This window comes from Ralstonia sp. 25mfcol4.1, from assembly GCF_900104095.1.
Taxonomy (GTDB): domain Bacteria; phylum Pseudomonadota; class Gammaproteobacteria; order Burkholderiales; family Burkholderiaceae; genus Cupriavidus.
Genome location: NZ_FNJO01000017.1, coordinates 1 through 57,671, shown reverse-complemented (window position 1 = coordinate 57,671; position 57,671 = coordinate 1). Strand labels below are relative to the sequence as shown.

Annotated in this window: 48 protein-coding genes and 2 rRNA genes (1 of these 50 running past the window's edge); 19 read left to right on the top strand and 31 right to left on the bottom strand. The window is 65.8% G+C overall.

The window, feature by feature from the left end:
- The 7 genes from BLQ58_RS24305 to BLQ58_RS24275 all read left to right on the top strand — a co-directional run.
- Positions 1-269 carry the 3' portion of a chemotaxis protein CheW gene (locus BLQ58_RS24305; protein ID WP_092602666.1) on the top strand. It extends 205 nt beyond the left edge of the window, so the window shows 269 of its 474 coding nt (coding positions 206-474); the start codon falls outside the window, past its left edge; the stop codon is at positions 267-269.
- Positions 266-1,522 carry a CheR family methyltransferase gene (locus BLQ58_RS24300; protein ID WP_092602664.1) on the top strand — a complete coding sequence of 419 codons (1,257 nt, stop codon included), beginning with the start codon at positions 266-268 and terminating at the stop codon, positions 1,520-1,522. The genes BLQ58_RS24305 and BLQ58_RS24300 overlap by 4 nt, the downstream gene beginning before the upstream one ends.
- On the top strand, positions 1,515-2,210 hold the full coding sequence (locus BLQ58_RS24295; protein ID WP_092602662.1) for a chemotaxis protein CheW: 696 nt from the start codon (positions 1,515-1,517) through the stop codon (positions 2,208-2,210). The genes BLQ58_RS24300 and BLQ58_RS24295 overlap by 8 nt, the downstream gene beginning before the upstream one ends.
- On the top strand, positions 2,207-4,519 hold the full coding sequence (locus tag BLQ58_RS24290) for a hybrid sensor histidine kinase/response regulator (protein ID WP_092602660.1): 2,313 nt from the start codon (positions 2,207-2,209) through the stop codon (positions 4,517-4,519). Before BLQ58_RS24295 ends, BLQ58_RS24290 begins: the two co-directional genes overlap by 4 nt.
- Complete coding sequence (locus tag BLQ58_RS24285; RefSeq protein WP_092602658.1) at positions 4,516-5,547, top strand: chemotaxis response regulator protein-glutamate methylesterase; 1,032 nt, start codon at positions 4,516-4,518, stop codon at positions 5,545-5,547. Before BLQ58_RS24290 ends, BLQ58_RS24285 begins: the two co-directional genes overlap by 4 nt.
- Positions 5,548-5,551: 4 nt before the next feature.
- The gene (locus BLQ58_RS24280) at positions 5,552-6,562 is read left to right on the top strand and encodes a response regulator (RefSeq protein ID WP_092602656.1); all 1,011 of its coding nucleotides are present in this window, start codon (positions 5,552-5,554) and stop codon (positions 6,560-6,562) included.
- 108 nt (positions 6,563-6,670) lie between these two features.
- Positions 6,671-8,917 (top strand): catalase, encoded by a 2,247-nt coding sequence (locus BLQ58_RS24275; RefSeq protein WP_092602654.1) that lies wholly within the window; start codon positions 6,671-6,673, stop codon positions 8,915-8,917.
- Positions 8,918-8,955: 38 nt separating this feature from the next.
- Here the strand turns inward: BLQ58_RS24275 and BLQ58_RS24270 are convergent, their stop codons facing one another.
- The 5 genes from BLQ58_RS24270 to BLQ58_RS29225 form a co-directional block, all read right to left on the bottom strand.
- Positions 8,956-9,576 carry a UdgX family uracil-DNA binding protein gene (locus tag BLQ58_RS24270; RefSeq protein WP_092602652.1) on the bottom strand — a complete coding sequence of 207 codons (621 nt, stop codon included), beginning with the start codon at positions 9,574-9,576 and terminating at the stop codon, positions 8,956-8,958.
- Positions 9,577-9,591: 15 nt separating this feature from the next.
- Positions 9,592-10,233 (bottom strand): BON domain-containing protein, encoded by a 642-nt coding sequence (locus tag BLQ58_RS24265; protein WP_092602650.1) that lies wholly within the window; start codon positions 10,231-10,233, stop codon positions 9,592-9,594.
- Positions 10,234-10,306: 73 nt separating this feature from the next.
- A complete protein-coding gene (locus tag BLQ58_RS24260; RefSeq protein WP_092602648.1) occupies positions 10,307-11,416 on the bottom strand; it encodes a flavodoxin family protein in 1,110 nt (369 codons plus the stop codon).
- A gap of 7 nt (positions 11,417-11,423) precedes the next feature.
- Positions 11,424-12,185, bottom strand: coding sequence for a meso-2,3-butanediol dehydrogenase (locus BLQ58_RS24255; RefSeq protein ID WP_092602646.1), 762 nt, complete (start codon positions 12,183-12,185; stop codon positions 11,424-11,426).
- Between the two features lie 20 nt (positions 12,186-12,205).
- The gene (locus BLQ58_RS29225; protein ID WP_175459991.1) at positions 12,206-12,355 is read right to left on the bottom strand and encodes a hypothetical protein; all 150 of its coding nucleotides are present in this window, start codon (positions 12,353-12,355) and stop codon (positions 12,206-12,208) included.
- Positions 12,356-13,130: 775 nt separating this feature from the next.
- On the opposite strand from BLQ58_RS29225, the gene BLQ58_RS24245 reads away from it, so the two are divergent.
- The 4 genes from BLQ58_RS24245 (at position 13,131) to BLQ58_RS24230 (ending at position 17,522) form a co-directional block, all read left to right on the top strand.
- The gene (locus tag BLQ58_RS24245; protein WP_092602644.1) at positions 13,131-13,688 is read left to right on the top strand and encodes a BON domain-containing protein; all 558 of its coding nucleotides are present in this window, start codon (positions 13,131-13,133) and stop codon (positions 13,686-13,688) included.
- 101 nt (positions 13,689-13,789) lie between these two features.
- Positions 13,790-14,221 (top strand): PRC-barrel domain-containing protein, encoded by a 432-nt coding sequence (locus BLQ58_RS24240; protein ID WP_092602642.1) that lies wholly within the window; start codon positions 13,790-13,792, stop codon positions 14,219-14,221.
- Positions 14,222-14,382: 161 nt separating this feature from the next.
- Positions 14,383-16,401 carry a protein-L-isoaspartate(D-aspartate) O-methyltransferase gene (locus BLQ58_RS24235; RefSeq protein ID WP_217636071.1) on the top strand — a complete coding sequence of 673 codons (2,019 nt, stop codon included), beginning with the start codon at positions 14,383-14,385 and terminating at the stop codon, positions 16,399-16,401.
- 329 nt (positions 16,402-16,730) lie between these two features.
- A complete protein-coding gene (locus BLQ58_RS24230; protein WP_092602640.1) occupies positions 16,731-17,522 on the top strand; it encodes a DUF4397 domain-containing protein in 792 nt (263 codons plus the stop codon).
- Positions 17,523-17,594: 72 nt separating this feature from the next.
- Here BLQ58_RS24230 and BLQ58_RS24225 read toward each other — a convergent pair whose 3' ends face one another.
- From BLQ58_RS24225 to BLQ58_RS24210, 4 genes are all read right to left on the bottom strand, one after another.
- A complete protein-coding gene (locus BLQ58_RS24225) occupies positions 17,595-17,882 on the bottom strand; it encodes a helix-turn-helix transcriptional regulator (protein ID WP_092602638.1) in 288 nt (95 codons plus the stop codon).
- A gap of 186 nt (positions 17,883-18,068) precedes the next feature.
- The gene (locus BLQ58_RS24220) at positions 18,069-19,571 is read right to left on the bottom strand and encodes a tripartite tricarboxylate transporter permease (RefSeq protein WP_092602636.1); all 1,503 of its coding nucleotides are present in this window, start codon (positions 19,569-19,571) and stop codon (positions 18,069-18,071) included.
- A gap of 13 nt (positions 19,572-19,584) precedes the next feature.
- Positions 19,585-20,046 (bottom strand): tripartite tricarboxylate transporter TctB family protein, encoded by a 462-nt coding sequence (locus BLQ58_RS24215; RefSeq protein WP_092602634.1) that lies wholly within the window; start codon positions 20,044-20,046, stop codon positions 19,585-19,587.
- A 424-nt stretch (positions 20,047-20,470) separates the two neighbouring features.
- On the bottom strand, positions 20,471-21,928 hold the full coding sequence (locus tag BLQ58_RS24210) for an MATE family efflux transporter (RefSeq protein WP_092602632.1): 1,458 nt from the start codon (positions 21,926-21,928) through the stop codon (positions 20,471-20,473).
- Positions 21,929-22,183: 255 nt separating this feature from the next.
- Between BLQ58_RS24210 and BLQ58_RS24205 the strand changes: the two genes are divergently transcribed.
- Entirely contained in the window at positions 22,184-23,614 is a 1,431-nt protein-coding gene (locus BLQ58_RS24205; RefSeq protein WP_092602630.1) for an NAD-dependent succinate-semialdehyde dehydrogenase, read from the top strand.
- A gap of 90 nt (positions 23,615-23,704) precedes the next feature.
- Here the strand turns inward: BLQ58_RS24205 and BLQ58_RS24200 are convergent, their stop codons facing one another.
- From BLQ58_RS24200 to BLQ58_RS24170, 7 genes are all read right to left on the bottom strand, one after another.
- Positions 23,705-24,895: a DUF2252 family protein gene (locus tag BLQ58_RS24200; RefSeq protein WP_092602767.1), complete on the bottom strand. Its 1,191-nt coding sequence runs from the start codon at positions 24,893-24,895 to the stop codon at positions 23,705-23,707.
- A 52-nt stretch (positions 24,896-24,947) separates the two neighbouring features.
- Positions 24,948-25,304 carry a cytochrome C oxidase subunit IV family protein gene (locus tag BLQ58_RS24195; protein ID WP_092602628.1) on the bottom strand — a complete coding sequence of 119 codons (357 nt, stop codon included), beginning with the start codon at positions 25,302-25,304 and terminating at the stop codon, positions 24,948-24,950.
- A gap of 8 nt (positions 25,305-25,312) precedes the next feature.
- Complete coding sequence (locus BLQ58_RS24190) at positions 25,313-26,011, bottom strand: heme-copper oxidase subunit III family protein (RefSeq protein ID WP_092602626.1); 699 nt, start codon at positions 26,009-26,011, stop codon at positions 25,313-25,315.
- 13 nt (positions 26,012-26,024) lie between these two features.
- Positions 26,025-26,600, bottom strand: a complete 576-nt coding sequence (locus tag BLQ58_RS24185) for a cytochrome c oxidase subunit 3 family protein (RefSeq protein ID WP_254776119.1) — start codon at positions 26,598-26,600, stop codon at positions 26,025-26,027.
- An 86-nt stretch (positions 26,601-26,686) separates the two neighbouring features.
- Positions 26,687-28,444: a cytochrome c oxidase subunit I gene (gene ctaD, locus BLQ58_RS24180; protein WP_092602622.1), complete on the bottom strand. Its 1,758-nt coding sequence runs from the start codon at positions 28,442-28,444 to the stop codon at positions 26,687-26,689.
- A gap of 14 nt (positions 28,445-28,458) precedes the next feature.
- On the bottom strand, positions 28,459-29,625 hold the full coding sequence (locus tag BLQ58_RS24175; RefSeq protein ID WP_092602620.1) for a cytochrome c oxidase subunit II: 1,167 nt from the start codon (positions 29,623-29,625) through the stop codon (positions 28,459-28,461).
- A 291-nt stretch (positions 29,626-29,916) separates the two neighbouring features.
- Complete coding sequence (locus BLQ58_RS24170; protein WP_092602618.1) at positions 29,917-30,420, bottom strand: hypothetical protein; 504 nt, start codon at positions 30,418-30,420, stop codon at positions 29,917-29,919.
- Between the two features lie 276 nt (positions 30,421-30,696).
- On the opposite strand from BLQ58_RS24170, the gene BLQ58_RS24165 reads away from it, so the two are divergent.
- Positions 30,697-30,879 carry a hypothetical protein gene (locus tag BLQ58_RS24165; protein ID WP_092602616.1) on the top strand — a complete coding sequence of 61 codons (183 nt, stop codon included), beginning with the start codon at positions 30,697-30,699 and terminating at the stop codon, positions 30,877-30,879.
- Positions 30,880-31,115: 236 nt separating this feature from the next.
- On the opposite strand, the gene BLQ58_RS24160 is transcribed toward BLQ58_RS24165, so the two are convergent.
- Positions 31,116-31,301 carry a rubredoxin gene (locus tag BLQ58_RS24160; protein WP_092602614.1) on the bottom strand — a complete coding sequence of 62 codons (186 nt, stop codon included), beginning with the start codon at positions 31,299-31,301 and terminating at the stop codon, positions 31,116-31,118.
- A gap of 125 nt (positions 31,302-31,426) precedes the next feature.
- The gene (locus BLQ58_RS24155) at positions 31,427-35,407 is read right to left on the bottom strand and encodes a DUF748 domain-containing protein (protein WP_092602612.1); all 3,981 of its coding nucleotides are present in this window, start codon (positions 35,405-35,407) and stop codon (positions 31,427-31,429) included.
- A gap of 300 nt (positions 35,408-35,707) precedes the next feature.
- Between BLQ58_RS24155 and BLQ58_RS24150 the strand changes: the two genes are divergently transcribed.
- The gene (locus tag BLQ58_RS24150) at positions 35,708-37,018 is read left to right on the top strand and encodes an MFS transporter (protein WP_092602610.1); all 1,311 of its coding nucleotides are present in this window, start codon (positions 35,708-35,710) and stop codon (positions 37,016-37,018) included.
- Between the two features lie 93 nt (positions 37,019-37,111).
- On the opposite strand, the gene BLQ58_RS24145 is transcribed toward BLQ58_RS24150, so the two are convergent.
- Complete coding sequence (locus BLQ58_RS24145; RefSeq protein WP_254776112.1) at positions 37,112-38,095, bottom strand: extracellular catalytic domain type 1 short-chain-length polyhydroxyalkanoate depolymerase; 984 nt, start codon at positions 38,093-38,095, stop codon at positions 37,112-37,114.
- Positions 38,096-38,465: 370 nt separating this feature from the next.
- Between BLQ58_RS24145 and BLQ58_RS24140 the strand changes: the two genes are divergently transcribed.
- A complete protein-coding gene (locus BLQ58_RS24140; RefSeq protein ID WP_092602606.1) occupies positions 38,466-39,209 on the top strand; it encodes a Crp/Fnr family transcriptional regulator in 744 nt (247 codons plus the stop codon).
- 58 nt (positions 39,210-39,267) lie between these two features.
- Here the strand turns inward: BLQ58_RS24140 and BLQ58_RS24135 are convergent, their stop codons facing one another.
- From BLQ58_RS24135 to BLQ58_RS24120, 4 genes are all read right to left on the bottom strand, one after another.
- Positions 39,268-40,080, bottom strand: coding sequence for a DUF2950 family protein (locus BLQ58_RS24135; protein ID WP_254776110.1), 813 nt, complete (start codon positions 40,078-40,080; stop codon positions 39,268-39,270).
- Positions 40,081-40,145: 65 nt separating this feature from the next.
- Positions 40,146-41,498, bottom strand: coding sequence for a DUF3300 domain-containing protein (locus BLQ58_RS24130; RefSeq protein WP_092602602.1), 1,353 nt, complete (start codon positions 41,496-41,498; stop codon positions 40,146-40,148).
- 89 nt (positions 41,499-41,587) lie between these two features.
- The gene (locus BLQ58_RS24125; protein ID WP_092602600.1) at positions 41,588-41,854 is read right to left on the bottom strand and encodes a hypothetical protein; all 267 of its coding nucleotides are present in this window, start codon (positions 41,852-41,854) and stop codon (positions 41,588-41,590) included.
- A 176-nt stretch (positions 41,855-42,030) separates the two neighbouring features.
- Positions 42,031-42,321: a transposase gene (locus tag BLQ58_RS24120; protein WP_217636069.1), complete on the bottom strand. Its 291-nt coding sequence runs from the start codon at positions 42,319-42,321 to the stop codon at positions 42,031-42,033.
- 847 nt (positions 42,322-43,168) lie between these two features.
- Between BLQ58_RS24120 and BLQ58_RS24115 the strand changes: the two genes are divergently transcribed.
- From BLQ58_RS24115 to BLQ58_RS24105, 3 genes are all read left to right on the top strand, one after another.
- Positions 43,169-44,125, top strand: a complete 957-nt coding sequence (locus BLQ58_RS24115) for a LysR family transcriptional regulator (RefSeq protein WP_092602596.1) — start codon at positions 43,169-43,171, stop codon at positions 44,123-44,125.
- 333 nt (positions 44,126-44,458) lie between these two features.
- Positions 44,459-45,124, top strand: a complete 666-nt coding sequence (locus BLQ58_RS24110; protein ID WP_092602594.1) for a response regulator — start codon at positions 44,459-44,461, stop codon at positions 45,122-45,124.
- 161 nt (positions 45,125-45,285) lie between these two features.
- Positions 45,286-46,563 (top strand): cobyrinic acid a,c-diamide synthase CobB, encoded by a 1,278-nt coding sequence (locus BLQ58_RS24105; RefSeq protein ID WP_092602592.1) that lies wholly within the window; start codon positions 45,286-45,288, stop codon positions 46,561-46,563.
- A gap of 29 nt (positions 46,564-46,592) precedes the next feature.
- On the opposite strand, the gene BLQ58_RS24100 is transcribed toward BLQ58_RS24105, so the two are convergent.
- Both BLQ58_RS24100 and BLQ58_RS24095 read right to left on the bottom strand, forming a co-directional pair.
- The gene (locus BLQ58_RS24100; protein ID WP_092602590.1) at positions 46,593-47,048 is read right to left on the bottom strand and encodes a MarR family winged helix-turn-helix transcriptional regulator; all 456 of its coding nucleotides are present in this window, start codon (positions 47,046-47,048) and stop codon (positions 46,593-46,595) included.
- A gap of 24 nt (positions 47,049-47,072) precedes the next feature.
- Positions 47,073-48,599, bottom strand: coding sequence for an MFS transporter (locus BLQ58_RS24095; protein WP_092602765.1), 1,527 nt, complete (start codon positions 48,597-48,599; stop codon positions 47,073-47,075).
- Positions 48,600-48,943: 344 nt separating this feature from the next.
- Here BLQ58_RS24095 and rocF point away from each other — a divergent pair, with 344 nt between their 5' ends.
- Positions 48,944-49,846 (top strand): arginase, encoded by a 903-nt coding sequence (rocF, locus tag BLQ58_RS24090; protein ID WP_092602588.1) that lies wholly within the window; start codon positions 48,944-48,946, stop codon positions 49,844-49,846.
- 193 nt (positions 49,847-50,039) lie between these two features.
- Here the strand turns inward: rocF and adeC are convergent, their stop codons facing one another.
- The 6 genes from adeC to BLQ58_RS24060 form a co-directional block, all read right to left on the bottom strand.
- Positions 50,040-51,521, bottom strand: coding sequence for an AdeC/AdeK/OprM family multidrug efflux complex outer membrane factor (adeC, locus tag BLQ58_RS24085; protein ID WP_092602586.1), 1,482 nt, complete (start codon positions 51,519-51,521; stop codon positions 50,040-50,042).
- A complete protein-coding gene (locus tag BLQ58_RS24080; RefSeq protein WP_092602584.1) occupies positions 51,518-54,664 on the bottom strand; it encodes an efflux RND transporter permease subunit in 3,147 nt (1,048 codons plus the stop codon). The genes adeC and BLQ58_RS24080 overlap by 4 nt, the downstream gene beginning before the upstream one ends.
- Positions 54,665-54,690: 26 nt before the next feature.
- Positions 54,691-55,854, bottom strand: a complete 1,164-nt coding sequence (locus BLQ58_RS24075; protein WP_092602582.1) for an efflux RND transporter periplasmic adaptor subunit — start codon at positions 55,852-55,854, stop codon at positions 54,691-54,693.
- Positions 55,855-56,643: 789 nt separating this feature from the next.
- Positions 56,644-57,246 carry a hypothetical protein gene (locus tag BLQ58_RS24070; RefSeq protein ID WP_254776108.1) on the bottom strand — a complete coding sequence of 201 codons (603 nt, stop codon included), beginning with the start codon at positions 57,244-57,246 and terminating at the stop codon, positions 56,644-56,646.
- Positions 57,247-57,351: 105 nt separating this feature from the next.
- A 5S ribosomal RNA gene (rrf, locus tag BLQ58_RS24065) occupies positions 57,352-57,465 on the bottom strand.
- Positions 57,466-57,587: 122 nt separating this feature from the next.
- Positions 57,588-57,671: ribosomal RNA gene (locus BLQ58_RS24060) — 23S ribosomal RNA — on the bottom strand; the annotation flags it as partial.

Genomic DNA, 57,671 nt, shown 5'->3' with positions numbered 1-57,671 from the left:
CCAGCACGCGCACCGTGCTGGTCCACTACCGGCGCCCCGGCACGGCCGATGATGCCCCGCATCTGCTGGGGCTGCGGCTGGAGTACGCCACCGATACCCTGCGTTGCGACCCGGCGTCGTTCGTCGACAGCGGCATCGATCCGGGCCCGGCGCGTTATCTTGGCCCCGTGCGCCAGGACGCGCGCGGGCTCGTGCAATGGATTCGCGTGGCCAACCTGCTGCCCGACGCGGTACACACGCTGCTGTTTCCGGCGGCAAACGCGGCATGACGGATCTGCCGCATCCCCCGACGCAGATCGAAGCCCTGCTCAAGGAGCGCATCGGGCTGGACGCCGCCGCGATCGGGCCGGCCGTGATCGCCCGCGCGGTCGACGAGCGCCGGCAAGCCGTTGGCGCCCCGGACCCCGCCGCTTACTGGAACCTGTTGCACGCGGTGCCTGACGAACTGCAGGCGCTGATCGAAGCCGTCGTGGTCCCCGAAACCTGGTTCTTTCGCCACCGCGAAGCCCTGCTGGCGCTGGGCCGCTTTGCCGCGCACCGTGTATTCGGCGACGGCGAGCGTCTGCTGCGCGTGCTGAGCCTGCCATGCTCGACCGGCGAGGAACCGTACTCGATCGCCATGGCGCTGTTCGATGCGGGACTGCCGGCCGACCGTTTCCGTGTGGATGCGGTGGACGTCAGCGCCCGCGCACTGGAACGCGCCCGCGCCGGCCTGTACGGCAGCAATGCCTTTCGCGGCGCGCCGCTCGATTTCCGCGACCGCTACTTCGCGCCCGCACCCGCCGGCTACCAGTTGTCGGCAAAGGTCCGTGCGCAGGTGCGGCTGCTGCAGGGCAACCTGATATCGCCCCGGCTGCTGGTCAACGAGCCGCCTTACGACTTCGTGTTCTGCCGCAACCTGCTGATCTATTTCGATCTGGCCACGCAGCAGCAGGCGGTACAGACGCTGCGGCGCCTGACCGCGGCGCACGGACTGATCTTCGTGGGCCCGGCCGAAGCCAGCCTGCTGACGCGCGACGGGCTAGCGAGCGCCGGCGTACCGCTTGCCTTCGCGTTCCATCCTGTGCCCGCTGCCACAGCCCCGGCTGCAAAAACACGGATGCCACTCCCACCGGCCTGGAAGCCTGCAGCCCCCACTCGGCACTCGGCCCTGGCTCCCGCCATGCCAGCGCCCCGGGCCGCGCAAATGCCGACGGCCAGCGCCACGGCCAGCAACCCGCTGGCGGCGATTTCGGCCATGGCCGACCGTGGCGAACTCGATGCCGCCACGGCCGCGTGCCAGCAGTATCTGACCAGCCATGGATCGTCGCCCGACGGCTGGTGTCTGCTTGGCGTGCTGCACGATGCGGCCGGCCGGATCGCCGATGCCCATGCCGCCTACCGCAAGGCGGTGTATCTTGACCCCGGCCACGAAGAGGCGCTTTATCATCTGGCCGCCCTGCTCGACAGCGAGGGCGATGCCTCGGGCGCCCACCGGCTGCGCGAGCGCGCCCAGCGACATGCCCGACTGAGCCATGGCTGATTCGATCGTCCAACATGCCCCCAACACGCTGCCCGGCCTGGCCGCCGGCACCGTGGACGACTGCTGGCGCCGCATCGGCACCGGCGGCGACCGTTCCTGCCCGAAACTCGACGAGCACCTGCGCTGCCGCAATTGCCCGGTCTACGCGCAGGCTGCCGTGACCGTGCTCGATGCGCTGTCGGCCGGCAGCCTGTGGGGCAGCACCATCGACAAGGCCGGCGCCGACGCCGCCGGCCTCGATCGCGCCGCCAGCCAGTCGCTGCTGATTTTTCGCGTCGGCGACGAATGGCTGGCGCTGCCCACCGGCGCGCTGGGCGAGATCACCGCGCCCGTACCCGTGCATTCCCTGCCGCACCGGCGCCATGCCGCCCTGCTCGGCGTGGCCGCGGTTCGCGGGGTGCTGCTGACCTGCGTATCGCTGGCGCTGCTGTTCGGGGCTCCAGAAGGTGCCGGACAGCAGGCCACGCGCTGCCTGATTCTGGGCCAGGGCCGCAATGCCATCGCCCTGCCGGTGGCCGAGGTGGCGGGCGTCGAGCACGTGCCGCGTGACGCGCTGCTGCCACTGCCCGCCACGCTGACGCGCGCTTCGTCGCGCTATACGCAGGCGCTGTTCGAACACGCGGGCCATAGCGTGGGGCTGCTCGATGCCGACCTGCTGCGTCAGGCCCTGTCGCGGAGCCTGGCATGAATCCCGAGCAATTGCGCGATGCTTCGATGCTGGACCTGTTCGCGCTCGAAGCGGACGCGCAGGCCGAGGTACTGAACACCGGCCTGCTGGCGCTGGAGCGCGACGCCACCGCCACCTCTCATCTGGAAGCCTGCATGCGTGCCGCCCACTCGCTCAAGGGCGCGGCGCGGATCGTCGGGCTCGATGGCGGCGTGCGTGTGGCGCATGTCATGGAAGACTGCCTGGTCGCGGCCCAGCGCGGCGGCATCGTACTCGCGCCCGCCCATATCGACGCCCTGCTGCAAGGCACCGACCTGCTCCAGCGCATCGGCCACCCGCCCGGCGGCAACCTCAACTGGCCCGAACTCGATGGCCGGGCCGAGATCGACACCTGGATCGCGCGGATGAGCCAGCTGCTTGACGGCGGCGAAGCCCTGCCGCCGCCCGGCGCCACGTCGGCGCCGGCACCGCTGGCGCCACATCCGCAAGAGGCCGGGCACGCCGCCCCGTTTGCGCCCGACCCGGACCGTGCGCCGTCTCACGAACGTGCGCCGGATCCTGCGCCAGGTGGCGACACGCAGGAGCGCATGCTGCGCGTCAACGCCGATCGTCTGGATCGCCTGCTGGCGATGGCTGGCGAGGCCATGGTCGAATCGCACTGGCTGCGGCCGTTCGGCGGCGCCATGCAGCAGGCGCGCCGCCAGCAGATGCGGGCGCTGCAGGCGCTCGATGGCGTGCAGGCGCTGCTGGACGCGCCCGAAGGCTCGGTGCCGCGCATGCGCGCCGCGCTGGCCGAGGTGCGCCAGCTGCTCGAAGACGGCCACGGCCAGTTGTCGCAGCGCGTGGACGAGTTCGACCAGTACGATCATCGTGCCAGCCGCCTGTCGCGCCAGATCTATGACACCGCGCTGTCGTGCCGCATGCGTCCGCTGTCGGACGGCATGACCGGGTTCTCGCGCATGGTGCGCGACCTCGGCCGCGCGCTGGGCAAGCAGGTGCACCTGGTGCTGTCCGGCGAACAGACGCAGGTCGATCGCGACATCCTGGAGCAGCTCGATGCGCCGCTGGCCCACCTGCTGCGCAATGCCGTGGACCACGGCATCGAACTGCCCGAAGTGCGCCGCGCCGCCGGCAAGCCCGCCGAAGGCCGCATCAGCCTGATGGCGCGGCACAACGCCGGCCGCCTGATGATCGAGATCTTCGACGATGGCGCCGGCGTCGATCTCGATGCGCTGCGCGCTGCCATTGTGCGTCGTGGGCTGGCCCAGGCCGAAACCGCCGCGCGGCTGTCGCAGGCCGAGATGCTCGAATTCCTGCTGCTGCCCGGTTTCAGCCTGCGCGAGACCGTATCCGAAGTGTCGGGCCGGGGCGTCGGTCTCGACGCTGTGCAGGACATGGTCCGCGCGGTGCGTGGCAGCCTGAAGCTGTCGCAGCAACCCGGCAGCGGCCTGCACTTCCATCTGGAACTCCCGCTCACGCTGTCCGTGGTGCGCGCGCTGCTGGTGGAAATCTCCGGCGAAGCCTATGCCTTTCCGCTCGGGCTCGTGCATCGGGCCGTGGCCGTGCCGCGCGACGTCATCGAGCAGACCGAGCAGCACCAGCACTTTCGCCACGACGGCCGTCCGGTGGGGCTGGTCAGCGCGGCGCAGATCCTGCAGCGCCCGGAACAGCCGCGCGGGGGCGACACCACGCCGGTGGTGGTGATTGGCGAACAGGAGCGCGTCTACGGCATTGCCGTGGATCGCCTGCTGGGCGAACGTATGCTGGTAGTGCAGCCGCTGGCGCAGGCGCTGGGCAAAATCAAGGACATCGCGGCGGGCAGCCTGACCGACGACGGCACGCCGGTGCTGATCTTCGACGTCGAGGACATGCTGCGTTCGGTGGAAAAGCTCGTGTCCGAAGGACGCATCGAGCGCGTACGCCAGGCGGGCGCCGACACGGCCGTCGTGCGCCGCAAGCGCGTGCTGGTGATCGACGACTCGCTGACCGTGCGCGAACTGGAACGCAAGCTGCTGGCCGGGCGTGGCTACGACGTGAGCGTGGCCGTCGACGGCATGGACGGCTGGAACGTGCTGCGCGCCGAGGCGTTCGACCTGGTCATCACCGACGTCGACATGCCGCGCCTGGACGGCATCGAACTGGTGACGCGGATCCGGAGCGACGCGCGGCTGGCGCAGTTGCCGGTGATGATCGTGTCGTACAAGGACCGCGAGCAGGACCGCGAACGCGGCATGCAGGCCGGGGCGGACTATTATCTGGCCAAGGGAAGTTTCCATGACACCGCGCTGCTCGATGCCGTGCGGGACCTGATCGGCGAGGCACGCGCATGAAGATCGGCATCGTCAACGACTCCGCACTGGCCGTGGCCGCACTGCGCCGCGCGCTGGCACTCGACACATCGCTTGAAATCGTCTGGGTCGCCGGCAACGGCGAACAGGGCGTGCAGATGGCCGCCAGCCAGACGCCCGACCTGATCCTGATGGACCTGCTGATGCCCGTGATGGACGGCGTGGAGGCCACGCGCCGAATCATGGCGGCCACGCCGTGCGCAATCGTGGTCGTGACGATGGACCTGGGCCGCAATGCCAACCAGGTGTTCGACGCCATGGGGCAAGGCGCGATCGACGCGGTCGACACGCCAACGCTGACCCAGTCGGACGCCACGCTCGCCGCAGGCCCGCTGCTGCGCAAGATCCGTAATATCGGCCGGCTGCTGGCGGGCCGCGCCCAGGCGCCGCATGCACTGGCGGCAGCCGCGTCGGGACCCGCCGCGCCACGGCTGGTGGCGATCGGCGCGTCGGCCGGCGGCCCGGCTGCGCTGGCCACGCTGCTGGGTGCCCTGCCCGCCGGGTTCGGCGCGGCGGTGGTGGCCGTGCAGCACGTGGACGAGGCCTTCGCGCAGGGCATGGCCGAATGGCTCGACGCGCAAAGCCCGCTGCGGGTACGCATCGCGCGCGCCGGCGAAACGCCGCAGCCTGGCACCGTGCTGCTGGCCGGCACCAACGATCATCTGCGGCTGGTCGCCGGCACGCGGATGGCCTACACGCCCGAACCGGGCGACTATCTGTACCGTCCGTCTATCGACGTGTTCTTCGAAAGCGTGGTGGAGCACTGGCGCGGCGAGGCCATGGGCGTGCTGTTGACCGGCATGGGCCGCGACGGCGCGCAGGGCCTGAAGGCCATGCGCGAGCGTGGCTTCCTGACCATCGCGCAAGACCAGGCCACCAGTGCCGTCTATGGCATGCCAAAGGCCGCCGCCACGCTCGGCGCGGCGAGCGAGATCCTGCCGTTGCCACGCATCGCACCCCGGCTGATCCGGGCCTTCGGCGGACTGGGGACCACAAGAAACAAGGGGTAAGGGAATGCCTAGACTTGGGAATCCGGCCAATCCGTCGGCCGCCGGCAACGAATACCTGGCCATGGTGCTGCTGGTCGATGACCAGGCCATCATCGGCGAAGCCATCCGCCGCGCGCTGGCCGGCGAGGCCGATATCGACTTCCACTATTGCGCCAGCCCGGAGGAAGCGGTGGCGGTGGCGGAGCGCACGCAGCCCACCGTGATCCTGCAGGATCTTGTCATGCCCGGCACCGACGGGCTGACGCTGGTGCGCCGCTATCGCGAGAACGCCGGTACGCGCGATATTCCGATCATCGTGCTGTCCACCAAGGAAGAGCCCACGATGAAGAGCGCGGCGTTCGCCGCCGGGGCCAACGACTACCTGGTCAAGCTGCCCGACACCATCGAACTGGTGGCGCGCATCCGCTATCACTCGCGCTCGTACCTGAACCTGCTGCAGCGCGACGAAGCCTACCGCGCGCTGCGCCAGAGCCAGCAGCAGCTGCTGGAGACCAACCTGGAGCTGCAGCGCCTGACCAATTCCGATGGCCTGACCGGGCTGTCCAACCGGCGCTATTTCGATGAATACCTGGGCGCCGAGTGGAAGCGCGCCCAGCGCGAGCAGACGCAACTGGCGCTGCTGATGATCGACGTCGATGCCTTCAAGGCCTACAACGACACCTACGGGCACGTGGCGGGCGATGAGGTGCTGCGCCGCGTGGCCACCGTGATCCGGGAGAACTGCGCCCGGCCGGCGGACCTGCCCGCGCGGTTCGGCGGCGAGGAGTTCTCGATGATCCTGCCGGCGACATCGCCCGGCGGCGCACGCCTGCTGGCCGAGAAGGTGCGCCGGTCGATCGAGACGCTGCGCATTGCGCACAGCGGGTCGCCCACCGGCGGCTTCGTGACGGTCAGCATCGGCGGTGCGGTGATCGTGCCGGACAGCGACGGCAACTTCAGCCGGCTGGTCGAGGCGGCCGATACCGGTCTGTACCAGGCCAAGCGCAACGGCCGCAACCAGGTGGTGATGGGGTAAATCGCCCCACGCTGCCGCCGGCAGCGCCCGGCAGCGCAAGCGCATGGCATGCAAACTGCAGTACGAACGGTTCCACAAACGTATCCGTACGCACAAGGAGGCCGCGCCATGCCCCAGCAGTCACCACCAAAGTCGAGTGCCGCACCGTCGAATGGCGGGGGCCAGACCACGCCCCAGCACTCCGGCAACAACCCTAGCCAGGACCGCGCATCTGGCAACAACCGGGACGGTACCTACGAAAAGGCTGTGGTTGACCGCCTGTCTGGCCGCCCGGAGCGGCTGGGTTCTCCCAGCGTCGGCAACGTCGTATCGAACGCCGGCAAGACGCTGACCACCAATCAGGGCCTGCAGATTCCCGAGGACGACGACTCGCTGAAACTTGGCTTGCGGGGCCCGACACTGCTGGAAGATTTCCACCTGCGTGAAAAGATTACGCACTTCGATCATGAACGCATCCCCGAACGGGTAGTGCATGCGCGCGGCGCGGCGGCGCACGGCTATTTCGAGCTGTTCGAGTCGATCGAGGATTACACGACCGCCGAGCTGTTCACGCGCGTCGGCGAAAAGACCCCGGTCTTCGTGCGCTTTTCGACGGTAGCGGGCTCGCGCGGGTCGGCCGACCTGGCGCGCGACGTGCGCGGCTTTGCCACGAAGTTCTATACACGCCAGGGCAATTTCGACCTGGTGGGCAACAACATTCCCGTGTTCTTCATCCAGGACGGCATCAAGTTTCCGGACTTCGTGCATTCGGTGAAGCCGGAGCCGCATAACGAGATTCCGCAGGCTGCGTCAGCGCACGACACGTTCTGGGATTTCGTCTCGCTGCAGCCTGAATCGATGCATATGGTGCTGTGGACGATGTCGGGCCGCGCCATTCCGCGCAGCTTCCGCACCATGGAGGGCTTTGGCGTCCACACGTTCCGGCTTATCAATGCCAGAGGCGAAGCCACGCTGGTCAAGTACCACTGGAAGCCCGTGGGCGGCGCCCATTCGCTGATCTGGGACGAGGCGCTGAAGATCAATGGCAAGGACCCCGACTTCCACCGGCGCGACCTCTGGGAATCGATCGAGATGGGCCAGTATCCCGAATATGAGTTCGGCGTGCAGCTGGTGCCCGAAACCGACATGCTCAAGCTGGGCTTCGACCTGCAGGACCCGACCAAGATCATTCCCGAGGAACTAGTACCCGTGAAGCGCATCGGGCGGATGGTGCTGAACCGCAACCCGGACAACTTCTTCGCCGAGACCGAACAGGTGGCATTCCACCCCGGACACCTGCTGCCCGGCATGGATTTCACCAACGATCCGCTGCTGCAGGCGCGCCTGTTCTCGTACATCGACACGCAGATCACCCGGCTGGGCGGCCCGAACTTCCACGAGCTGCCGATCAATCGTCCGCTGTGCCCGGTTCACAACAACCAGCGCGACGGATTCATGCGGCAGACCGTGGTGCAGGGCAAGGAGAGCTATCAGCCGAACTCGGTCAGTGGCGGCTGCCCGTTCCTGGCCGGCGACAAGGACGCCTACCGTCACTATCCGGCGCCGGCCGAGGACGGCGCCGTCAAGGCGCGCGTGCGCAGCAACACGTTTGCCGATCACTTCTCGCAGGCCAACCTGTTCTGGCGCAGCCAGTCCGACGTGGAAAAGCAGCAGATCATCGACGCCTACAGCTTCGAGCTGTCCAAGGTACAGGACCCGGCCATCCGTTCGCGCGTGGTGGGGCAGATCGTGCATATCGCGCAGGAACTGGCAGACGGGGTGGCGCAGCAGCTGGGCATCGCCGTGGAGCCAGTGGGGCCGGCGGTGCAGATCAATGACTACGGCGTGCAGACATCGCCCGCGCTGAGCCTGGACGCGCAGCCCAAGGGCGACATCATCGGCCGCAAGATCGCGGTGCTGGTCAACGATGGCGTGGACGATGCAGCGATCCAGTCGCTGCAATCGCTGGCCGAAGGGCTGCGCGCCAGCGCGAAGATCGTCGGCCCGCGCGCCAGCAGCGTCACCACGGCAAGCGGCGCGGTGCTGCCCGTGGACTATGCGCTCCCGTCCGTTGGCTCGGTGCTGTTCGATGCGGTCTACGTGCCAGACGGCAAGAACCCGCCGGCCGATCCCGATCCGCGCGCGCTGCTGTTCGTCAGCGAGGCCTACAAGCACTTCAAGGCAGTGGGCGCCGGCGGTAGCGGCGCGATGCTGGTGGCCGAAGCCGCGCGGCGCGCGGGCATACAGGGCGGCTTTGCCGGGCCCGGCCTGGTGATCGGCGCAAGCGAGGATGCCAAGACCCATCAGGCGTTTCTCGACGCCGTGGGACAACACCGCTGGTGGCAACGGCCCGATGCAATGAAGATTCCGGCCTAGGCGATACGGCTGGCCGGTCGGCGCGGCGCCCGGCCAGGTCAGCCTGTATGCGCGGCGTCCAGATGGGCGAGGCGGGCCGCTTCGCGCAGGCTCGCCACAATTTTGTCCAGCGCCGCATCGCGCCCCTCGGACGACCGCTGGCGCAAGGCGAACGACGGGTGGTACGTCACGACCACGAGCATGTCGTCGCACGTCACGGGTGCGCGCATCAGTTGCGACAGCGTCACGCGCTTCCGGTGCAATACCGATCCTGCTGCGGTAGCGCCCAGCGCCACGATGGTTCTGGGGCGCACCTGCGCGATTTCCCGCTCCAGCCACAAGTGGCAGGCCTCGACTTCAAGCTGACCTGGCGTCTTGTGCATGCGGCGCTTGCCGCGCAGTTCGAACTTGAAATGCTTGACGGCATTGGTCACGTAAACCGCGCTGCGCAACACGCCGGCCCGCGCCAACGCCTCGTCGAGCAGGCGCCCCGCTGGCCCGACAAAGGCCTCGCCTTGCAGGTCCTCGTCGTTACCGGGCTGCTCGCCGACCAACATCAGCGGTGCGTGAGCCGGCCCCTTGCCTGGCACGGCCTGGGTGGCGTCATGCCAGAGGTCGCAGCGCCGACAGGCGTTCAGGTGCGCCGCATCGGCAATCGGGATGTCTCGCTTCGCCGCCATGCAGGTTCTGTATCGTCAGCTCAGGTTCAGGGTTCGCTCCGAGCGCTCCGGGGATCCCGATCGTTCGGACGCAGCCCCCTCATCGAGCCGGCCATCGTGACGGTCGTGGAGATAGTCGCGACGCTGCACGCGGATGCGGTTTTCGACGTCCTGCACACCGAACACATCATCGGCAATGTCCTCGATCAGGTGCTTTTCGTAGCGGTCCTCGACCATGCCGGACAGCGTTACGACGCCGGCCGACACGTCAACTGACACGTCTGACACGTCGACGCCATCGTGCATGGTCAGGCGCTCGCAGATATCGTCCCGAATCAGGTCGTCGGCGCGCTGGTAGTTTTTCGGGCCGGCATGGCGCGCCGACCCGATGCGCGCGGAATTGACCGGATGCGTGGGATGCGCGCGGTAACCGGGATCGCCGGGATACACGCGCTGGGCACCGTTGAATGACTGGCCACCGCCGTCACTGCTGCCAAAGTATCCGGCGCCGCCATAGCCCGGCTCGTCGTGGCGCTGGTCGCGGTCGCGATGCGCCTTCGCGCGCCAGCTCTCGGCGCCAGACGACTCACGGAACTGCGAGCCGGTATCGCGTGACGCTTCGCGCGTGGATCTTTCACCGGCAGGGTCATGCCTGTGCCGCCGCAAAAAGTCGAACATGGTCCGCTCCTCATGGTTGCCGATATCCAGGCTGGCGCAAGAAGCGTGCCGTGCGCACCGGGGGCCCGCCCGATTATTTCGGACGCGGCGGCTTCAGGTCTTCGCCCACGGCAGGCAGCCTGCCCTGCCGGCGCAATGTGACCGCCTGCGCCACGGCAGCGGCAGCATTCTCAACTTCCTTCTGCACGCCGGCATCCGTGTCCAGCGACCGGTGCGACGTGGCATAGGGCGCGTAGTACCCGATAAAGCGATCGAGTTGCGCCTGGGGACCGGCTTCGAGAAGCCCCATCCAGTTCAGCCAGTCGCACAGCGACCGGCGCACGCCTTCGATGCCTGCCACGTCACCATGCACCACCACGCCGAAGACGCGGCCCGCCAGGTGCTTGGGATAGTCCCAGCCACGCAGTTCCAGCGCCTTGGCTTCGGGCACCTTCTTGCCATGTGTGCTGCTGGGATCGGGATTGCCGCCGTCGGCGCAGACCAGCCGGTCCATCATCAGCTTCAGCGGGCTCGTCGCCTGATACCAGTAGGTGGGCGTCACGATCAGCACGCCATGCGCGCGGGCCCAGCGCGGATAGATCTCGGCCATCCAGTCATTGACCTGACCCAGGGAATGGTTCGGATAGCAACTGCAGGGCCAGTGACAAAGCGGCATCGACGTGGACACACACCCCTTGCAGGGGTGGATATGCCGGTCTGGATCTGACGTCAGCAGACTGAGGTCCAGCGTGTCGACAGTCATCCGCAGGGCTTCCATCCTTGCCCTCGCGATGCCGGCCAGGCGCCACGATTTGGACATCTCGCCGGGACAGGTGTAGTCATTCCTGGCCGCGCCGACCACCAGCAGCACACGCGACGGGCTGGCAGGATCGTCATGCTCGCGCTGCGCATCGCGCACGGCATCGCGCGACTGGCGCCATTCGACCGACAGGTCGTAGTCCGGATCGGCCGCGCCAGGACCTGCCTTCGCGGTCACGGGTGCCTTGCGCCCCGCGCGGTAGGCATCCCAGGCGATGGCTTCGAGCCGGTCGATCGCGGCGTCCTCGTCCCGGAAGGCGGGGTCATAAAACCGCGCGCGAAAACGGTCTCGGAACGCCTCGCGAGGCATCTGTGCGGTGACCTGCCCCTTGCGCACGTCCTGCGCGGCATCTGCGTTGGCGTCGGGTCGTTGCTGGTCCGCCATCTTTCGATTACTGCGGCGGCTGGCCGTTCGACGCGCTCAGGCCGCCATCCACGGGCAGGTTCACCCCCGTGATGTAGCGCGCATCGTCGCTGGCCAGAAAGGCAATCGCCCCGGCGATATCGTCCGGTTCGGCCGTGCGTCCCAGCGCAATGCGCTCGCGAAACTTGTCGAGCAACGCCTCGTCCTTGAACATGTCGACTGTCAGGTCGGTGCGCGTCAGCGTGGGGCACACCGCGTTGATGCGCACGCCGTCGCGGCCATAGTCCAGCGCCAGCGCGCGTGTCAGATTGACCACGCCGCCCTTGGCCGCGTTGTAGAAGCAGAGCTTCCAGTCGGCGCCGAGCCCCGACACCGACGCGGTATTGACGATGCAGCCCTTGGTGCGTATCAGATGCGGTAGCGCGGCCCGCGCGCCGAAGAACACCCCGTCGAGGTCGGTCGCCATGACCGTGCGCCAATCCTCGACCGTCGCTTCCGTCGCACGGCCTTCAGGCGCCACGCCGGCGTTGTTGACCATGACATCGAGCCTGCCGAAGCGATCCACCGCGGCACGGACCAGTGCTTCCACCTGTTCGAGCTGGCTCACATCCGTCACCTGTACGAGGTGTTGCGCATTCGGCAGATCGCTGGCCACCCGTTCGAGCTTGTCGAGTGTGCGCCCTGCCAGCACCACGGCCGCACCCTCGGATGCAAACCTGCGGGCGGCCGCTGCGCCGATACCCGAGCCCGCGCCTGTCACGATGACGACCTTGTCCTGGAACCGGTTCATGGTTTCACTCCTTGTCCCGACTATCGCGCGCCACCGCCGGCGCCACCGCCCGCCGCGCCGCCACCCGAGGTGCCGCCCATCCCGCCACCCGATGTGCTGCCGCCCATGGTGCCGGTGCCCGTGGTGCCACTTCCCGTGCTGCTTCCCGGCACGCGTCCGCCCGGCGTCATGCCTGTTCCCGGCGGCATGCCGGTAGGCGTATCAGTCCGGCCGTCGCCCGGGTTCGTGCTCGAAGTACCCGGCCTGCCGGGGGTTCCTGGTGCGCCCGGCGTTCCCGGTGTGCCGGGCCTGCCCACGGTACCTGGCGTCCCCGGCGTCGCAGGCATGCCTGGAGACGTCGTCGCGCTGCCATAGTTGCTGCCGTCAGTGGGCCCCGTGCCTGGGCGCGTATTCGGCGCGCCGTATGGATTGCCTGGGTTCGACGGATTGGCGCGGCCACGCTGGCCCGCCTGATTTCCGGCTGCGTTGGAGCCCGTACCCCCCGGCACCGTCGTCGCGCCGGGCGACGTCGAACCGCCGGTGCCCCCGCTTGTGCCGCCGGTACCAACGCCTGTGCCTGTCTGCGCATATGCCGCGCCCGCGCACAGCACGACTGCTGACATCGCGATGAGATTGCGTGGTTTCATGACTTCTCTCCCAAATCGGTGGATGAAAGATCTGCACGATGCTCGCAACGGCCATGCCGGGTGACGCGCCACCACAGCACGCCGGGCCATCAAGCGCCACACCCATCGTTTGCCCGCTAGCCGTCACCCGCTGGGAGGGGATGCGGCGCTCCAGGCGGGTGGCGCCTGCGATGCCGCGGTGGGCAGTAAAAATCTCCGCAGGGGCGTCAGATGTACGTGCAACGGCTGCATCCCTGCCGTCCGTCGCCCCTTTTTGCGGGCTGGCACGCTCGATGCGTCGCTTGAAGCCCTTCGGAACCCATGCATGAGGAGCGCGACCATGAGCGACACGACACCGGAAGGCGTGCAGCCGGAGAACCCGTCCACCCCCGAAACCAGCGCGCCGCTGACGAACCATCGCTATGGCGGCCACAGCGGCGTGAGCGACGATCATCGAAAGTACCAATACGAGCAGGCCATGCCCGCGCATCTGGACAACTCTCCCACGCCACGCTACTCCCCGTGCGGCACGACGGAGCCGGCCGGCATCGAGCAGCATGGCATGTATGGCACCGCGCCGCGCCAGGCGGCGCTGACGCCCACGCGGCCCGAATCCACCCGACCGTTGCCCGGGCCCGCTTCGCTCGGCCAGTACGACAACGCCGACATGCAGGCCATCGCGCCACTCACCGATATCCAGCTGCGCGAGGTGCTGGACGAGCGCCTGGCGCAATGGGTCGATCCCGGCACGGTCAAGGCAACGATCTCGGACGGCATCTGCGTGTTGACCGGCCATGTGCACGACGCGCAAACGAAAGTCCGCATCGGACACGTGGCGCAGGAATGCCTGCCGTCCCATGAAATCCGCAATCAGCTGGAGCTGGTCGTCACCGGATAAGCGATGCCAGCGGGACGCAAGGGGCCGGCGGCGCCACCGGCATCGACGGGCACGCTTGTTGCGCCACGGTGGTTTCCGATGGCACATCACAGGAGACTGCAATGGCATCCAATCTCTCTTCCGCCCAGGGCGCCGGCATCGTCGGTTCTGGCGTGGGCGAAGGCCCCGGCCCCGAAGTCATGGCTGCGTCGAGCCTCGACGACACCAAGGTCTACGCGTCCGACGGCGAGCACGTGGGCGAGATCAAGGAGATCATGATCGACGTTCAAAGCGGACGGGTCGCATACGCCGTGCTGACGACTGGCGGCTTTCTTGGCATTGGCGATACGCTGCATGCGATTCCGTGGAGCGCGCTGGTCATGGATACCGACGCGAAGTGCTTCCGGCTTGGACTGACCGCCGATCGCATCAAGGACGCCCCGGGCTTCAACAAGGACAGCTGGCCGAGGATGGCCGATCCGCAGTGGGCCACCACCGTGCACCAGTATTACGGTCGTGACCCCTACTGGACCAATGTGGGCGGCACCATCTGACCTGCCCCCTCTGATGCCGCGTCGCGCCGGCTGCCATCGCGCACTCGTACGACACGGGCGCGCGGCGTCGGCGCGGGCGCGAATCTACCCGCGACTGCACGCCTTACAAGCCGGTGATTCAAACGCCGGCGCGGTAGCGGCCACAATTTCCGGTGCAGCGAATGGATACGCCTGCTGATCGCCGCCAGAACATGGTGGCGCTGCAGCTACGCCGACGCGGCATCGTGGATGCCCGCGTCCTGCAAGCCATGGGCGACGTGCCGCGCGAGCAGTTCGTGCCTGAGGCGGCCACGCCGAGCGCATACGACGATGCGCCGCTTGGCATCGGGCAGGGTCAGACGATCTCCCAGCCCTACATTGTTGCCCGCATGATTGAAGCGGCGCGCCTGACGCCGGCTGCCCGCGTGCTGGAGATCGGTACAGGGTCGGGCTATTCCGCCGCTATTACCGCGCGCATCGCGGCCCACGTTGTCTCTTTGGAAAGGCATGGTGCGCTGGCGAACGCTGCAGCGGGACGGTTGACGGCGCTTGGTGTGTCGAACGTGGAGATTCACATTGCGGACGGCACGCTTGGCTGGCCCGATGGCGCACCGTACGACGCCATCATCGCCACGGCGGGCGGCCCCCGCATCCCCGAAGCGTGGATCGCACAGCTGGCACCGGGCGGCACGCTGATCATGCCGCTGGGCGCCCTGCATTCGCAGCAGACGCTGGTGCGCGTCGTTCGCGAGGCCGATGGTCGCCTCACGCGCGACGACCTGGGGCAAGTCATGTTCGTGCCGCTGATCGGGGAGCAGGGCTGGGAGGATCCGCGCGCGCACAATATGAGTACCGCGGCGCGGGCGTTCGCCGATGCGGCGATCCCCCTGCCCGATATCGACGCCCCAGACTTTGCCGATTGGATCGACCGCTTCGGCGATTGCAAGGTGGTGTTGCTGGGCGAGTCGTCGCACGGCACATCGGAGTTCTATCGCGCCCGTGCCCGTGCCACGCAGCGGCTCATCGAACGGCACGGCTTTAGGATCGTCGCCGTGGAGGCAGACTGGCCCGACGCAGCCACCATCGACCGGTACGTGCGCCAGCGGCCGCCGCCGCCCGGCACCCAGTCCACCGGCACCCGGGCCGGCAGCAGCACCGAAGCGTTCGCACCGTTCTCGCGCTTCCCCACATGGATGTGGCGAAACCAGGAGGTGGCGGCGTTCGTGCAGTGGCTGCGCAGCTACAACGCGCAGCGGCCCGCGCCACATCAAGCGGGCTTCTTCGGGCTGGACCTCTACAGCATGAAGGCGTCGATGGCGTCGGTGCTGGCCTACCTCGACAGGATCGACCCCGCAGCGGCGGCCGAGGCGCGCCAACGCTACGCCTGCCTGGACCCCTGGCGGCAGCAGCCCGCCGTCTACGGACGCGCGGTACTGTCCGGCGCGTACTCGGCCTGCGAAGACGCCGTGATCGCGCAATTGCAGTCGCTGCTGGCGCAACGCATCGACTACGGCAGCCACGGCTTCGAAGACTATTTCGACGCTGCCCAGAACGCGCGGCTCGTTGCTTCGGCCGAACAATACTATCGGCTGATGTACTACGGTGCCGCTGCCAGCTGGAACCTGCGCGACACCCATATGTTCGATGTCCTGGCCCGCCTGCTAGAGGCCCACGGCCCGCACGCCAAGGCGGTGGTCTGGGCCCACAACTCGCATATTGGCAATGCGGCGGCCACCGCCATGGGCACCGACCGCCAGGAACTGAATATCGGGCAACTATGCCGCGAGCGGTTCGGGACCCGTGCAGCGTTGATCGGCCAGGATACCTATACCGGCACTGTGGCTGCGGCGTCCGATTGGGACGGCCCCATGGAGGTCAAGCGCGTGCTGCCGGCCCGTACCGACAGCTATGCCTTCATCGCTCATGAAGGCGGGGTTGCTCGGGCATTCGTGGATTTGCGCGCCGGCGTGGCGTCCGCCAGCGCGGCGCTGCGCACTGCCTTGATGACGCCGCGGCAGGAGCGATTTATCGGCGTGATCTACCGCCCCGATACCGAACTCGTCAGCCACTATGCACGCGCGGTTCTGCCAGAACAGTTCGATGGATGGGTCTGGTTCGAGGAGACCACGGCCGTCACCCCGTTGCCCGTTGACCAGACGCCAGGTACCGGCATGCCCGAGACGTGGCCTTTTGGCCTCTAGCGGTGCGCTGATGCCGGCGAATGGATGACGCGTTTGAAACGTACGCCTCTGTGTCAGCTTTGCAACCAAATTGTGGGATTCCTCCGACATCCATTTCGGAGCCCCGCGTCTGTTTCGCCCGTTGGCGGATGCCTATCGTTTCATCACGGCAAGCGCAATGACCAAGGCTGCCAGCTGCAACCCGCATCAACGATTGCCGAGCGCGGCGAGCATCGCACGCAACGACGAATCTTCCTTCGTACGCACTGCTGCGTCGGTGCGGGGCACGTTGTCGTCGCAAGCCATGTCTCGCTCGCTCCCTGAACTTCAAACGGAAATGAGGTGAAAGCATGACGCAATTCAGGAAAAGAATCATTCTGGGACTGGCGCTGGCAACGACCGCCGTACTGGCGGCCTGCGGCGGTGGCGACGACGGCATCGATGACCGCATCGGCGTCAGCAAGCCGGCGGTGCGCGTGATCCATGCAGTCACTGCAGGCCCCAATGTCGACGTGCTACAGAATGGCGCGAAGACTTCGTTGACGAACATCCCGTACAAGACGGTGTCGGGCTACTTCGACGTCTCCACGGGCAACAATCTGTTCGCCTTCAACCTGACGGGCACGTCGACGCAGATTGGCGCGACCACCGTGGATGCTCACACGGGTCACAAGTACACCGTGATCGCACTGCCCGGCACCACGGCCGCCGACGTGGCGCAGATCGACGATCCGTATGGCAAGGGGCTGCTTGATACGTCGGCGCGCGTGCGGACCTTCAATGCGTCGATCAACGCGCAGAACATCGACGTGTACCTGACCACGCCCGCGGTGGATCTGAACTCGGTGTCGCCCAACATGGCATCGGTGCAGTACAAGGCCGCCGTGCCGGCATCGGGCCAGGACTCGCAGTATGTGGATGGTGGCACCTATCGCCTGCGCATCACCACGGCGGGCACCAAGACCGTAATCTTCGACTCGGGCGCGCTGACCATCAGCAAGAACGCCGACTGGCTGATCACCACGATCCCGGCAGACGGCTTTGGCGCCGTGGTGCCGAACAAGATCAAGGTGCTGGTGGCTCAAAGCAACACCAGCAATGCGACGGCCCAGGAGCTTGTGACGCAGACGTCGGCACAGTAATACCCGACGTGCCTGCGGCGCCCCGATGCCCTTGCGGCATCGGGGCGTTTTGTTATGTGCGGGGCCGGTGATTCACTCGACTTCCTGCTTCAACACGTCGAGGTGCGACAGATAGGCGTCCAGCTCGGCGCGGCCCTGGTCGGTGATCGTGTACACGCGGCCGTTGCCCTCCACCAGCTCGGCGGTAATCGCGCGTGCCATCATGAGGCTGCGCAGCACAGGCCGCAAGGCGCGAATGTTCTTGTCGATGCCGCGCTCGCGCAGACGCTCCATCAGGTTGAAGACCGTGGATGGGCTGGCCTGCACCAGCTTGAGGATGTACAGCCGGGAAACGATCCGGTCGAGCGAAGGCGTTTTCATAGGCGCAGGTGACGCAGCCAAAGGTGCGGTAAGTCTAATCATCATGCGCAGCCCGAGACTGCTTGCGCAGCCAGGCCCTCATCATCTTTGAATGCCAAAAAAACGGGGTGCACGTAGTGGCACCCCGAAAGCTTGCTAGTTCCGCGCCGCCGGGGCGGCGCGGTAGTTCAGGAACGCCACGGAGCGTTATTCTTCCTGGAACGCTTCTTCGCGCTTCGCCTTGATCGACGGCAGCGCCACCACGGCCACCAGGGCGGCTGCGGCAATCAGCAGGCCCACCGACAGCGGACGGGTGAAGAACACCGTGAACTCGCCACGCGACAGCAGCAGCGTACGGCGGAAGTTTTCTTCCATCATCGGTCCGAGCACGAAGCCCAGCAGCAGCGGCGCCGGCTCGCATTTGAGCTTCAGGAACAGGTAGCCGATCACACCGAAGGCGGCTGCCATGAACACGTCGAAGGTCTGGTTGTTGACCGAGTACACGCCGATGCAGCAGAACGTGAGGATGGCCGGGTACAGGAAGCGATACGGCACGGTCAGCAGCTTCACCCAGATACCGATCATCGGCAGGTTCAGGATGATCAGCATCAGGTTGCCGATCCACATCGAGGCAATCAGGCCCCAGAACAGCGACGGGTTGCTGGTCATCACCTGCGGGCCCGGCTGGATGTTGTGGATGGTCATCGCACCCACCATCAGCGCCATCACGGCGTTCGGCGGGATACCCAGGGTCAGCAGCGGGATGAACGACGTCTGTGCCGCGGCGTTGTTGGCCGATTCCGGACCTGCCACGCCTTCGATGGCGCCCTTGCCGAACTCGTGCGCGAACTTCGAGGTCTTCTTTTCCAGCGAGTAGGCTGCAAACGAAGCCAGTGCCGCACCGCCGCCCGGCAGGATACCCAGCGCCGAACCCAGGGCCGTGCCACGCAGCACGGCAGGAATCATGCGCTTGAAGTCTTCCTTGGTCGGGAACAGGTTCGTCACCTTGTTCGTGAACGTCTCGCGAGCCTCCTTCTGTTCCAGGTTCGCGATGATTTCCGCAAAGCCGAACATACCCATGGCCAGCGCCACGAAGTCGATGCCGTCGGTCAGTTCAGGCACGTCGAACGAAAAGCGCGCAGCGCCCGAGTTCACGTCGGTACCGATCAGACCCATCAGCAGACCCAGCACGATCATCGCCACAGCCTTCGGCAGCGACCCCGAAGCCAGCACCACGGCACCGATCAGGCCAAGCACCATCAGCGAGAAGTATTCGGCGGGGCCGAACTTGAACGCCAGTTCCGACAGCGGCGTTGCAAAGGCCGCCAGGATCAGCGTGGCCACGCAACCGGCGAAGAACGAACCGAGGCCGGCGGTGGCCAGTGCCACACCGGCGCGGCCGCGCCGTGCCATCTGGTAGCCGTCGATGGTGGTCACCACGGACGACGATTCACCCGGCAGGTTCACCAGGATGGCGGTGGTGGAGCCGCCGTACTGTGCACCGTAGTAGATACCGGCCAGCATGATCAGCGCAGCGACCGGCGGCAGCGAGTACGTCACCGGCAGCAGCATGGCGATGGTGGCCAGGGGCCCGAGGCCCGGCAGCACGCCGATCAGCGTACCCAGCACGCAGCCCAGGAACGCGTACGCCAGGTTCTGCAGCGTCAGTGCCGTGGAAAAGCCCAGGGCAAGGTGTTCAAACAATTCCATTTGAGGCGACTCCTTAGCCGGTGATGAAGGCAGGCCACACCGGCATCTGCAGATTGATGCCGTACACGAACGCGCCCATGCTGATCAGCACGAGCACGACGCTGTTGAGCAGGGCGCCCTTCCAGCTGAACTCATGGCTGGCCATCGACGACACGATCACCAGCACGAATACCGACAGCACCATGCCGAGCGGCTTGAGCAGCAGGCCGAACAGCACGACGGAACCGAGGATCCACAACAGGATCTTCAGGTCCCAGCGGGCAAGCTGGTCTTGCTCGCCCTTGGACGACAGGGCCCCGATCGTCACGACCGCGCCCAGCAGTGCAAGCACGAGCCCGAGCAGGAACGGAAAATATCCGGGACCCATCTTGGCGGCAGTTCCCATGGAATAGCCGCGAGCGACGAAGGAAAAGCCCAGGCCGACCAGAATGAACATCAGGCCGGAGGCAAAGTCCTTTTGGCTGCGAATGCGCAAAACGATTCTCCTCAAAGTTGTGAAAGCGATGCGCGTGGTTCACCGGCTCTGGCACACCACGCTGCGAACGCGCGAGTGCTGGCACGTTCGACGCGATGGGACGAACGATAAAAATGGGAACTTTCAGCCGCCTTTCATTTGTCTGGGGTTTAGGGTATTTACCGATCCCCGCTTGAGCGGCCATCCCCAAGCAATACATCACGTCGCGATGCAAATAGCCCGCACGGATGGCGTCGATGCAAGCCAACTGAAAGGCGTGGCAGTAAGACGAATGAAAGGAAAGATTGCGCAATGAAGCGGCCGCGCGGCGTCCGGGCGCCGCGCAGCTTTCGACTGGCTTACAGACGCGTCGGGCCTCAGCCCGTGGAAGTCATATGTGTTGTCATGCAGACGCCCTGATGCATGTGTGCATGCGTCTTTTTCTTCAGCGGACCGCTTCGGCGCCTGCGTCGACGTCCTCGCACGGACATCCCATGCTGGTGTCGGGCGCCTGCCCCACCGCTTCGGGTTGGGGCGTGGCGGGCAGGATATGGCTGCGCTTCCAGTTGCCGAAACGGTAGTAGAGGAAGGCCAGTGCCACCGATACCACCGACCCCAGCGGAAAGCTCCACCAGATCGATTCGGCTCCGATATGGCCCGCGAGCGCCCACGCGAACGGCAGCCGGATCACCCACATCGAAATGAACAGGATGACCAGCGGCGCCATCACTGCACCGGTTGCCCGCACCGTGCCGAACACCACGATCGTGAAGCCGAACAGGATGAACGACCAGAGCACCACGCGGTTGATGTGTTGAGCGATCTCGATGGCCACGCTGTCGTCGCCCAGAAAGATGCCGAGCGAATGGCGGTTGAACAGGTAGACCAGCGCCACGAGCGCGCCCGTCATCAGCACATTGAACAGCAGACCCACCTGCGTGATGCGCGACACGCGCGTCCACAGGCCTGCGCCCACGTTCTGCGCCACCATCGACGACACACTGGCTCCCACCGCGAGCGCCGGCATCTGCACGTAGGTCCACAGCTGCGACGCCACGCCGTACGCGGCCGTGGTCTGCGACCCATAGCCGTTGACCAGCGACATCATCACGATGGCCGACGACGAGATCACCACCATCTGCAGGCCCATCGGCAGGCCCTTTGCCACCAGCGCCCTGAGGATGGCCGTATCGGGCTTCAGCAGCGCCAGCTGCGTCCGATGCAGCAGCAGGAAATGCTTGCGCCGGTAGAGCAGCACGATCATCGCCACCAGGCTGGTCAGCTGTGCGATCAGCGTGGCCAGCGCGGATCCGGCAATCCCCAGCGCGGGCAGCGGCCCGACGCCGAAGATCAGCACCGGATTCAGCACCACATCGAGCACCGCCGACAGCAGCATGAAATAGAACGGCGTGCGCGAGTCTCCAGCGCCGCGCAGCGTCATCATCACGAAGTTGTAGAAATACATGAACGGCAGCGCGACAAAGATGATGCGCAGGTAGATGACGGCCAGTGGCGCGGCATCGTGCGGCGTCTGCATCGCCGCCAGGATCTGCGGGGTGAAGACGAAGCCCAGCGCGGCTGCCAGCACGGACATGCCCACGAAGAACGTGGTGCTGGTGCCCACCACCCGGCGCGCCTCGTCGATATCTCGTGCCCCGATGGCCTGGCCGATCATGATCGTATTGGCCATGCTGATGCCGAACACCACGCCCAGCAGAAAGAACAGGATGATGTTGGCGTTGGAGGTGGCGGTCAGCGCCGCCTCGCCCAGATAGCGGCCCACCCACACCGAATTGATCGAGGCGTTCAGCGACTGGAGGATGTTGCTGCCCAGCACGGGCAGCGAGAACATCAGCAGCGTCCGGCCAATCGGGCCGGTGGTCAGTCTGGCATCGGGCTTCATAGGGAAGTTGGTTCTTGCGCGCTGCAGCAAAAGCGACAGCGCGGCGGGGTTGGATGAGTCGCAGCCGGCAACGGACCCGCCAGTCTAGATCGGCGCCGGCCGCCGTGCCACCGGCGTTGCGTTGGCACGCACCGGGCGATTATCGACCACCGATGATCTCCATGCGAATTCCGCCGCGACGCGTTAAGCTTGCGGCTTTCCGACCGATCGTTCGCGGCCGCCGGCCGGCCGTCCAAACCTGTACAGGAGACTCGCATGGCGTACCAGGATCTCGCGCTCTACATCGATGGAGAATTTGTCAAGGGAGGCGACCGGCGCGAGCAGGACGTCATCAACCCGGCCACTCAGGAGCTGCTGGGCAAGCTGCCCCATGCCAGCAAGGCCGACCTGGACCGCGCGCTGGCCGCCGCGCAGCGTGCCTTCGAGACGTGGAAGAAGACGTCGCCGCTGGAACGCTCCGCCATTCTGCGCCGGGTGGCGGAACTGACCCGCACCCGCGCCAAGGAAATCGGCCGCGATATCACGCTGGACCAGGGCAAGCCGCTGGCCGAAGCCGTGGCCGAAGTGACCATCTGCGCCGAACACGCCGAATGGCACGCCGAGGAATGCCGGCGCATCTACGGCCGCGTGATTCCGCCGCGCAACCCCAATGTGCGCCAGATCGTGGTGCGCGAACCGATTGGCGTCTGCGCCGCGTTCACGCCCTGGAACTTTCCGTTCAACCAGGCCATCCGCAAGATCGTGGCAGCCATCGGCGCCGGTTGCACGCTGATCCTGAAGGGCCCCGAAGATTCGCCCAGCGCCGTGGTGGCGCTGGCGCGGCTGTTCCACGATGCAGGCCTGCCCCCGGGCGTGCTGAACATCGTCTGGGGCGTGCCGAGCGAAGTGTCCACTTACCTGATCGAGTCGCCGATCGTGCGGAAGATCTCGTTCACGGGCTCGGTACCGGTGGGCAAGCAGCTGGCGGCCATGGCCGGCGCCCACATGAAGCGCGTGACGATGGAACTGGGCGGTCATTCGCCGGTGCTGGTGTTCGATGACGCCGACATCGAGCCGGCCGCCGAGATGCTGGCCCGCTTCAAGCTGCGCAACGCCGGCCAGGTGTGCGTGTCCCCGACGCGCTTCTACGTCCAGGAAAAGGCATATGACCGCTTCCTGGCGCGCTTCACCGAGGTGATCGGATCGATCAAGGTCGGCAACGGCCTGGACGACGGCACGCAGATGGGCCCGCTGGCCCACGAGCGCCGCATCGCATCGATGGAGCAGTTCCTCGACGACGCCAATCACCGTGGCGGCAAGATCGTCGCTGGCGGCGCGCGCATCGGCGACAAGGGCTTCTTTTTTGCCCCAACCGTGGTGACCGACCTGCCCGACGACGCCAAGCTGATGGTGGACGAGCCGTTCGGCCCGGTGGCGCCCGTGACACGCTTCAAGGACACCGAGGAAGTGCTGCGCCGCGCCAACAGCCTGCCGTTCGGCCTGGCCTCGTACGTGTTCACGAACTCGCTGAAGACGGCCCACCAGGTATCGAACGGCCTGGAAGCCGGCATGGTCAACATCAACCACTTCGGCATGGCGCTGTCTGAAACGCCGTTCGGCGGCATCAAGGACTCCGGCATCGGCAGCGAAGGTGGCCAGGAAACCTTCGACGGCTACCTGGTGACGAAGTTTATTACGCAGGTCTAAGCGACATCCCCGCCCCTCTCCCGCCGGGAGAGGGGTCACTCCCGCCTTGTCCTTGCCGGTCTCCCGCCTGTCGATCTTCGCCCCTCGGCCCTACTTTCCGCCCCTGGCCTTCCGGTAGTCCTCCGCATACGTCTTCCACTGCGCCAGCGAAACGTCGCGCCCGTGCCGGGCCAGCCGTAGCGCCATCGACTGCCAGCGCCCGCCCGCGGCGTAATCCTGCAGTTTTTCGATCCGATCCGCCGCCTGATGGCCGCAGCCACGCAGATGGGCCCAGGCTGCCGCACGCGCCATGCAGCCCAGCACATCGGCCAATGCCGCCTTGTCACGGCAATGCGCCAGGTCCACGCGATCGGTGGTTGGCTGCAGGCTTTTGACGACAAACGACTCGCGCCTGCCAAGCGCGACATACGACAGCAGCGCCGGCGAGGCTGCCTGCATGATCTGCTGGGTCGTCACCACGCGCTGGGCGTCGCTGCTCCAGTGCGGCTGGTGCTGCGTATCGAACCAGGCGCTGGGCGCAGATCGCTTGATATCGATGAGTCGTTGCGACGCGGGGAATTGCGTGTCGTGCGCCAGCACGACGTAGCGTTCCAGCCCCAGGCTGCCCACGCCGGCCACCCGGCGGGCGGCATCTTCAGCGACAAAGCGATGGCCGTGATGCTCCTGCTGAGAGTAGATGGTCAGGATATGCGAGGCGCGCTCTCGCCCGTCGCGCCCGGCATGCAGCGCCCGACGGTCAAGGTTGAGTCGCCTGCGCCCGCCACGCAGCGTGGTGCGCGCCGCCAGCAGCGCGCCGCGCCGGCGGCGCTTCACCTGCCGCAGCAGCGTGGCCACCAGCCCGGTCGCGGTCGCACGCTCGATCCAGCGCGGCTTGCCGGTGCGCAACGTATGGGTATATTCGCCCAGCATGTTGGCGCAGGCCATGCGGGCATCCGCTTCGGACAGCCCGTATTGGTGCCCGGCCACCAGCACGCTCGACAGCATGCGCACGGCGTCCACGGTGAAGGGGGCCACCAGCGCGTCGTCGAAATCGTTCAGGTCGAAGTACACCAGCCCGTTGTCGCCCTTGAACGATCCGAAATTCTCCACGTGCAGGTCGCCGCAGACATAGGTGCGGGGCGCATCCAGCCCGATCTCGGCCCGCAGCGACGCCGCGTAGAGATGGTTGGTGCCCCGGAAGAATGCGAACGGCTCCGCGGCGATGGCGGCCAGCTTCATGGTCACCCGGTCTGGGTCGCGGCCATGGTTGTAGAGCAGGATGCTTTCGGTGACGGCGTGCATGGGCGAGGTCCGTGGTGGAAACATCGCGGCGCCCGCCGCCAGCATGGAGACGCTAACGGAAAAACACGCCGCGTGTCAGGAAAGTGTAATCCGCTTCCGCGGCCATGAGCCATACCAGCACCAGCAGGCACAGCGGGGGCAGCAGGATCGCGCAGATCAGGGCCATCCGTTCCCATGCCATGTGCATGAACACGGCAATGATCAGCCCGGCCTTCAGCACCATGAACAGCAGGATCAGGAACCAGCGCAGGTAGCCGGTCAGGCGGAAGTAATCCACCATGTACGACATGGTGGACAGCACGAACAGCAGCACCCAGACCTTCAGGTATAGCCCGATCGAATGCGACTGGCCGCCGTGCTCCTGGGCCGGTTCGGCATGCGGTGCCGCTTGGGTTGAAGTCGATGCCATGATGCGTCTCACCACAGGTAGAACAGCGCGAAGATGAAGACCCAGACCAGATCCACGAAGTGCCAGTACAGGCCGGCGATCTCCACGGCCTGGTAGTTGCCGCTGATGTCGTAGTGGCCGCGCAGCACCTTGCTGGCGATGACCAGCAGGTAGATCACGCCGCACGTCACGTGAAAGCCGTGAAAGCCCGTGACCGTGAAGAAAACCGACCCGAACTGCGCGGCGCCCAGCGGGTTGCCCCAGGGCCGTACCCCCTCCACGACGATCAGCTTGGTCCATTCGAACGCCTGCATGCAGACGAAGACCTCTCCCAGCCACGCGGTCACGAACATCAGCTTGGCGCAGTTCATGCGGTCCCGGCGATAGGCGCAGTTGACGGCCATGGCCATCGTGCCGCTGCTGGTGATGAGCGTGAACGTCATGATGGCAATCAGCAGCAATGGCACAGGCCGGCCGCCGATCTCGATGGCGAACACTTCGCTGACGTTCGGCCACGCCACCGTGGTGGACATCCGCACGGTCATGTAGCCGGTCAGGAAGCAACTGAAGACGAAGGTGTCGGACAGCAGGAAGATCCACATCATCGCCTTGCCCCACGAGACCTTGAACGCGCGCTGGTCCGAAGACCAGTCGGCGACCAGGCCACGCAGGCCGCCCGGCGGATGATCGTGCGGCGACGCCGCCGGGGTGGAGAGTTGTGAACTCATCGGTGTACCTCCCTCATCCCCGGCCGCAGATGTAGTTGACGAGCTCGGGCGTCAACCAGGCCAGCGCGGCCAGCAGCACGATCCATACGCCCAACAGAAAGTGCCAGTACCGGGCGCAAAGGCCGATGCGCACCTGCGTGCGCATGCCGCTGCCGCGATCGAACGCCACGAATGCAAAGCCCACGAGCCCGCCGATCATGTGAAGACCGTGCATGGCCGTCAACAGGTAGAAAAAGCTGCCGGCGGGATTGCTGGCCGGCACCACATGCGCGGCATACAGCGCCGCCCACGCCCAAAGCTGCGACGCCACGAACGCCAGCGCGCCGAGTCCGCCCAGACGCAGCGCCCCGCGCGCACGCGCCATCCGGCCTGTCCTGGCAGCACGCGATGCCACCGCCATCGCCGCGCTGGCCATCGCAAGCAGGCCCGTTGACAGCCAGACCTGCCACGGCAATGCAATCCGACGCCAGTCCGGGCTGTCCATGCGCATGACGTAGGCCGCCAGGAACAGCGTGAACAACGCGGTCACCACGCCCATGAAGACCCACAGGCCCGTGCTGCCCGGTGCACGCTGGCCGTGACCGTGCATCGCGCCGCCGCCCGCGCCACTGCCGGGCGAATCGGGCGATACGCGAAAAACGCCGGCACCCGGGTCGGCTGCGATCGGATCGGCATTCATGCCACGGCTCCCCGGCTGGGATGCGGCTCAGGCTCGGGGCCGCCCGCATCGGGTGGCGCGTTCTGCGCGATGAAGTCTTCGCTGGCACCCGGCACGCTGTACGCATAGGCCCAGCGGTACACCACGGGCAGATGCGGCCCCCAGTTGCCATGCACGGGGGGCGTCTGCGGCGTCTGCCATTCCAGCGACGCCGCGCGCCAGGGATTGGGGCCGGACGCCTGCCCGCGCCGCAGGCTCCAGAACAGGTTGAAGACGAACAGCAGCTGGGCCGCCGCCACCACGAAGGCCGCGATGGAGATATACATGTTCATCGTATGCGCCGATTCAGGGATGAAGCTGTAGTTGTCCCAGGCGTAGTAGCGGCGCGGCATGCCCATGATGCCCAGGTAGTGCATCGGGAAGAAGATCGCATAGGTGCCCACGAACGTCACCCAGAAATGGATACGGCCCATGGTGTCGTTGAGCATGCGCCCGGTCACCTTCGGATACCAGTGGTAGATGCCGCCGAACACCACCAGGATCGGCGACACGCCCATCACCATATGGAAGTGCGCCACCACGAAATAGGTGTTGGAAAGCGGTATGTCGACGCTGACGTTGCCAAGGAACAGCCCGGTCAGCCCGCCAATCACGAAGGTACTGATGAACGCGATGGCGAACAGCATCGGCACCGAGAAATGGATGTCGCCGCGCCACAGCGTGATGACCCAGTTGTACACCTTGATTGCCGTTGGCACGGCGATGATCAGCGTGGTCGTGGCGAAGAAGAAGCCGAAGTACGGATTCATGCCGCTCACGAACATGTGGTGCGCCCAGACCACCACGGACAGCAGGCCGATCGCCAGGATGGCCCAGACCATCGTCCGGTAGCCGAAGATGCTCTTGCGCGAATGCACGCTGACCAGGTCTGAGACGATGCCGAACGCCGGCAGCGCCACGATATACACCTCGGGATGGCCGAAGAACCAGAACAGGTGCTGAAACAGCAACGGGCTGCCGCCCTTGTAGTTGAGCTGCTGGCCCATCGATACCATGGCCGGCATGAAAAAGCTCGTGCCCAGCGTCTTGTCGAGCAGCATCATCACCCCGGAGACAAACAGCGCGGGGAACGCCAGCAGTGCCAGGATGGTGGCCATGAAGATGCCCCACACGGCCAGCGGCATGCGCAACATCGTCATGCCCTCGGTACGCGCCTGCAGCACGGTGGTCACATAGTTCAGGCCGCCCATGGTGGCGGCGACAATGAAGATCAGCAGCGACACCAGCATCAGGATGATGCCCCAGTCATGCCCCGGCGTGCCCGGCAGGATCGCCTGCGGCGGATACAGCGTCCAGCCCGCGCCAGTGGGCCCGCCGGGCACGAAGAAGCTGGTCAGCAGCACGATCACCGACAGGAAGTAGACCCAGAAGCTGAGCATGTTCAGGAACGGAAACACCATGTCGCGCGCGCCTACCATCAGCGGAATCAGGTAATTGCCGAAGCCGCCAAGGAACAGTGCCGTCAGCAGGTAGATCACCATGATCATGCCGTGCATGGTGACGAACTGGTAATAGCGGTTGGCGTCGATGAACTCGAACTTCCCCGGAAACCCCAGCTGCATTCGCATCAGGTTCGACAGCGCCACGCCGACCAGCCCCACGAAGATGGCCACCAGCGTGTATTGCACGGCAATCACCTTGTGGTCCTGGCTCCAGATGTAGCGCATCCAGAAGCTCTGCGGGCCGTGATGGTTGGCGTCGTCGGCATAGGCCATCGTGTCCTCCTTGCCTACTTTCCGGCCTGGGGCGCCGCACCGGCGCCGGAGCCCAGCGAATGGATATAGGCGGACAGCGCCGCCACCTCTGCATCGGTCACGGGCAACTTCGGCATGACCGGCCCAAAGCCTTTGATCACGCGCGCCTGCGGATCCTCGATTTCCTTCTTCAGGAAGGCGTCGTCGACGGTGGCACTGCTGCCATCGGCAAACGTCTGCGTGCTGCCATACAGGCCCTTCCACGACGGGCCCACGCCCTGCGTGCCGTCGATGCTGTGGCAGGCCACGCAACCCTTGCTCTGGGCCAGCGCCCGCCCCTGCTCGACGTTGCCGCTGGCGCCCGCGCCGGGGACGACGCCGGTACCCGGCAATGCGGCCGGCTGCGGCGCCTTGGCCTGGGTCATCGCGAAGGTCTGCTGCTTGGCCAGCCAGGCCTCGAATGCCGCGGGCTCCTCCACCACCACGTGGCCACGCATGTTGTAGTGCCCCACGCCGCAGAGCTGCGCGCACAGGATGTCGTACTTGCCCACCTGCGTGGGCGTGAACCAGAACGAGGTGACCATGCCGGGCACCATGTTCATGCGCGCTCGGAACGGCGGCACGTAGAAATCGTGGAGCACATCCTTCGATCTGAGCAGCACCTTGACCGGGCGGTTCAACGGCAGGTGCACTTCCGGACCGAGCACGATCACGTCGTCCTGGCTGTTCGGATCATCCGGATTCAGGCCCATCGGATTGGTAGCGCTGGTGAAGCGGGGATCAGAGGTGCCGAGCGTGCCTCCCCGGCCGGGAAAGCGGAATGCCCATTGCCATTGCTGGCCCACCACCTCCATCGCCATGGCCTCGTGCGGCGGCCTGACATAGTCGGCGTAGACAATCAGCCCCGGCGCCAGCAGTGCCATGATGCCCACCGCGCTGAGGCCGATCAGCCAATGCTCCAGCCGGCGGTTTTCGGGTTCATAGGCCGCGCGATGACCCTCGCGATGCCGGAAGCGCCAGACGATATACCCCAGCAGCACATTGATGCCGACGAAGAACAGGCCAGTGATGACGAGGGTAATGGTGAGCGTGTCGTCCATCTGTTTCCAGTTGGACGCCAACGGTGTCAGCCACCAGGGGCTCAGGAAATGAAAGAGCACCGAAGCGGCAACCATGATGACGAGCACGACCGCGATCGCCATGTCCCCCTCCTCTTACGCACGCAAGGGAACGGGCCGGAAGGCAGGGGCAGGCGGGTGCGCCCGTTCACGCACGTGGAATAAGACTAGTGCATCGGTTCAGGCCACTGCAAGGCGACACGCGCGCCGTATCGTTCGGAGACACTCGCGCGTCCGCACCCGACGTGTCTCGCGTGCGGCACAGCAAAAATGGCAGTGGGGACATGCCAGTCCCAACTGCCATCCGCGGCGCATGCGGGCCGTGGCTCCCAGCCATGCCATGCGCACGACACCTTGCATCACGTGGCGATGTATCTAGTGCACGACATCGCGTGATTCCAGCTTCCAGTAGCACAGCGCGATGCACATGCCGAATATCATGTGGCCCACCAGCGTATGCCAGCCCCGCGCGTCGATGAACCAGGGGAACGCGGCCGTCATCACGTGGAAGTTGAACAGGTAGACCACCAGCCCGAATGCGGCGCCCACCAGCATCGACATGCCGACGCTCGAATCGAGCTGGAACGGCGCGATGATGGCGCACAGCACACAGCCCAGCACAACGCCGATCACGAAGTGGATGATCAGCGCCACGGCCACCGTGCTGACACTGAACATCGACGTCTGCAGCACGTCGCGGCCCATCACGATGGCGGCGATCAGCCGCGTGGTGCCCCATGGATGCACGCCGGCCACCATGCTCGACCAGAACATCTCCACGACGATCAGCAACGCCCCTGCAGCCAGGCCCGATACTGCGGCGGCAGACCAGTCGGGCAAACGGCGCACGTAGTGGTGCGAATGCATGTGAAGTTCCATAGCTTCCTCCGTTGGTGGCCGATGATAGCCATCATGCGTCCAGCATAGGACACCGGCCGCGGCAGGTGCAGTGGGGGAGCCCGCCCGGCACGTTGTGCAGCGCGGCGCAGCGCACGCACGGCCCGACAGCAGCCGGTTGTTGCGCGCCAGCCGTCGTTCAGGAAACAAACTCTGCAAGCGTTTCAAACATTGCGGGACAACCCTGACGCTTCCGGCCTTGTATTCGCCACCCACGGCCTATACTGGAAACAGAAAGAAACAAGACAGGAGACCGCCATGATCCACGTACAGGCGCACGATCTTGTGTTTTTGATCCCCATGGCGCTCGTCGGGCTGTTGGCGATGGGTGCGATCCCGGTGGCCGCCAAGGCGCTGCGTATCAGCTGCCGATGCGCGGGCGCAATCATCGGGGTGCTCCTTGGGGTGCTCGTGCTGGAAGCGTTGCCGCTGCTGATTTAGCTGCGCGACCGCTTGAGGTGAAGCGCCTTTGAGAGAGAAGGAGGCGCGATGTCGTTGACACTGCTCGCTGCCGTGATGGCGGCGCTGCTGGTCCTGACCGTGGCGTCCGCGCTATGGCGATGCAGCCATCCGTTCCGGATGCGCTACACCCGATGCGCGCGCCGGCGCGCACGCGCCGGCCTGTGCCGGGAGTTGCGACAGCGGCACTCCCACATACCCTGAATTTCCGCCGGGACTCAGATCTCGATCATCGAGAAGTCGCCCTTGCTGACGTCGCACTCGGGGCAACGCCAGTCTTCCGGGATGTCTTCCCAGCGCGTGCCAGGCGCAATGCCGTCCTCGGGCCAGCCCTGTTCCTCGTCGTACACCCACCCGCAAATCAGGCAAACCCAGGTCTTGTACGCAATCGCTTCCTGCTCCAAAAACTCGCTCCTTTTGATCGTCAATCAGTCGGTCCGGGGCGAATGATACGCGGTTTCGGTGCGGCCACCGGGGCAGCGTTCGAAGCTTTCGTTCAAACGCCGCACCCGGCGGCATGTCGCGAGGGCTATTGCCGGATCGAGAAGTCCACGCGGTTCGGCGCGCCCTTGTCCTTGATGCCCTCGGCGGTCAGCTTCGGCGCCGTCAGGAACAGCTTCGAATCGGGCACCTTGCCGTCGCGTTCCAGCGACTGCTTGACCGCCAGCGCACGCTGGTCCGCCAGCGCACGCAGTTCGGCATCGGTGACGGGCGCGTTTTCCAGCAGCAGTCTTTCCATCTCCTCCGGCGGCAGCGACTTGTTCAGGCCGATGAAATTCTTCGGCTTCTTGAACGACTCACGCTTGTACACCGCTTCGACGTACTTTGGATACTCCTGCTTCGACACGGTCACCTTGGCACCCTGGTCACCGCCCTCGCCTTCCTCGGCCTGCGCGCCAGCCTGTGCCGAACGGCGCAGGTCGCGCTGCTTGGCTTCGGCCACGCGCTGGTCCAGCCAGACGCGACGCGCGCCATCGGCATCGGTGGCCGGGTCGATACGCCCGCTGATTTCCAGCCGCAGCGACGGGCGGTCGTTCAGCGCCTTGCCCACCGTTTCGATTTTCTTGCGCCCCTCATCGGTCAGCGTCGACGATCCCGGCGCGAACTCGATATAGCCAAGCTCCTCGCCGCTACCGCCGAACGCCGACGCGATCAGCGAGAACGGTGACGTGATCGCCTTGGTCAGCAGGTTCACGATCACGCGCATGATCACGCCGCCAATGCTGAACTCGGGATCCGACAACGAGCCCGACACCGGCAGGTTGATGTCGATCACGCCGTTCCGGTCCTTGAGCAACGACACGGCCAGCAGCACCGGCAGCTTGACGGCATCGGGGCTGTCCACCTTGTCGCCGAACGTGAGCTGGTCCAGGTACAGATGGTTCTTCGCGTCCAGCTTGCCGTTTTCGATCTTGTACGCCACATCGACCGTCAGCTTGCCCTTGGTGATGGGGTAGCCGGCGTACTTGGCCGCGTACGGCGTCAGGCGTGTCAGTTCCACGCCAGCCGCCTTGGCTGCAATGTCCAGATAGAGCTGCTCGCCCAGCGGATTGACCTTGCCGCTGATGCTGACCGGCGCGTCGTCGTCGAGCCGGCCGTCGAGCACCAGGTCGGCCGGCGTGGGATCTGCCGACGACACCTTCGACACCGAACCCTTCATGTCGGTCAGGTTGGCCGAGTAGTTCGGCTTGACGAAGAAGTCCGAGAAGTTGATGTTGCCCTTGTTGATCGTCACGCCGCCCAGGCGAATCTGGGGTTTCGGGCCGGCCGCTTCCGTGGCTGGTGCGGCCTGCTGTGCGGGCCTGGCCTCCGGCGCCGACGCCGGGCTGGCCTGCGTCAGACTCGTCGATGGCGCGGCCTGGCCCTTTTCGGCACCGCCGGCCATCACGTCCTGCAGGTTCAGCCGGCCGTTGGCATTGAGGATCACACGCGCATAGAAATCGTTCAGCGCCACGTTGCTGACGCCTACCTGCATCGGCCCCTTGGCATCGTCCATGCTGAAGTCGATGCCATTGACCGCCAGTGCACGCCAGCGCAGGAAGTCATCCCCGGAGATGCGATCGACGGTACGCACATTGCCGGCAAAGGCGTTGCCACTGAAGCGCACGGCGATCGGCTTGCCGGCCGGCGCGTCGTACGCCACCTTGCCCTTGAGCGTCATCGTGCCGCTGCGCAGCGCGGCATTGAAGCGATCGGCCAGATAAGGCTGCAGCGGCGCCATGTCGAGATCGCGCAGATCCAGCTGCAGTTGCGCCGCGGGCCCGGTCGGCACGACCTGCCCGTCGACGTTCATCACGCCCTTGCGGCCGCTTTCGGCGTGCAGCTTCATCGGCAATGCGCCGGGCGACAGCGGCCACGTGATGGTGCCGGTGCTCAGCCCGATATTGCGGAACTGGTGGATCACCGGACGGCCGCGATTGGCTTCCGCAGGCGCGTAATCGGCCAGCCGTGCCTCGCCACCATCCGCGGCCACCTTGCCCACACGCACCTTCCAGCCCGGCGCCGCCGCACCGCCGTTGGCCTGCGGCGCAGGCTTCGCAGCGGCCTTCTGGTCCGCTGCCTTCTGTTCGGCAGATTCGGTTGCCCAGATCTGCGCCGATTCCAGCAACTGGCCGCGACGATCGCGCGTGGCCGCGATGCGCGGCTTCACCAGCGCCACCTGCCCGGCTTCGAAAGTCTGCCTGGCCAGATCGAGCTGGATATCGTCCAGGATCAGCTTGTCGGCACGGATCAGCGGCAGGTTGGCGCCTTCGGTGTCGGCCACGCGCGCCGTGCGGAAGGCACGTGGCGCTCGGGCACCGCGCCGGGCCGGTGCCGCCTTGGCATCGTCATCGCTTTCCTTGGCGGCGGCCGATGCGCCCGACGCGGCTGGCACCTTGACCGGATCCCGCGTGGCCACATGGACCGGCGAAAGCTCCACGCGCGATTTCTGCAGCGTGAACTGGAACACAGGCTGCGTCCACGCCATCGTGTAATGCAACTCGGCGTTGACGGCGGTCTCGCCCAGCTGGCTGTGCAGCGCGCGCGGCCACCACGCCGAGAAGCCTTGCGGCCGCAGTCCCGCCGTTTCCAGCGTGCCCGTCAGCGTGCCCTGCTTCAGGCCGAGTTCGCCGGTGTGCCTGATGGTCTGCCCGTTGGCGACCGTGATATTGGCGTCGAGCTTCGCGGGCTTGTCGCCGGTACTGGCGAGGTTGCCGATCTCGACGCTGACCGGGCCGATATCGAGCTTGCCGGGGCCGGACGGCGCGAGTTCGTCGACAAACCCGAGCTTCGCTTCCTTGACCGTGATGCGATCGACGGCATACGACCACGGCACCTCTTCGGCCTTGGGCGGTGCCTGCACGCCGGCGGCTGCCGGCGCGGATGCCGGCGCGGCCGCTGCCGCCGATGCAGGCGCGGCGGGCTTTGCCGGCGCCTGCGCAGCAGCCTTCGGCGCGGGCGCGGCTGCCGGCAGGAACGCGGTCGCCAGGTTCAGCGTACCGTCCTGGCGGCGCAGCGCCTGCAGGTCGAATCCCTCCAGTTCGATGCTCTTCACATGGGCCGTGTGCGCCAGCGGCTGCACGCGGTCCAGATCGACGGCCAGACGGCCGGCCTTGACGATCGGCGCCCCGGCGAGCGTCCGCACATCGGCATCGCGCAGCGCGATCGTGCCGGACACATACAGATCCTGCGTGTCCTTTTCCTGCCGGAAGCCGACTTTCAGCCGCGTATCGACGAGACCGCCCTTGACTTCCGCATCCTTCAGTTTTGGCGCGAATGCCATGTACTTCGCCACCTCAAGACCGTCCAGATTGACGTTGAGGTCGGTCTGGTGACTATCGGAAAACGGTTGCGACGTTCCGTCCAGTGCCAGCGGCGTGCCATTGATCTTGGCAAACAATGACGGCCGCGTATTGATGGTCACATCGTGCGGCAGGTTCGACAGGAACGGCAGGGTCAGCGTGAAGTTCTCCACGCGCTGCACGGTATCGAGCAGCTTGTCGTCATAGACGAAGCTGCTGTTGGACACTGCAATATTGCTGACCGAGAACCGCGCCGGCTTGCTGTCGGCCGGCTTGGGCGGCTGGGCGGCAAAGCGTTCCTGGATGTCGGCAAAGCTCATGCGGCCGTCGGCATTGCGCACCACATGCACGCTGAGCCGGTCCACATGCAGGAAATCGACCACCGGCGCCAGATGCCAGATCGACGCGGCCGAGGTATTGGCCTCGACCTCGCCCAGCGTCAGCATGGGCGTCTTGCCATCGGGTTCGAAAATGGTCAGGTCGTTCAGCGTCGCGGCCAGTTCGAACGGCCGCACTTGCGCGCCACCCAGCGTGACCTTGCGGCCAAGCGCCTCGGTCGCGTTCTTTTCTACCAGGTATTTGATCAGCGGCGGCCCGCCAAAATAGCCGGCCAGCCCGAAAACAGCCAGCACGGCCACCACGCCGCCCGCCACGCGCGCGGCCACGCGCCGGCGCGGCGTTGCCATGGCCGCCCCAGTTGCGGCCTGGATGGAATCCTTGAAAGCCATGTCACCCCAGAAAATATGACCCCGCGCATTTCGCGCTTTGTGCCCCGGATTTCACTTCTTTTGCATTATGGAGACGGATTATGGCAGCGCATCGGCCGATTTAGTATTCAATCTGATCAAAATCGGAAATGAAACACATCGATCTGGTATCTTTACGCCTTTGCGAAGCGTCCCGTCGTGCCCGCCTGCTTACCCGCCGGCCCCGGTTCGCCAAGTTCGTGTCGTCATCCCTCGGCCGTCTCCCTCCACGTCATCCGTGTTGCGCGCTTCGCATGTGAATGTATCCATGCGAGTCTTTTCATGTCCACCTCCAGCAGTACTGCCGGGGCACTGGGCGCGCAAGGCGGCCAAGCCGCCCGCCCGCTGACCGGCCAGGATTACAAGACGCTTGCCCTTGCAGCATTGGGCGGTGCGCTTGAGTTCTACGATTTCATTATTTTTGTCTTTTTCGCCAAGGTCATTGGCCAGCTGTTCTTCCCGGCTTCGGTGCCGGACTGGCTGCGCCTGCTGCAGACCTTCGGCATTTTCGCGGCCGGCTACCTGGCGCGCCCGCTGGGCGGCATCATCATGGCGCACTTCGGCGACCTTCTTGGCCGCAAGAAGATGTTCACGCTGTCGATCCTGCTGATGTCGGTGCCGACGCTGCTGATGGGCCTGCTGCCCACCTATGCGACCATCGGCCTGCTGGCCCCGATGCTGCTGTTGGTGCTGCGCATCCTGCAAGGTGCCGCCGTGGGCGGCGAAGTGCCGGGTGCCTGGGTATTCGTGTCCGAACACGTGCCCAAGCGCCACATCGGCTATGCCTGCGGCACGCTGACGGCGGGCCTGACGGCCGGCATCCTGCTCGGCTCGCTGGTGGCCACCGGCATCAACGCGATCTTCGACCCGCAGGAACTGCTGGCCCATGGCTGGCGCGTGCCGTTCGTGCTGGGCGGCATCTTCGGCGTGGGTTCGATGTACCTGCGCCGCTGGCTGCACGAGACGCCGGTGTTCGCCGAACTGCAGCAGCGCAAGGCGCTGGCCGCCGAAATGCCGCTGAAGGCCGTGGTGCGCGACCATCGCGGCGCCGTGCTGATCTCGGTCCTGCTGACGTGGATGCTGTCGGCCGGCATCGTGGTGGTGATCCTGCTGACCCCTACCTACCTGCAAACGCTGTTCGGCTTCGACGCCCGCACGGCGCTGGTCGCCAACAGCGCGGCCACGCTGTTCCTGTCGATTGGCTGCGTAGTAGCCGGCGTGCTGGCCGACCGCATCGGCGCTCGCCTGACGCTGTCGATCGGCGGCGCGCTGCTGGCGGCGACGGCCTACCTGCTGTACACGACCATTGGTACGCGCCCTGAACTGCTGCTGCCGCTGTACGCGCTGGCCGGCTTCTTCGTTGGCACGATCGGCGCCGTGCCGTATGTGCTGGTGCATGCCTTCCCGGCGCAGGTGCGTTTCTCGGGCCTGTCCTTCTCGTACAACGTCTCGTACGCGATCTTCGGTGGGCTGACGCCGGTCATCGTCTCGCTGATGCTGAAGACCGACAAGCTGGCCCCGGCGCACTACGTGGTCGGTGTCTGCGTCATGGGCATCATCACCGCACTGTTCGTACGCAAACGCGAAGCCTGATTTACGGCTTGGTGCGTGTTCCGGCAAGTCCGGACAAAAAAAGGGGAAGGCCAGACGAAGCCTTCCCCTTTTTCCCGTCCGGCGGCAGCCGCATCATGCCGCGCGGCGATGCTGCCGGAAGAACTGCCACATCATCCAGCTTGCGTCTGGCCCGACGTCGCTGTGGTACTGCACGCTGGCATCGCCGCCGCTCCACGCGTGGTCCAGCCCGGCCACCTCCACCAGCCGCACGACGTCGCGGTTCCAGCGGCCAAAGCGCGCTTCCCGATAGTCACCCACTTCCAGCGGCGGCGCGTCGTTGGCGCAGTCCAGACGCTCGCCGGCGCGTTCGCTCAGCCCGTTGTAAGTCAGGAACTGGCGGGCCAGCAGACGGCCATTGACCGGATTCACGGCGTCATCGGTCATGCCATGCACCACGATGGCGGGCATCTCCGGGCCGCCCGCCGTCACGCCGGCGGCATCGAGCAGGAAGGCCGGTTCCAGTTCGGTGCCATGGCGCATCGCCTTCAGGCCCGCGCCCGGATTGCCGGCCGCGCCGATCACGACGCCCGAGTGCAAACCCACCGCCGCGACTTTTTCCGGGTAACGCAACGCCACCACGGCAGCCATGGCGGCCCCGGCGGACAACCCCGCCAGGTAGACCTCGCCCGTACGCACGTCGGGCCGGCTGGACAGTTCGTCGATCAGCATGGCCACGGCCTGCGCCTCGCGACCGCCCTCGCCGTCGCCAAGGTCGAACCATTGCCAGCAGCGGTGTACGGAACGGCGCAACGGCTGCTGCGGATAAGCCACCATGAATCCCTCGCGCTCGGCCAGCGCGTTCATGCGCGTGCCGGCGGCCAGGTCTTCAGGCGTCTGCTGGCAGCCGTGCAGCATCACCACCAGCGGCAACGCGCCCTTTGCGCCAGACGGAATATATAGACGATAGGACAGCTGCGGCACCAGTTCGCCCGGCAGCGGCTCCAGGCCCAGCTTGTGGGATTGCCACGAACCGGGCAGTTCGGCTGGCGCGGGCTCACCCGCCGCGGGGTATCGCAGCCGCCGTGGGCCAGGCTGCGCCGGATCAAGGCGCCCCAACCAGGAACGTATTTGCTTCGCGGCCTGGTAGTGCGAGCGACCGAATTGTCGCCACTGCGCACCCCAAGCCGGAGACAGGCTTTTGGCCATATGAAGACTCCTGCTCATCTAGGAACGAGTCTCCTCCTCTATTTGTGCGACGCAGCATAACACAGCTGCTGTGACCAATTGCCGTCATTGTCTGCAAGATGCAACATGAATTTTGGAAACAAAGATTTCCTTGCCGGACCGCCTTGCCCCGAACGGGGGAGCGCTTTCGAAAAAACTTACGTCATGGCGACGAAAGAATGCAGAACGACGGTAAATCCGTACTATTTACGGGCATTTATACTGAAACGCATAAATATCCTATGGACCGATCGGCGCGACGATGTCCTTCGAACGTCCCGGCGCAAGCGCCCCATCCTGCACGATTTGCCCGTTCCGCCAGGCATGTCGCCATGCTGGCGGCGATAGCGCGTTGCGTGCAGCCGTGCCGCTGGCGCCCGGTCGGGTGCGGTTGCGCGCCGGCGATGTGCTCTATGCGCAGGGTCGGCCCACGCTGGCGGTCTTTCCTGTGCGCACGGGGGGACTCAAGCAGGTCTATGAATCCCGCCTGGGATGGCGGCAGGTAAGCGGCTTTTTTCAGTGCGGCGACGTGTGCGGCCTGGAGCCGAACGAGTCCGCGGCCCATGGAGCCAGCGCCGTTGCGCTCCAGGACACCGAGTGCTGCACCATTCCCATCGAGGCGTTGCACGGCAGCCTTGCCGATCCGGCATTGCGCGTCGCCATTCTGGCCAGCCTGCGGCAACAGGCCGGCCGTCAAGCCGAACTGATGGTCGCCATTGGGTCGATGAAGGCGTCGCAACGGCTGGCCATGCTGCTGCTCGATCTGTCAGCCGAACAGGCGCGTCGCGGCATTGGCGACGGCGGATTGACGCTGGCGATGACGCGTAACGACATCGCCAGCTATCTTGGGCTGACCCTTGAAACGGTGTCCCGGCTGCTATCGCGCTTCCGGTCGGTGGGGCTGATCACGGTACGGCACCGCATGCTGCGGATCGTCGATCCCGACGGCCTGGCAGACGTCTACGCGGACCCCGACCGCGTGGCGCTGCGGGGCCCGGGCGACTGAAGAAACCCGCCCTGTTCCGCCAGGTTGGGCGCCCGACCGCGTGGCCGGGCCCTGGCAATTACTGCTTGGCCACCTGGCTCCACCCTTGCGGCGCAAAATTCCGGATGGCAGCAGCTCGCGACGCCGTGTCCTTGCCCAGGTCGCGCTCGTAGAAACGGCGTTCGCTGTCCAGCATGAACGAATGCACGCCCGAATCGCCATAGCGCGCCGGCCAAGCAATGAACGCGAATTTTGCCTCGCTACCCTTCGGCGGCGCGATTATGCGGTAGCGATAGCCGAAGAAGGCCTCATCGGGCGGCGTCTCCGGTCCCATGGCCAGGGCATCCGGCCCCAGTGGACTATCGTTTTCCTTCGACGCCGACGGCCAGTACAGGCCATTGGTCTTGCCCGGCGTGCTGACCAGTTGCCCGGCGTAGGCGCCCTTGCCAACCTGCTCGGCATAGCGTTCCTGGGCATCGGCCAGCTGCAGCAGCGTGTCCATGGCCACGATCTCGTTGCGGCCGATCCGGCGAACCCTGACTTCGCGCTCGCCTGCGGTCAGGTCGAACTGCCATCCCGCCTTGCGCTTCACGATCGGCACCGGAAACGTCCAGCCGCTGCTGCCCACTTCCACGCTGGCGGTATTCTCGCCGTCCTTGCGGACGGCATGGTGATTGGCCCACGCTCCAAGAAAATCGTAGATATCCTGCTGGTCCAGATGCGGCGGCACGATCCGGAGATACTGCGCGCCCAGCACGCGCTTGAGCGCATCGGTGTCGCTGCGTGCCACGCCATCGCCCAGCGCGTCCATGGCCGCCTCGGGCGACGGAAATACCTGCTGCGCCGTCGCCACGGACGGTGCGGACATCGACGCGCCGATCAGCAAGGCCATGGCTAGCGCGCGCAACGACTTCCAACGGCCTGCGTTTCCGCCAGTTCCCTGGTTGTGCCTCATCGTTATCTCCGACCGTGACCGAAATGACCGCCGCCAGCACCGCCGCCGCCGAAATGGCCGCCACCCTGGAATCCGCCGTGCGCCGGCATCGACCGCTGCGGCATCTGGCCACCGGCGTGCTGCAGTCCTCTGCCGCCACGCTCGGTCTGCTGGCGCATGCGGTCGCCATTGCCGGCATCGTGGAAGGCGTTGGCATGATTGCTGTCGCGCGCCCGGTTGCGCGCGTCCATCTGGTCGGCATGCTGGCGGTCTGCGCCGGCCGGACGTGGATTCTGCCCGCCGCCCGGGCGATTGACGCCGGGCGAGCCGTGTCCGGCAATCGACTGGCCGGTCCGTCCCTGGAACGACTGTGCGGCGCGGTCGCGCGCGGCGTCGCGCTGGCTTTGCGCGCCACCGGCCTGCCCTGGCCGCTGCGGGTTCTGGACGCCGCCGCCGCCCTGCCCCAGCCGCTGGCCACCGGCTTGTCCCGGCTGCGGACGATTGGCCAGTGCCTGCTGCCGCTGCGCATCGAAACGGTTGGCGACGTTTGGATTGTTGTACGGCACGTTGCCGCGGTTGGCAGGGTTGTGCTGCCAGTTCACATTGGCGCGGTTCACGTCGAGCCGCTGGTTCACGTTGATGTTGTTGTAGCGGTTGACGTTGATGTTGACGTCATGCGCGCCCCAGTTGAATCCACCCCACATCGAATTCACGGCCGCCACGCCCAGCCCGAAGCCGATGCCGGCCACCAGCGACGTCGCGAACACCGAACCCGGCGGCGGCGGATAGTAGGCGGGCGGATAGGCCGGATAGGGCCACGTGCCGTAGACCACCGTGGGGTTGTAGGCGGGCACATAGACTACCTGCGGATTGGCGGGCTCGATCTGTACGATCGTCGTACCGCCGCTTTGCTGCGTCACCACCTTCTGCTGCTCGGTGGTCTTCAGCGTGCCAGCCTTCTGGGCCTGCGCGCGCAGCCGCTGCACCGAATCCATGACGTCGTCAGGCTGCGCCAGGAACGCATCGCCGACCGACTTTACCCATTGCGGCTGGCGTCCCATCATGTCCATGACCGATGGGAAGGCCACCAGCGACTGCACGCTCGGGTCCCACGGTTCGCTGGCCACCGCCTTGGTGGCGGCGTCGCCCGACAGGCTCGCATTCGATGCCGACCACTGCGCGGCAGCCGCCACGTCGGCGGGGTAGGTCGAGGCCATCAGCACCTGCGACAGCAGCGCATCGGGATAGAGCGCCACGGGCGCCAGCAACTGGTCGAGATGTGGCTTGTCCAGCTTGGCCTGGGCCAACGCACCGCCGGCCGTGGCCAGCAGGGTCAGCCCGAACAGCCAGGCCAGGATTCGTCGCACGCGCAACATGATCACTCCCTCAATGACGAAAAAGGACCGCTACACCTGCCTGCCAACGCTGGCCCAGGCCGTTGCCCAAACTGAACTGACTGATTGGCTTACTTGCGCGCCTGCGCGCACTCCTGCCGGTAGGCTTCTTCCAGGCGCTTGCGTTCCGGCGCGCGTTCGAGCGTGGAATAGCTGCGCCCGTCGGCGGTGGTGACGTTCGACTGCCCCTGCGACCACTGCGGCCCGGCAGGCAATGCATTGATCTTGTCGAGCAGCTGGCGGCAATGCTCCCGCTGCGATGTGCCTGACGAGGCGCCCGGGTCATCCACCGTTGACGTGGCGGGATCGAGCATGCGCGGCGGCAGCGGGGCAATCATCGGCGTGGACGGATCCGTTGACGGCGCCGCCTGTCCGTATGCAACGAACGGGACCACGCTTACTGCTGCAGCAATGGCTGCCAAAACCTTTCTCACCAGAAAAACTCCAGAATTCATTGGCAACGCGGAGTTCGCGTTGCGACGGCTTCCGGCAGGCGAGGTGTCCGGGCACGATGTCATCCATCCGTCTTGCCGTTGCTCCGCCTGCCGGTTCGGTTGCGCAGCAGCTCCAGTTGCAGCAGCGCATCCGCAAGCATACTCTTCAGGCGCACATTTTCTTCCTCGAGCTGACGCATGCGCCGCGTGTCGGCGACGTCGGCATGCCGTGTCGGACCATACCTGGCACGCCAGCCGTAGAACGAGGCATCGCTGAAACCATAGCGCGCGCACAGCTCCCGCACGGGCACGCCATTCGCGGCCTCGGCGAGGTACATGCGGATCTGCTCCTCCGAATAGCGTCTGTTCACCGATGCCTCCGCTCGTGGCCTCCCCCCGCGCGGCGGGCGCAACGGCCTGCCGTTCATGCCGGTAAGGTAGCCCACCCCTTGTGCAAAAGGAATTCAGTGTCTTCGCCGCACGAGTTAAGCAAATTGAATGAACGCATCGGCATGGTCAATGCCGCTGGCAGCGGCAATCCCATGCGGACTCGACCCCCATATGGGGCACGCATTGCCAGCGCAATCAAATTAGGTTTTTCCAAGTTGGAATATTCCGATTCCGAATTCATGCCCGAGCATCAGGCCGAAACACTTTTCTCATGCACGTCCAATCGCCTCCGGTTCAGTGCCGCGTCGGCGCATCGCCCTGCGTCGTACGTGCCGTGCGGGTTTTCGCCTTGTATGGATGTGCGAACAAAGGGCCTTTGCGAGCCAGATGACAAACGTGACATCGCACGCCGTTCTAGTAGTTTCCAAAATGTTGTATTAAGATTTCCTCGCATCAACTAAATTTCAAACGCCTGCAAGGCACGCCTCCCGGCGTTCGCAGACAGGCGTCCGGCAGCCCCTTCACCGCCATGGTGATGATGGCGATTGCCGGGTCCGGGCCTGAGGAAGAGGAGCCACTGCCGTACCGCACATGCCTTCGATGCACTGTCGGAGAAGCGCGGCATTCGTGGATGTGCCCGCGTGCAAAGGCGCGGGTTGCATTGCCCGGGCGTACATGTTTTTTCGTTCCCGCCCCTTGTAGTTTCATGCTGTATTGGTCGCAGGCGTTGCGTGGTGTCAGGACCGGCAACGGCAGGTCTCGCAGTCACGACGTTGCAACGCTTCACCACAACAAAAAAACAGAAGTCTCGGATCGGGAGAAGTCAGTATGCGGCACGTCAGTACCAAGCTATTGCATGTGTTTGTCCTGCTCATGGAGTACCGCGACCTCGGCGCGGTAGCGGCTTGTACACAGGGACGCATTCCAACCGTAGCCTACAGCCTGGCGCGACTGCGAGAAATCACCGGCGATGCGCTGTTCGTCAAGCGCAATGGCACACTGGAGCCTACACCCCACGCGCTGCGGCTCGAACAGACGGCGCGGCAGATCCTTGCGCGCTGGAACCAGCTGGTCCAGCCGCAGGACCACGCGGCCCATGCCACCGGCAGCCGCCGACGCATTTCGATCGGGTTTTCGTCGTCGATCGGCGATCCGGTCATCACGGAAATCCTCACCACGCTGTGCGAACGCTTTCCACACGACAGCTTCGTCACGCGGCCGGTCATTGCCGATGCGTCGCTGGGCGACAGTCTCGACGCCGGTCACCTCGATTGCGCCTTCGTGGTGGACGGGGCCAACGTGCCCGACAGCGTGCTGCCGCATAGCATCCTGGCCACGCCGCGACGCCTGGTGAGCGCCGCGCGCGGGGGCACGAACGACGAGGCGGAGACCGACTGGATCCTGCTGCAGGAGGACTGCGAAAGCGGCAGCCCGTTGCATGCGTTTCTGGCGCGGCGCGCCAATACGCCAGGCCATCGCGAGACCGTGGTGCCGTCATGGCATACGCAGATCACGCTGCTGCATTCCGCCGGCGGCATCTGCCCGGTCCTGGATTTCAACGTGCCGCTGGTCACGCGCGACCGCAAGACCCGGCTGCTGGCACCGCCTGCGGCGTTTCCCGCCTGGGCGGCGCTGCACTTCTGGACGCCGCAGCGGGCACAGGACCCCGCCGCGCTGCGCGACATCATGGACGTCGGCGCCTCGATCCTGCGCGACCCGCTCAAGGCCATCGACGGACGCCGGCACGCACAGCACCGCGCCCCCGCGCTGGCGGCGATCGCCTGAGCCGGACGGACCGGCCAGCACCGGTCCCACACGCCCCCTACCCGCCGAGACGGCCCCGCGATGGCGACATCGCGGGGCCGTCTGCATTTCGCCTGCGCAATCGCAGGAGTCTTTCGTGCATTTTGCGAATCCTCTTACTCCCATCCGCGTCTGCGGGCATTAACCTCGCCGGGCATCGCAGCGTTGCGGATTGTCTCCCATGCAGTCCGCCTCGCGCGTGCACGCAGTCGATGCGTGTTGGCGCCGCACGCCACTCCCGCGTGCGGCGCATTTTTTGACGCCAGCGCGAAACCGAACGCTGAAGAGCCATGTGTACAGGACAGGAGTCGATGGATGACGTTGAGGATTTTGCTGGCCGACGACCACCCCGTCATTACGGCGGCGATCCGGGCCAGGTTGCAGACGCAGACCGGCTGGGAGGTCTGCGGGGAAGTGATCAGTGCCACCGAGCTGCTGCAGCAGGCCGACACCCTGCGGCCCGATGTCGTGGTCACCGACTATCACATGCCAGGGCCGGCCGAGCTCGATGGCGTACGACTGATCACGGCCTTGCGCCGCCGCTATCCGGCCATGTCAGTGGTGGTGCTGACGATGATCACAAACCCGCTGGTGCTGCGCACGATACTCGATGTCCGCGTGCAGGGCCTGCTGCTCAAGGACAGCCAGCTGTCCGAAATCGTGACGGCCATTGTGCGTGCCCAGCGCGGCTTCACCTATATCGGCAAGTCGGCGTTGCGGGCGCTGGCGCCGACCGAAGTGCGCCCCATGATGCCGATCGGGCGCGAAGGCATGCAGCGGCTGTCGGCGCGCGAAACGGAAGTGCTGCGCCTGTACCTGACCGGCCGCTCGGTGACCGAGATTGCCGCCACGCTGTGCCGCAGCGTCAAGACCATCAGCCGGCAGAAGAACTGCGCCATGCACAAGCTCGGGGTCACGAACGACCGCGAACTGTTCGAATGCGCGGCCTTGCAAGGCATGGTGCTGCCACAAGGCGGATGACCATGGATGCCGCTCGCTATAATCCGCCACACCAGCCGCCTCCCCGGAAGCCATCACCGTGCGGGGGCTGGCCCGCCGCATCCTCTACGTTCATGTTGCCGACATCGCCACCGCCTTCACTGCCGCCCGCCGCGCCCCCTGCCCGCACGGTGCCCGCCCTGATGATCGCCGCACCGGCGTCGGGTCAGGGCAAGACCACCGTCACCGCGGCGCTGGCACGCCTGCACGCGCGCCAGGGCCGCCGCGTGCGGGTCTTCAAGACGGGGCCCGATTTCCTGGACCCGACGCTGCTGGCTGCCGCAAGCGGCGCACCAGTGCAGTCGATCGATCTCTGGATGACGGGCGAAGCCGATGCCAGGGCGCGCCTGGCCGACGCAGCGGCCGAGGCGGACCTGATCCTGGTGGAAGGCGTGATGGGCCTGCACGACGGCACGCCGAGCAGCGCCGATGTGGCGCGCCTGTTCGGCCTGCCGGTGCTGGCGGTGATCCAGGCTGGCGCGATGGCCCAGACGTTCGGTGCGCTGGCCTACGGGCTGGCGCACTACGGCGAGCCGTTCCGGGCGATGCATGTGCTGGCCAATGGCGTTGGCACGGCCCGCCATGCCGAGATGCTGCGCGAAAGCTTGCCGCCGGGCATTGCCTGGGCCGGCGCGCTGGCCCGCGATGCATCGGCCAGCCTGCCTGAGCGGCATCTTGGACTGTTCAGCGCCGACGAACTGCCGGACCTGACCACGCGGCTCGATACGCTGGCCGACGCGCTGGCCGCACTGCCGCTGTCGCACCTGCCGGAGCCCATTGCGTTTGCGCCGGCCAGCCCTGCAGCGCCGCCGCCGCGGCTGCTGGCGGGCAAGCGCATCGCCATTGCCCGTGACGACGCCTTCCGGTTCATTTATCCGGCCAACCTCGATACGCTGACCGCACTGGGCGCGCATATCGCGTGGTTTTCGCCGCTGCGCGACCGCGCCTTGCCGCCTTGCGACGCCGTGTGGCTGCCGGGCGGATACCCTGAGCTTCACGGCGCCACGCTGGCAGCCAACACGACGATGCGCGATGCGCTGCGCGACGCGCACGCGCGCGGCGTGCCGATACTGGCGGAATGCGGCGGAATGATGGCGCTGTTCGAGCGCCTCGTCGACAAGGACGGCGTCAGCCATGCCATGGCGGGGCTGCTGCCGGGAACGGTGACGATGCAGCGCAGGCTGGCCGCGATTGGCCACCAGATGGTCACGCTACCCGGTACCGGCGAAGCGCTGCGCGGCCATACGTTCCACTATTCGAGCGCAGCAACGCCGCTGACGCCTGCGGTCCGGGCCGTGTCGCCGCGCGATGGCGGCCCAGGCGAAGCGGTGTATCAGGCCGGCAGCCTCACCGCGTCGTACGTCCACTTCTATTTTCCGTCGAATCCCGCCGCGATCGCGGCGGTGCTGGGCGCGTGCTGACCGAAGTGCGATAGGCGGCGCCAGGCCCGTCAGGCGGCGTCGCGTTCGGTGCGTGCCACGGCGTCGGCAATGCCCGCTTCCAGCTGGGCCAGCCCCTTCGACAGGTTGTGCATCGTGGTTTCCGACACGCCCGTCAGTACGTCCTGCAGGAATGCCGAACGGCGGGGCATGGCCTGGTCAACGATGTCGCGGCCCAGCTGGGTGAGCGTCACGTTGGTCATGCGGTTGTCGCGCTCGCTCGTGGAACGCTCGATCCAGCCCAGTTCCTGCAGGGCCTTGAGTTGGCGAGTGAGGGCGCCGGGGTCCATGCCAACGCGGTCAGCCAGTGGCTTTTGCGCAATCGGGCCTTCGTGCCCGTACAGGGCAAACAGAATGCGCCAGCGCGGCAACGGATGCCCGATGCGCTGTTCGAACGCGGCGGCGTATGCGCGGTAAGTGCGTCCGAACTGTTGCAGCACGGCCAGGCTTTGTCGCTCCAGTTCCAAAATCGAGTCTCCAGTTGGCAGATATCAGTCCGCGGCCATCGCGGGTTCATGCACCCGCGCCAGCGTGATCGGCGGTACGCGGCGCACCCGCCATATGCCGATCAGCGCCGCGACGGCCGCCAGCAACAGGCCAAGATGGATGGCGCTTACCAGCGACACCCGCGCCTGCTCCAGCAGCAGGGCTCCATTGTGCCCTGCCTTTTGCAGATGGGTCAGCAATTCCGCCTGGGCGGCCTTGTCGATCAGGATCTGCGGGTCGGTCAGCCTGGACGCCCAGTCCGATGCATTGACCGCTGCCAGCGACGCTGTCACCCCTGTGGTGTAGCTGCGCGTCACCAGCGTACCCACCAGCGCCGTGCCTACCATGCCGCCCACCATCCGCAGGGACTGCAACATGGCGGTGGCAATGCCCAGGTGCGCGCGCCCGGCCGTCTGTTGTGCGAACACGGTCAGGTTGGGCAGGACGAACCCCAGCCCCAGCCCGGCGCAGAGCATGATGGCCAGCAGCACATTGTGATGCATGCTGCGCGTCGCCTGCGACAGGCCTAGCAGCGCCAGCGCCAGCATGGCAAACCCTGCATACAGCATGCTGTTGGGCTGCGGAATGCGCGTAATGATACGGCCATTGACGATGCTGCCGACGGTAATGCAGACGACCAGCGGCGTGACCAGCAGGCCGGCTTCCTTCGGCGAATAGCCAAACCCGCCCTGGAACAGCAGCGGCGCGTACAGCAGCAGCGCGAACATCGCAAAACCGCCAAGGACGCCCAGCAGGAACAGCGGCGCCAGCGCCGGATTGCGGAACATGTCGAGCGGCAGGATCGGCGCCTGGCACCGCCGCGACCATTGCCACAGCGCGACGAACGATGCGCACGACAGCACCATCAGACCGATGGTCACGATGTCGAAGCCGCGCTCGGGCAACCATTCCACCGACAACTGCAGGCTGCCCAGCCCGGCCGCGATCAGCAGCGCCCCCAGCCAGTCGATGCGGATCGGCCCCTCGTGCCGCGACTGGCGAAGATGGGGCAGGTAGCGCCAGGCAATCACCAGCCCCATCAGGCCCACCGGCACGTTGATATAGAACACCGCGCGCCAGCCATACCATTCGGTCAGCAGCCCGCCCAGCGACGGGCCGAGCGCGTTGGCCAGCCCGAATGCCGTGCTCAGAATCACCTGCCAGCGCAGGCGCACGTGCGAATCGGGGAACAGGTCGGGAACGCAGGCGAACGCCGTGCCGACCAGCATGCCGCCGCCGATCCCCTGCAGCGCACGCGCCGCCACCAGATACGGCATGCTCGTAGCCATGCCGCACAACACCGAAGCAATCAGGAAAACGACGATCGACGCCAGCACAAATGGCTTGCGCCCGTAGTAATCCCCAAGCCGTCCGAAGACCGGCACCGTGACCACCGAAGTCAGCAGATACGCCGTGGCCACCCACGCGTAGTATTCGAACCCCTGCAACTCCGCCACCACGGTCGGCAGCGCCGTGGCCACCACGGTCTGGTCCAGCGCGACCAGCATCACGACAAAGGCAATGCCAAGCATCGCCAGCAGCGACTCGCGAAATGGCAACACCTGCCCTTTGCTGTCCGACTGCGCCTCGCCCTGCACGTGACCCGAATCCGATGCCATTCTATTGCCCGATCAATAATTGTGCGATCAATGATCTTCAGATTATAGGGCCCGGAATTTGTTCCGCAGAAGATTTTTGGCGTTCCTACGATGGGCTTTCTGAATCGGTGCGATGATGGGTAGCAGCAGGTTCATCGACCGGCCGCGGGTGCATCACAGGAGACTTCAGCCGCTTCCAGCACGAGCGGGAACCCCAGCGGCGCACGCAGGCCTGAACCGGAAGCCCGCAACACATCGTCCAGCCCCCGGGAGATTGCATGAAGGCAGTCACATTGATTGGCGCGCCCACCGATGTCGGCGCAAGCATTCGCGGCGCATCGATGGGCCCGGACGCGCTGCGCGTGGCCGACATTGCCGGCGCGCTGGCCCGCAACGGGCTGCAGGTCCGCGACCTGGGCAACCTGAGCGGTCCAGGCAACCCGTGGCAGGCGCCGGTGGACGGCATGCGACATCTGCAGGAGGTGCTGACCTGGAACGAGCAGGTTTTCGAGACCGCCTATGCAACCCTGGCGGCCGGCCACATGCCGCTGCTGCTGGGGGGCGATCATTGCCTGGCCATCGGGTCGGTCAGCGCAGCCGCCCGCCACTGCCGCGAACAGGGCAAGCGCCTGATGGTGCTGTGGCTCGACGCCCACGCCGATGCCAACACCGGCAGCACCAGCCCAACCGGCAACATTCACGGCATGCCCGTGGCTTGTCTTTGCGGCGACGGCCCGGCGCCGCTGACCGCGCTCAGCGGCGTCACGCCGGCAGTGTCGGCGCAGCAGATCCGCCAGATCGGCATCCGCAGCGTCGATGCCGAAGAGAAGATGCGGCTGCGGGAACTGGGCCTGACCGTCTATGACATGCGTTATATCGACGAAAACGGCATGCGCCTGACCATGGAGCACGCCCTGGCGGGCATCGACGGCAATACGCACCTGCACGTCAGCTTCGACGTCGATTTCCTGGACAGCCAGATCGCGCCCGGCGTGGGCACGCCAGTGCGCGGCGGCCCCACCTACCGCGAGGCCCACCTTGCCCTGGAGATGATCGAGGATACCGGCGCGCTCGGCTCGCTCGACGTGCTCGAACTGAATCCCGCGCGCGACGTGCACAACCAGACGGCCGAACTGGTGGTGGAACTGCTCGAAAGCCTGTTCGGAAAATCGACGTTGTAGGCGGCTACGGCGCCATGCCCCACCGCTGGCGGCGCGTGGTGACGGTGCGCATCGCCGCCCTGTGGCGAATCGTAATGGCCGCCCCGAGGCCCATGCGGCACATGGGCGGCGCAGCGTAACCACCCATGGCGAAAAAAAGGAGGCAGCCTCGAAGCTGCCTCCTTCATGCCTGCGGACCGTGCCGCAGAGCGGGTCAGGACGACGACTTGCTGTCGCTCGACGTGCTGCCCGTGGTGGTGCCGGCATCGGGTGCCGCCGCACCGGTCGCCTCGTTCAGGCCGCCACCGAGCGCCTTGTACAGGTTGACCTCGCTGGTCAGCTGGTTCAGGCGGGCCTCGATCAGCGCCTGGCGCGCCGTGAACAGCTGGCGCTGCGCATCGAGCACGGTCAGGTAGCTGTCGACGCCGGTGCGATAGCGTCCCTCCGCAAGCCGGTAGTAGTCCGCGCTGGCTTCCACCAGCCGCGTCTGCGCCGCGACCTGATCCGTGAACGTCCCGCGTGCAGCCAGGCCATCGGACACCTCGCGGAACGCCGACTGCACGGTGCGCTCGTACGTGGCGACGTTGATGTCCTTCTGGATCTTCGCGTAATCCAGGCTCGCGCGCAGGCTGCCGGCCGTGAAGATCGGCAGCGTGATCTGCGGCGAAAACAGCCACGTACCCGAACCCGCATCGAACAGGCCGGACAGCTGGCGGCTGGCCGTGCCGCCCGAGGCGGTCAGCGTGATACGCGGGAAGAACGCCGCGCGGGCCGCGCCGATATCGGCGTTGGCCGATTTGAGGCGGTGCTCGGCCGACAGGATGTCGGGGCGGAACTGCAGCAGATCCGACGGCATGCCGGCAGGCACTTCCGCCACGAGCTTCTGGTCCAGCGTCAGGCCTGCGGGCAGGTCGGCCGGGATGCCGGCGCCCAGCAGCAGCGTCAGCGCGTTGACATCCTGCGCCACCAGGCGCGTATAGCGCGACAGCTGCGCGCGCGCGTTTTCGACCTGCGTCTGCGACTGGCGCAGATCCAGGCGCGATGCAATGCCTTCCTCGAAGCTGCGCCGCGTGAGGTTGTACGTGCGCTCGTACGCGCCGAGCGTGTCGCGCGTGACCTGCAGGTTCGCTTCGTCCGCCAGTTGCGTCAGATAGGCATTGGCCACGCTGGCCACAAGCGCGATCTGCGTGCTGCGGCGCGCTTCCTCGCTGGCGAAATACTGCTCCAGCGCCGCTTCGCTGAGACTGCGCAGCCGCCCGAACAGGTCGAGCTCCCATGCCGTGGTGCCCAGCGACACGCCGTACTGGCTGCTGATCACACGCTGGCCGGTAGAGGAAAGATCCGCCGGCACGCGCTGGCGCGTGCCCTGGCCGGTCGCCCCAACTTCGGGGAACAGGTCGGCACGCTGGATGCGGTACTGCGCGCGATAGGCGTCGACGTTGAGCGCCGCCACACGCAGGTCGCGGTTGTTGTCCAGCGCAACCTGGATCAGCCGGTGCAGGCGCGGATCGGCAAAGTAATCGCGCCAGCCAAGCTCCGCCGCGGCGGCCACCTGCGCATCGCCGGCAGAAGCGGCGTAGGCGTCTCCTTGCGGATATGCCGCGTCAACTGGCGCGGCCGGCCGTTCATACGACGGGATCAGGCTGCAGCCGGCAAGGGCCGCCGCTGCGGCCAGGCAAAGTAGCGTCTTTCTCATGCTTGGGCTCCCGTTTCCTGGGAGGACGGTCCGGACTTGCGGCGCCGCTCCTTGATCGACGTCACCACGACGAAGAACAGCGGCACCCAGAAGATGGCGAGCACGGTGGCGGTAATCATGCCGCCGATCACGCCGGTACCGATGGCGTGCTGGCTGCCCGCGCCGGCGCCTTGCGACACCGCCAGCGGGAACACGCCAAGCATGAACGCCAGCGATGTCATGATGATCGGACGCAGACGCATGCGGCAGGCCTCGACTGCCGCCTCGACCACGCCCTTGCCCTGGTCGTGCAGGTCCTTGGCGAATTCGACGATCAGGATCGCGTTCTTCGCCGACAGGCCCACCGTGGTGAGCAGGCCCACCTGGAAGAACACGTCGTTCGACAGTCCGCGCGCCAGCGTCGCCAGCAGTGCGCCGATCACCCCCAGCGGCACCACCAGCATCACCGAGAACGGAATCGCCCAGCTTTCATACAAGGCCGCCAGACAAAGGAACACCACCAGCAGCGACAGCGCGTAGAGCGCCGGCGCCTGCGCACCCGACAGGCGTTCTTCGTACGACAGGCCGGTCCACGAGTACGAAATGCCCTGCGGCATTTGCTTCATGATGTCCTCGACGGCGGCCATGGCCTCGCCCGAACTCTTGCCGGCAGCCGGCTCGCCCAGGATTTCCACGGCAGGTACGCCGTTGTAGCGTTGCAGCTTCGGCGAGCCATACCCCCACTTGCCGGTAGCGAACGCCGAGAACGGCACCATGTCGCCCTTGTCGTTGCGCACGAACCACTTGTTCAGATCCTCGGGGTTCATCCGCGCGTTGGGACGACCCTGCAGGTACACGCGCTTGACGCGGCCACGGTCGATGAAGTCGTTCACGTAGCTGGAACCCCACGCGATCGACACCGTGCTGTTGATGTCGCTCAGCGAGATGCCCAGCGCGCGGGCGCGTTCGTCATCGATCTCCAGCACGTACTGCGGCTCGTCGTTCAGGCCGTTCGGACGCACGCGCTGCAGCGCCGGGTTCTTGGCCGCCAGCGCCAGGAACTTGTTGCGTGCTTCCATCAGCGCCTCGTGGCCCAGGCCGGCCTGGTCCTGCATGTAGAAGTCGAAGCCTGTGGCATTGCCAAGCTCCTGCACCGCGGGCGGCGCAAAGGCAAAGGCGAGCGAATCGCGGAACGTGCTGAACTTGGCTTGCGCGCGCTTGGTCAGGTCGAACACGCTCGTCGCATCGCCTTCCCGATCCTTGAACGGCTTGAGCAGGATGAACGCGAGACCCGAACTCTGGCCACGGCCGGCAAAGTTGAAGCCGTTGACCGTGAACAGCGATTCCACGATCTTGCCTTCGTCATTGAGCAGGTAGTTGCGCATCTGGTCCAGCACGGCCTGCGTCCGCTCGGCCGACGAACCCGGCGGCGTCTGCACCTGGGCATACAGCACGCCCTGGTCTTCTTCCGGCAGGAACGACGTCGGGATCCGCGTGAACAGGAAGCCCATGACCAGCAGGATCAGCACGTAGACCAGCAGGAACGGCGCGCGGCGCTTGAGGATGCCCACCACGCCACGCTCGTACTTCTGCGTGGACCGGATGAAGCCCCGGTTGAACCAGCCGAAGAAACCAGCCTTGTGCTCGCCGTGGTCGCCCTTTTCGATGGGCTTGAGCATCGTCGCGCACAGCGCCGGCGTCAGGATCAGCGCCACCAGCACCGAGAGCACCATCGCCGAGACGATCGTGATCGAGAACTGGCGATAGATCACACCGGTGGAACCACCAAAGAACGCCATCGGCAGGAACACGGCGGACAGCACCAGCGCGATACCCACAAGGGCGCCCTGGATCTGGCCCATCGATTTCCGGGCGGCCTCCTTCGGCCCCAACCCCTCCTCGGACATCACCCGCTCGACGTTTTCCACCACCACGATGGCGTCGTCCACCAGCAGGCCGATGGCCAGCACCATCCCGAACATGGTCAGGGTGTTGATCGAATAGCCAAACGCGGCCAGCACGCCGAACGTGCCCAGCAACACCACCGGCACGGCGATCGTCGGGATCAGCGTGGCACGGAAGTTCTGCAGGAACAGATACATCACCAGGAACACCAGCACGATGGCTTCGAGCAGCGTCTTGACCACTTCCTGGATCGAATCGGCGATCACCGGGGTGGTGTCATACGGGAACACGGCCTTGATGCCCGGCGGGAACGACGGCTCCAGCTGGTTCAGCGTGTTGTGGATGTTCTTGACCGTTTCGAGCGCGTTGGCGCCCGATGCCAGACGAATGGCGATACCCGACGCGGGCTTGCCATTGTACTGGGCGTTGATCGAGTAATCCTGGCCACCCAGCCCAACTTCGGCCACATCGCGCAGGCGCACCTGCGAGCCATCGGGGTTGACCTTCAGCAGGATGTCGCCGAACTGCTCGGCGGTCTGCAGACGGGTCTTGCCGATCACCGTGGCGTTGAGCTGCTGCCCACGCACCGCCGGCAGGCCACCCAGCTGGCCCGAAGCCACCTGGACGTTTTGCGCCTTGATGGCATTGCTGACGTCCAGCGGCGCCAGCTGGAAGCTGTTGAGCTTGGCCGGGTCGAGCCAGATCCGCATGGCGTACTGCGAACCGAACACCTGGAAGTCACCGACGCCCGAGGTACGGGAGATCGGATCCTGCAGGTTCGAGACGATGTAGTTCGACAGGTCTTCCCGCGTGGTCGCCGGATCGGTCGAGATCAGGCCGACGATGATCAGGAAGTTACGCACCGACTTGGTCACGCGGATGCCCTGTTGCTGCACTTCCTGCGGCAACAGTGGCTGCGCCAGGGCCAGCTTGTTCTGGACCTGCACCTGCGCGATATCGGGGTTGGTGCCCTGCTCGAACGTCGCCGTGATGGTCATGCTGCCGTCGGAGTTCGACTCCGACGAGATGTAGCGCAACCGGTCCAGGCCGTTCAACTGCTGCTCGATCACCTGCACCACCGTGTCCTGCACGGTCTGGGCCGATGCACCCGGATAGTTCACCGAGATGGCGATGGTGGGCGGCGCGATGGCGGGGTACTGCGTGACCGGCAGCGAGCGTATCGACAGCACGCCCGCCAGCATGATCACGAGCGCGATCACCCACGCGAAGATCGGCCGCTCGATAAAGAAATTAGACATGGCAAATCCTTATGCGTCGGTCCCGGTCAGGACTTGGCGGCCGGCGCCGAAGCGGCGGCCGGTGCGGAGGCAGGTACCGCGCCCGCCTGCGCCGCAGTGGCTTCGGTAGCCTTCACCTTGGCGCCGGGGCGCACGAACTGCAGGCCTTCGACGATGACGCGGTCGCCGGCCTTGAGGCCGTCGGTCACCAGCCAGCTGGTCCCGATGGTGCGGTCGGTCTTGAGCACGCGCAGTTCCACTTCGTTGTTGGCGTTGACCACCAGCGACGTGGGCTGGCCCTTCAGGTCACGCGTCACGCCACGTTGCGGCGCCAGGATGGCCGATTGCCGCACGCCCTCGGCCAGGCGCGCGTGCACGAACATGCCGGGCAGCAGTTCATTGCGCGGATTCGGGAACACCGCGCGCAGCGTCACCGATCCGGTGCTCTGGTCCACGGCCACTTCGGAAAATTCCAGCCGGCCGGGCTGGGCGTAGGTGCTGCCATCCTCGAGCTGCAGCGTCACCTTGGCGGCATTGGCGCCGGCGCCCTGCAGCTTGCCATCGGACAGTTCCTTGCGCAGACGCAGGATCGCCGCCGACGGCTGGGTCACATCCACATAGATGGGGTCGAGCTGCTGGATCGTGGCCAGCGCGTTGGCCTGGCCATTGGTGACCAGCGCGCCTTCCGTCACAAGCGAACGGCTGATGCGACCCGAAATCGGTGCCAGCACACGGGTGTACCGCAGGTTGATGTGGGCCTGGTCCACGGCAGCTTTCGACTGCAGGTACGACGCCTGCGCTTCGGCATATTGCTGCTTGCTGACCGCTTCGTCGCCGACCAGACGGCCGTAGCGTTCGGCGAGCAGCTTCGACGACGCTAGCGTGGCCTCGGCGCTCTTCGCGGTGGCTTCGTAGGTGGACGGGTCGATCTGGTAAAGCTGCTGGCCCTGCTTGACGTCCGTGCCTTCGACAAACAGACGCTTCTGGATGATGCCGTTGACCTGCGGGCGTACTTCGGCGATCCGGTAAGGCAGGGTGCGACCGGGAAGGGACGTATCCAGCGTGACGGTTTCGTCCTTCAGCGTGACAACTTTCACTTCAGGCGTCTGGGCCGCGGGGGCTTCGTTCTTCTTGCCGCAGGCGGTCAGAGCCGTCACGGCAAGAGCCAGCATGCCTGGAATCAAAGCACGCCTGGCGCGCATTGCTTGCATAGCGATTTCCTCGAGGATGAAACGGAATTGGTCTTCTTGTTCCCGGCCTGGGCCAGGTGGGCGCCACGGCGCGCGTGGACGCAATTGGCGTGCCTGTCACCAGGCACGTATCGGATAACGGCTCAACGGATTGTCGCCATGGGCCCCTGCTTTCGCCGGCTTGGCCGGCCTGGAGGAAAAACTGAACACCGGCCACGCCGCGCGCGCGTCCGGCACAGGGCCGCCCGTCAGGACGATCCTGCTCCCCGTACTCTCAAATGTCCTGCCCGATCTTCGATTATCGGGACTACTGTTGCATGCGTAAGGCCGTGCGCCAATCTGTGCGGGCATCGTCTTGCCGACCGACAACAATAATCGTTTTCACCGATATCTGCAGACGCTCACGTTCCTTGTGGCGCCTTTCACACAATCACGCCGGAAGTCCCGGCTTCGACGACTCCCTCCTCCAAGGTGAGCCGTCCGTACCGCAATGCAGCATTTGAGCCGCCTGCCTGGTAAACAGTTCAATAAGCATGCTGCCTAATTTCAGGCGTCGGCCGATATGCTACCAGTTCGGAGATAAATCAGGATGACAGAAAATTGGCTGTAATGAAGTGAAATAGTCGATCGGACCGGGGAAATTCGAAAGGAGTGCCGCCACATCGAAGGGATGCGGGCCGGCTTGCCGGGCTCGCGAGACAGTGTTTTGCGTGAGCGGGACAGTGACGTTAACCAGCCGCGGTGAAATCGCCCCAATGAAAATCCCCGCCATTGGGCGGGGATTTTGTATCGCGGTGGCGCCGAAGTGGGTTATGCACCGTCGAGGAAACGATTGCGAGGGCCCAGTCGGCTGCCGAGCATTGGGCCGCTCCAGCGCATGTCACCGCGATAGGCGGACGCGCCCACGCTGTCGGGCGCCATCGCAGCAGTCGGCGCTGGCTGGTACGACGGAGCAGGTGACTGATAAGTCTGCTGTTGGGGCGCCAGGTTTTGCCTTGTCGAACTGTCCGCACCCTGCGAGTAGGGATCGAACTTGTCGCCGGCACGAGCACCACTGGTGTTGGGATCGTAAGTCCCGCTAGCGGTCGCACCACCTTGGGTATACGGATCGCGCGGGCCCGGCGTCATCTGCGCAAAAGCCGATATCGAAAGCAGCGCAAGCGCGCCAGCGGCGATAACACTTCGGGGTCGAATCATTGGCATGGTCAGCTCCGGAAAGCGGTGGAACAACGGACGTGCTGTCCCTGTAGCCACGTGGGAGCGAAAGCCGTGCCGGCTATATTTGTGGATTAAAAAGCACAATATCAGGCAAATATCGGCGATCGAGCCGGTATCTGGATGAGCTTTTACAAGACTCAGGTAAGGGCTGCATCGCCTCAGACCGCCGCGTGCCTGAAAATGCGTGACGTACAAGGCCCTGCGGTGCCCTTTCCGGGGCGTCTGCATCGCTCCTACGTTTCGGACGCCCCAAAAGCAAAACCCCCAAGCTTTAGGGGCTTGGGGGTTCTGGGTATAAGAGCCTGGCGATGACCTACTTTCACACGGGTAGTCCGCACTATCATCGGCGCAAAGTCGTTTCACGGTCCTGTTCGGGATGGGAAGGGGTGGTTCCAACTTGCTATGGTCACCAGGCATGACGGGTTGCCGCGCTGACATGCATCAGCGCAGCGAATCGGGGTGTAGTAAAGAGGTTGTGTTGTATGCCATGTGGCACACGCGGACTCACGTCCCACCAGGTCAAACACACTGGTTATAGGATCAAGCCTTACGGGCAATTAGTACTGGTTAGCTTAACGCATTACTGCGCTTCCACACCCAGCCTATCAACGTCCTGGTCT

Bases quoted from the DNA above. Each gene is read 5' to 3' on its own strand.
- BLQ58_RS24300 (WP_092602664.1), top strand. From the start codon at position 266: ATGACGGATCTGCCGCATCCCCCGACGCAGATCGAAGCCCTGCTCAAG.
- BLQ58_RS24295 (WP_092602662.1), top strand. From the start codon at position 1,515: ATGGCTGATTCGATCGTCCAACATGCCCCCAACACGCTGCCCGGCCTG.
- BLQ58_RS24290 (WP_092602660.1), top strand. From the start codon at position 2,207: ATGAATCCCGAGCAATTGCGCGATGCTTCGATGCTGGACCTGTTCGCG.
- BLQ58_RS24285 (WP_092602658.1), top strand. From the start codon at position 4,516: ATGAAGATCGGCATCGTCAACGACTCCGCACTGGCCGTGGCCGCACTG.
- BLQ58_RS24280 (WP_092602656.1), top strand. From the start codon at position 5,552: ATGCCTAGACTTGGGAATCCGGCCAATCCGTCGGCCGCCGGCAACGAA.
- BLQ58_RS24275 (WP_092602654.1), top strand. From the start codon at position 6,671: ATGCCCCAGCAGTCACCACCAAAGTCGAGTGCCGCACCGTCGAATGGC.
- BLQ58_RS24270 (WP_092602652.1), bottom strand. From the start codon at position 9,576: ATGGCGGCGAAGCGAGACATCCCGATTGCCGATGCGGCGCACCTGAAC.
- BLQ58_RS24265 (WP_092602650.1), bottom strand. From the start codon at position 10,233: ATGTTCGACTTTTTGCGGCGGCACAGGCATGACCCTGCCGGTGAAAGA.
- BLQ58_RS24260 (WP_092602648.1), bottom strand. From the start codon at position 11,416: ATGGCGGACCAGCAACGACCCGACGCCAACGCAGATGCCGCGCAGGAC.
- BLQ58_RS24255 (WP_092602646.1), bottom strand. From the start codon at position 12,185: ATGAACCGGTTCCAGGACAAGGTCGTCATCGTGACAGGCGCGGGCTCG.
- BLQ58_RS29225 (WP_175459991.1), bottom strand. From the start codon at position 12,355: ATGACGCCGGGCGGACGCGTGCCGGGAAGCAGCACGGGAAGTGGCACC.
- BLQ58_RS24245 (WP_092602644.1), top strand. From the start codon at position 13,131: ATGAGCGACACGACACCGGAAGGCGTGCAGCCGGAGAACCCGTCCACC.
- BLQ58_RS24240 (WP_092602642.1), top strand. From the start codon at position 13,790: ATGGCATCCAATCTCTCTTCCGCCCAGGGCGCCGGCATCGTCGGTTCT.
- BLQ58_RS24235 (WP_217636071.1), top strand. From the start codon at position 14,383: ATGGATACGCCTGCTGATCGCCGCCAGAACATGGTGGCGCTGCAGCTA.
- BLQ58_RS24230 (WP_092602640.1), top strand. From the start codon at position 16,731: ATGACGCAATTCAGGAAAAGAATCATTCTGGGACTGGCGCTGGCAACG.
- BLQ58_RS24225 (WP_092602638.1), bottom strand. From the start codon at position 17,882: ATGAAAACGCCTTCGCTCGACCGGATCGTTTCCCGGCTGTACATCCTC.
- BLQ58_RS24220 (WP_092602636.1), bottom strand. From the start codon at position 19,571: ATGGAATTGTTTGAACACCTTGCCCTGGGCTTTTCCACGGCACTGACG.
- BLQ58_RS24210 (WP_092602632.1), bottom strand. From the start codon at position 21,928: ATGAAGCCCGATGCCAGACTGACCACCGGCCCGATTGGCCGGACGCTG.
- BLQ58_RS24205 (WP_092602630.1), top strand. From the start codon at position 22,184: ATGGCGTACCAGGATCTCGCGCTCTACATCGATGGAGAATTTGTCAAG.
- BLQ58_RS24200 (WP_092602767.1), bottom strand. From the start codon at position 24,895: ATGCACGCCGTCACCGAAAGCATCCTGCTCTACAACCATGGCCGCGAC.
- BLQ58_RS24195 (WP_092602628.1), bottom strand. From the start codon at position 25,304: ATGGCATCGACTTCAACCCAAGCGGCACCGCATGCCGAACCGGCCCAG.
- BLQ58_RS24190 (WP_092602626.1), bottom strand. From the start codon at position 26,011: ATGAGTTCACAACTCTCCACCCCGGCGGCGTCGCCGCACGATCATCCG.
- BLQ58_RS24185 (WP_254776119.1), bottom strand. From the start codon at position 26,600: ATGCACGGTCACGGCCAGCGTGCACCGGGCAGCACGGGCCTGTGGGTC.
- ctaD (WP_092602622.1), bottom strand. From the start codon at position 28,444: ATGGCCTATGCCGACGACGCCAACCATCACGGCCCGCAGAGCTTCTGG.
- BLQ58_RS24175 (WP_092602620.1), bottom strand. From the start codon at position 29,625: ATGGCGATCGCGGTCGTGCTCGTCATCATGGTTGCCGCTTCGGTGCTC.
- BLQ58_RS24170 (WP_092602618.1), bottom strand. From the start codon at position 30,420: ATGGAACTTCACATGCATTCGCACCACTACGTGCGCCGTTTGCCCGAC.
- BLQ58_RS24165 (WP_092602616.1), top strand. From the start codon at position 30,697: ATGATCCACGTACAGGCGCACGATCTTGTGTTTTTGATCCCCATGGCG.
- BLQ58_RS24155 (WP_092602612.1), bottom strand. From the start codon at position 35,407: ATGGCTTTCAAGGATTCCATCCAGGCCGCAACTGGGGCGGCCATGGCA.
- BLQ58_RS24150 (WP_092602610.1), top strand. From the start codon at position 35,708: ATGTCCACCTCCAGCAGTACTGCCGGGGCACTGGGCGCGCAAGGCGGC.
- BLQ58_RS24140 (WP_092602606.1), top strand. From the start codon at position 38,466: ATGTCCTTCGAACGTCCCGGCGCAAGCGCCCCATCCTGCACGATTTGC.
- BLQ58_RS24135 (WP_254776110.1), bottom strand. From the start codon at position 40,080: ATGGCCTTGCTGATCGGCGCGTCGATGTCCGCACCGTCCGTGGCGACG.
- BLQ58_RS24130 (WP_092602602.1), bottom strand. From the start codon at position 41,498: ATGTTGCGCGTGCGACGAATCCTGGCCTGGCTGTTCGGGCTGACCCTG.
- BLQ58_RS24125 (WP_092602600.1), bottom strand. From the start codon at position 41,854: ATGATTGCCCCGCTGCCGCCGCGCATGCTCGATCCCGCCACGTCAACG.
- BLQ58_RS24115 (WP_092602596.1), top strand. From the start codon at position 43,169: ATGCGGCACGTCAGTACCAAGCTATTGCATGTGTTTGTCCTGCTCATG.
- BLQ58_RS24110 (WP_092602594.1), top strand. From the start codon at position 44,459: ATGACGTTGAGGATTTTGCTGGCCGACGACCACCCCGTCATTACGGCG.
- BLQ58_RS24105 (WP_092602592.1), top strand. From the start codon at position 45,286: ATGATCGCCGCACCGGCGTCGGGTCAGGGCAAGACCACCGTCACCGCG.
- BLQ58_RS24095 (WP_092602765.1), bottom strand. From the start codon at position 48,599: ATGCTTGGCATTGCCTTTGTCGTGATGCTGGTCGCGCTGGACCAGACC.
- rocF (WP_092602588.1), top strand. From the start codon at position 48,944: ATGAAGGCAGTCACATTGATTGGCGCGCCCACCGATGTCGGCGCAAGC.
- adeC (WP_092602586.1), bottom strand. From the start codon at position 51,521: ATGAGAAAGACGCTACTTTGCCTGGCCGCAGCGGCGGCCCTTGCCGGC.
- BLQ58_RS24080 (WP_092602584.1), bottom strand. From the start codon at position 54,664: ATGTCTAATTTCTTTATCGAGCGGCCGATCTTCGCGTGGGTGATCGCG.
- BLQ58_RS24075 (WP_092602582.1), bottom strand. From the start codon at position 55,854: ATGCAAGCAATGCGCGCCAGGCGTGCTTTGATTCCAGGCATGCTGGCT.